General features: G+C 72.3%; 40 protein-coding genes, 1 tRNA gene and 2 pseudogenes (2 of these 43 cut by a window edge). 21 read left to right on the top strand and 22 right to left on the bottom strand.

The window, feature by feature from the left end; all coding sequences use genetic code 11:
• The 7 genes from rho to NRO40_RS20575 form a co-directional block, all read right to left on the bottom strand.
• A protein-coding gene (rho, locus tag NRO40_RS20605) for a transcription termination factor Rho (RefSeq protein ID WP_058943735.1) crosses the window boundary here: on the bottom strand, positions 1-610 show its 5' portion. It extends 1,499 nt beyond the left edge of the window; 610 of the gene's 2,109 nt are visible here — the first part of the coding sequence; the start codon lies at positions 608-610; its stop codon lies off the left edge, out of view.
• Between the two features lie 424 nt (positions 611-1,034).
• Positions 1,035-1,952 carry a homoserine kinase gene (gene thrB, locus NRO40_RS20600; RefSeq protein ID WP_058943712.1) on the bottom strand — a complete coding sequence of 306 codons (918 nt, stop codon included), beginning with the start codon at positions 1,950-1,952 and terminating at the stop codon, positions 1,035-1,037.
• Between the two features lie 354 nt (positions 1,953-2,306).
• Positions 2,307-3,377: a threonine synthase gene (gene thrC / locus NRO40_RS20595; RefSeq protein ID WP_058943711.1), complete on the bottom strand. Its 1,071-nt coding sequence runs from the start codon at positions 3,375-3,377 to the stop codon at positions 2,307-2,309.
• Between the two features lie 5 nt (positions 3,378-3,382).
• Entirely contained in the window at positions 3,383-4,681 is a 1,299-nt protein-coding gene (locus tag NRO40_RS20590) for a homoserine dehydrogenase (RefSeq protein ID WP_058943734.1), read from the bottom strand.
• A gap of 107 nt (positions 4,682-4,788) precedes the next feature.
• Positions 4,789-6,180 carry a diaminopimelate decarboxylase gene (lysA, locus tag NRO40_RS20585; RefSeq protein ID WP_058943710.1) on the bottom strand — a complete coding sequence of 464 codons (1,392 nt, stop codon included), beginning with the start codon at positions 6,178-6,180 and terminating at the stop codon, positions 4,789-4,791.
• A gap of 16 nt (positions 6,181-6,196) precedes the next feature.
• Positions 6,197-7,534, bottom strand: coding sequence for an ArgS-related anticodon-binding protein NrtL (nrtL, locus tag NRO40_RS20580; protein ID WP_058943709.1), 1,338 nt, complete (start codon positions 7,532-7,534; stop codon positions 6,197-6,199).
• 328 nt (positions 7,535-7,862) lie between these two features.
• Entirely contained in the window at positions 7,863-8,333 is a 471-nt protein-coding gene (locus tag NRO40_RS20575) for a response regulator (RefSeq protein ID WP_079047299.1), read from the bottom strand.
• Between the two features lie 110 nt (positions 8,334-8,443).
• On the opposite strand from NRO40_RS20575, the gene NRO40_RS20570 reads away from it, so the two are divergent.
• A tRNA-Arg gene (locus NRO40_RS20570) sits at positions 8,444-8,515 on the top strand.
• Positions 8,516-8,791: 276 nt separating this feature from the next.
• Here NRO40_RS20570 and NRO40_RS30610 read toward each other — a convergent pair.
• The 3 genes and pseudogenes from NRO40_RS30610 to NRO40_RS20560 all read right to left on the bottom strand — a co-directional run.
• The gene (locus NRO40_RS30610; RefSeq protein WP_306674883.1) at positions 8,792-9,229 is read right to left on the bottom strand and encodes a nuclease-related domain-containing protein; all 438 of its coding nucleotides are present in this window, start codon (positions 9,227-9,229) and stop codon (positions 8,792-8,794) included.
• Positions 9,230-9,239: 10 nt separating this feature from the next.
• Entirely contained in the window at positions 9,240-9,647 is a 408-nt protein-coding gene (locus NRO40_RS30605) for a hypothetical protein (RefSeq protein ID WP_306674882.1), read from the bottom strand.
• A 187-nt stretch (positions 9,648-9,834) separates the two neighbouring features.
• Positions 9,835-10,531 (bottom strand): annotated as a pseudogene (locus NRO40_RS20560) (tyrosine-type recombinase/integrase); the annotation flags it as partial.
• 239 nt (positions 10,532-10,770) lie between these two features.
• On the opposite strand from NRO40_RS20560, the gene NRO40_RS20555 reads away from it, so the two are divergent.
• Positions 10,771-11,034 (top strand): hypothetical protein, encoded by a 264-nt coding sequence (locus tag NRO40_RS20555; RefSeq protein WP_058943707.1) that lies wholly within the window; start codon positions 10,771-10,773, stop codon positions 11,032-11,034.
• The gene (locus NRO40_RS20550; protein ID WP_058943706.1) at positions 11,031-11,444 is read left to right on the top strand and encodes a PIN domain-containing protein; all 414 of its coding nucleotides are present in this window, start codon (positions 11,031-11,033) and stop codon (positions 11,442-11,444) included. The genes NRO40_RS20555 and NRO40_RS20550 overlap by 4 nt, the downstream gene beginning before the upstream one ends.
• A gap of 80 nt (positions 11,445-11,524) precedes the next feature.
• Here NRO40_RS20550 and NRO40_RS20545 read toward each other — a convergent pair whose 3' ends face one another.
• Both NRO40_RS20545 and NRO40_RS20540 read right to left on the bottom strand, forming a co-directional pair.
• Positions 11,525-12,559, bottom strand: coding sequence for a CBS domain-containing protein (locus NRO40_RS20545; protein ID WP_058943705.1), 1,035 nt, complete (start codon positions 12,557-12,559; stop codon positions 11,525-11,527).
• Positions 12,543-14,387, bottom strand: a complete 1,845-nt coding sequence (locus tag NRO40_RS20540; RefSeq protein ID WP_257375466.1) for a GmrSD restriction endonuclease domain-containing protein — start codon at positions 14,385-14,387, stop codon at positions 12,543-12,545. The genes NRO40_RS20545 and NRO40_RS20540 overlap by 17 nt, the downstream gene beginning before the upstream one ends.
• A 155-nt stretch (positions 14,388-14,542) precedes the next feature.
• Between NRO40_RS20540 and NRO40_RS20535 the strand changes: the two genes are divergently transcribed.
• From NRO40_RS20535 to NRO40_RS20515, 5 genes are all read left to right on the top strand, one after another.
• Complete coding sequence (locus tag NRO40_RS20535) at positions 14,543-14,965, top strand: restriction system modified-DNA reader domain-containing protein (protein ID WP_058945340.1); 423 nt, start codon at positions 14,543-14,545, stop codon at positions 14,963-14,965.
• Entirely contained in the window at positions 14,965-15,441 is a 477-nt protein-coding gene (locus NRO40_RS20530; RefSeq protein WP_058945339.1) for a hypothetical protein, read from the top strand. The genes NRO40_RS20535 and NRO40_RS20530 overlap by 1 nt, the downstream gene beginning before the upstream one ends.
• Before the next feature lie 177 nt (positions 15,442-15,618).
• Positions 15,619-16,962: a serine/threonine-protein kinase gene (locus NRO40_RS20525; protein ID WP_058945338.1), complete on the top strand. Its 1,344-nt coding sequence runs from the start codon at positions 15,619-15,621 to the stop codon at positions 16,960-16,962.
• A 183-nt stretch (positions 16,963-17,145) separates the two neighbouring features.
• Complete coding sequence (locus NRO40_RS20520) at positions 17,146-20,268, top strand: DEAD/DEAH box helicase (RefSeq protein ID WP_058945337.1); 3,123 nt, start codon at positions 17,146-17,148, stop codon at positions 20,266-20,268.
• 67 nt (positions 20,269-20,335) lie between these two features.
• Entirely contained in the window at positions 20,336-25,882 is a 5,547-nt protein-coding gene (locus NRO40_RS20515) for a DNA methyltransferase (RefSeq protein WP_257375465.1), read from the top strand.
• Between the two features lie 516 nt (positions 25,883-26,398).
• On the opposite strand, the gene NRO40_RS20510 is transcribed toward NRO40_RS20515, so the two are convergent.
• The 3 genes from NRO40_RS20510 to NRO40_RS20500 form a co-directional block, all read right to left on the bottom strand.
• The gene (locus NRO40_RS20510) at positions 26,399-26,746 is read right to left on the bottom strand and encodes a hypothetical protein (RefSeq protein WP_058943372.1); all 348 of its coding nucleotides are present in this window, start codon (positions 26,744-26,746) and stop codon (positions 26,399-26,401) included.
• Between the two features lie 151 nt (positions 26,747-26,897).
• Positions 26,898-27,125 (bottom strand): hypothetical protein, encoded by a 228-nt coding sequence (locus NRO40_RS20505; RefSeq protein WP_232791150.1) that lies wholly within the window; start codon positions 27,123-27,125, stop codon positions 26,898-26,900.
• Positions 27,122-27,268: a hypothetical protein gene (locus tag NRO40_RS20500; protein ID WP_232791151.1), complete on the bottom strand. Its 147-nt coding sequence runs from the start codon at positions 27,266-27,268 to the stop codon at positions 27,122-27,124. Before NRO40_RS20500 ends, NRO40_RS20505 begins: the two co-directional genes overlap by 4 nt.
• A gap of 375 nt (positions 27,269-27,643) precedes the next feature.
• Here NRO40_RS20500 and NRO40_RS20495 point away from each other — a divergent pair, with 375 nt between their 5' ends.
• From NRO40_RS20495 to NRO40_RS20485, 3 genes are all read left to right on the top strand, one after another.
• Complete coding sequence (locus NRO40_RS20495; RefSeq protein ID WP_058943374.1) at positions 27,644-27,901, top strand: winged helix-turn-helix domain-containing protein; 258 nt, start codon at positions 27,644-27,646, stop codon at positions 27,899-27,901.
• 187 nt (positions 27,902-28,088) lie between these two features.
• Positions 28,089-35,180 (top strand): DEAD/DEAH box helicase, encoded by a 7,092-nt coding sequence (locus tag NRO40_RS20490; RefSeq protein WP_079047246.1) that lies wholly within the window; start codon positions 28,089-28,091, stop codon positions 35,178-35,180.
• Positions 35,177-37,576, top strand: coding sequence for a UvrD-helicase domain-containing protein (locus NRO40_RS20485; protein ID WP_058943376.1), 2,400 nt, complete (start codon positions 35,177-35,179; stop codon positions 37,574-37,576). Before NRO40_RS20490 ends, NRO40_RS20485 begins: the two co-directional genes overlap by 4 nt.
• A 151-nt stretch (positions 37,577-37,727) precedes the next feature.
• Here the strand turns inward: NRO40_RS20485 and NRO40_RS20480 are convergent.
• A pseudogene (locus NRO40_RS20480) lies at positions 37,728-37,841 on the bottom strand (SWIM zinc finger family protein); the annotation flags it as partial.
• A 596-nt stretch (positions 37,842-38,437) separates the two neighbouring features.
• Between NRO40_RS20480 and NRO40_RS20475 the strand changes: the two are divergent.
• From NRO40_RS20475 to NRO40_RS20460, 4 genes are all read left to right on the top strand, one after another.
• Positions 38,438-38,947 (top strand): HNH endonuclease, encoded by a 510-nt coding sequence (locus tag NRO40_RS20475; protein WP_198549393.1) that lies wholly within the window; start codon positions 38,438-38,440, stop codon positions 38,945-38,947.
• Between the two features lie 305 nt (positions 38,948-39,252).
• Positions 39,253-39,453: a hypothetical protein gene (locus NRO40_RS20470; protein WP_232791152.1), complete on the top strand. Its 201-nt coding sequence runs from the start codon at positions 39,253-39,255 to the stop codon at positions 39,451-39,453.
• A 127-nt stretch (positions 39,454-39,580) separates the two neighbouring features.
• Positions 39,581-40,189, top strand: coding sequence for a hemerythrin domain-containing protein (locus NRO40_RS20465; protein ID WP_058943379.1), 609 nt, complete (start codon positions 39,581-39,583; stop codon positions 40,187-40,189).
• 165 nt (positions 40,190-40,354) lie between these two features.
• Positions 40,355-41,320, top strand: a complete 966-nt coding sequence (locus NRO40_RS20460) for a type VII secretion protein (RefSeq protein WP_058943380.1) — start codon at positions 40,355-40,357, stop codon at positions 41,318-41,320.
• Positions 41,321-41,551: 231 nt separating this feature from the next.
• Here the strand turns inward: NRO40_RS20460 and NRO40_RS20455 are convergent, their stop codons facing one another.
• The 5 genes from NRO40_RS20455 to NRO40_RS20435 form a co-directional block, all read right to left on the bottom strand.
• Positions 41,552-42,787 (bottom strand): ABC transporter substrate-binding protein, encoded by a 1,236-nt coding sequence (locus NRO40_RS20455; RefSeq protein WP_058943381.1) that lies wholly within the window; start codon positions 42,785-42,787, stop codon positions 41,552-41,554.
• Positions 42,784-43,710 (bottom strand): hypothetical protein, encoded by a 927-nt coding sequence (locus NRO40_RS20450; RefSeq protein WP_058943382.1) that lies wholly within the window; start codon positions 43,708-43,710, stop codon positions 42,784-42,786. Before NRO40_RS20450 ends, NRO40_RS20455 begins: the two co-directional genes overlap by 4 nt.
• Positions 43,707-45,335: a VWA domain-containing protein gene (locus NRO40_RS20445; RefSeq protein WP_058943383.1), complete on the bottom strand. Its 1,629-nt coding sequence runs from the start codon at positions 45,333-45,335 to the stop codon at positions 43,707-43,709. Before NRO40_RS20445 ends, NRO40_RS20450 begins: the two co-directional genes overlap by 4 nt.
• 146 nt (positions 45,336-45,481) lie before the next feature.
• Complete coding sequence (locus NRO40_RS20440; protein ID WP_257375464.1) at positions 45,482-48,130, bottom strand: serine/threonine-protein kinase; 2,649 nt, start codon at positions 48,128-48,130, stop codon at positions 45,482-45,484.
• On the bottom strand, positions 48,127-49,995 hold the full coding sequence (locus tag NRO40_RS20435) for a S1 family peptidase (RefSeq protein ID WP_107115148.1): 1,869 nt from the start codon (positions 49,993-49,995) through the stop codon (positions 48,127-48,129). The genes NRO40_RS20440 and NRO40_RS20435 overlap by 4 nt, the downstream gene beginning before the upstream one ends.
• A 54-nt stretch (positions 49,996-50,049) precedes the next feature.
• Here NRO40_RS20435 and NRO40_RS20430 point away from each other — a divergent pair, with 54 nt between their 5' ends.
• Positions 50,050-50,424 carry a trypco2 family protein gene (locus tag NRO40_RS20430; protein WP_058943385.1) on the top strand — a complete coding sequence of 125 codons (375 nt, stop codon included), beginning with the start codon at positions 50,050-50,052 and terminating at the stop codon, positions 50,422-50,424.
• Positions 50,425-50,436: 12 nt separating this feature from the next.
• Here NRO40_RS20430 and ku read toward each other — a convergent pair whose 3' ends face one another.
• Positions 50,437-51,687 (bottom strand): non-homologous end joining protein Ku, encoded by a 1,251-nt coding sequence (ku, locus tag NRO40_RS20425; protein ID WP_058943386.1) that lies wholly within the window; start codon positions 51,685-51,687, stop codon positions 50,437-50,439.
• A 41-nt stretch (positions 51,688-51,728) separates the two neighbouring features.
• Between ku and ligD the strand changes: the two genes are divergently transcribed.
• The 5 genes from ligD to NRO40_RS20400 all read left to right on the top strand — a co-directional run.
• Positions 51,729-52,619, top strand: a complete 891-nt coding sequence (gene ligD, locus NRO40_RS20420; protein WP_058943387.1) for a non-homologous end-joining DNA ligase — start codon at positions 51,729-51,731, stop codon at positions 52,617-52,619.
• Positions 52,616-53,533 (top strand): ATP-dependent DNA ligase, encoded by a 918-nt coding sequence (locus tag NRO40_RS20415; protein ID WP_257375463.1) that lies wholly within the window; start codon positions 52,616-52,618, stop codon positions 53,531-53,533. The genes ligD and NRO40_RS20415 overlap by 4 nt, the downstream gene beginning before the upstream one ends.
• A 416-nt stretch (positions 53,534-53,949) precedes the next feature.
• Complete coding sequence (locus NRO40_RS20410; RefSeq protein ID WP_058943388.1) at positions 53,950-56,244, top strand: hypothetical protein; 2,295 nt, start codon at positions 53,950-53,952, stop codon at positions 56,242-56,244.
• On the top strand, positions 56,241-56,504 hold the full coding sequence (locus tag NRO40_RS20405; RefSeq protein ID WP_058943389.1) for a zinc ribbon domain-containing protein: 264 nt from the start codon (positions 56,241-56,243) through the stop codon (positions 56,502-56,504). The genes NRO40_RS20410 and NRO40_RS20405 overlap by 4 nt, the downstream gene beginning before the upstream one ends.
• A gap of 368 nt (positions 56,505-56,872) precedes the next feature.
• A protein-coding gene (locus NRO40_RS20400; protein ID WP_408057032.1) for a hypothetical protein crosses the window boundary here: on the top strand, positions 56,873-57,671 show its 5' portion. 80 nt of this gene lie beyond the right edge of the window; only the first 799 of its 879 coding nucleotides appear in the window; it begins with the start codon at positions 56,873-56,875; its stop codon lies off the right edge, out of view.

Raw genomic sequence — 57,671 nt, 5'->3', positions numbered from 1 at the left:
TCCGGACCTCGCCACGCGCTTCGCCGCGGGCCTCGGCCTCGGCGGTGGGGCTGCCGGCGGGGGCGGTCGCACGGCGACGGCGGCGGTCGCCCGCGGCCTCGTCGACGGCCTGGCCCTGCTCCGCCGCGCCCGCGTGCTTGGGCGACGGCTGGCCGGGGATCTCGATCTGCTGCTGGGCGACGGCCTTCTCGGCCTTGTCGACCTTCGCCGCCTTGGCGGCGCCGTCGGTGGCCTGCGCGGCGCTCCCCGCGGCCTCGGCCTTGTCGACGGCCTTGCCGGCGCCCTCCTCACCCGTACGGGTGCGGGAGGTGGCGCGGCGCTTCGGCTTGGTCTCGGCGGTGCCGGACTCGGCGCCCTTGGGCGCGGCCGTGCCGCCCCCGCCCTGCGCTTCCTTGATGACCTCGATCAGCTGGCTCTTGCGCATGCGCGCGGTGCCCCTGATGCCGAGGCCGGACGCGACCTGCTGCAGCTCGGCCAGGACCATGCCCTCGAGGCCGGTGCCGGAGCGGCGGCGCCGTGAGGTGGTGCCAGTGGCAGCACCTGCGGCGGGCGCGGCGGCGTCGACAGTCTTGTCGGCAGTCACGCCCATCAGATCGGTGGTGTCGCTCACGAAGGGTCCTTCCCTGGAGCGGACGTCGGCCTTCTGGCTCGGCGACCGGTTGTGCTGTCCGGCCTCGGCCCTCATGTGGGGGCCGTGCCGGGGCGGTGGTTCCGCCGGGATACGGCGGCAGAAGAAATACACGTGCGTGGGTCCGGCCCGAGACCCCCTGCTCGGCCCTCTCCTGGGATGAGCGAGGGATGACGCGTACCGGTTCCGGAGCGTGCTCGAAACTGCTCAGGCAGGCTGCTCAGGCAGTTGGGGAGGCTCCCGGAAGAATGGTGGTCCCTGAAGGGGACACGCAGCACCGCGCCACAAAGACGTCGGGTGCAGACTTGAGGTTAACACTACCGGCTCCAACAAACATTCCCCCTCTCCCACACCGGCAATCCGTGTGTACGGCGTTCCCCGCCGCGACGGGTCGCGCCTCGCCTTCCTACGGTGCGAGCGGCAGCACGCTCGCACCGGCGGCGTCGAGGGCGAGCCGGTTGGCCGCCCAGCCCTCGCCCGCCAGCAGCGCGACCTTGTCCGCCGCGCCGTCCTCGGCCAGCGCGAGGACCGTCGGGCCCGCGCCGGAGATGACCGCGGGGATGCCGTCCGCCCGCAGCCGGTTCACAAGTGCGATGCTCTCCGGCATGGCCGGAGCGCGGTACTCCTGGTGCAGCCGGTCCTCGGTGGCGGCGAGCAGCAGCTCGGGGCGGCGCGTGAGGGCCTCGACGAGCAGTGCGGCACGGCCGGCGTTGGCGGCGGCGTCCACGTGGGGGACGGTACGGGGCAGCAGTCCGCGGGCGGTCTCGGTGAGGACGGGGTTCGCGGGCACGAACACCACCGGGACGACGCCGTGCGCGGGGTCCATGCGGACGGCGCGGGCGGCCCCGGCCTCGGTCCAGGCCAGGGTGAAGCCGCCCAGCAGGCAGGCGGCGACGTTGTCGGGGTGGCCCTCGATCTCGGTGGCGAGCTCCAGCAGCGCGGCGTCGTCGAGCCGGCTGTCACCGCCTATGGTCACGGCGCGGGCGGCGACGATGCCCGCGCAGATGGCGGCCGACGAGGAGCCGAGGCCGCGCCCGTGCGGGATGCGGTTGGCGCAGACGACCTCCAGGCCGCGGGGCTGGCCGCCGAGCAGGTCGAAGGCGGTGCGCAGGGAGCGGACGAGGAGGTGGCTCTCGTCGCGCGGGAGGGTGTCGGCGCCCTCACCGGCGATGTCGACGTGCAGCCCGGAGTCGGCGACCCGGACGACGACGTCGTCGTAGAGCCCCAGCGCGAGGCCGAAGGCGTCGAAGCCCGGGCCGAGGTTGGCGCTGGTGGCGGGGACGCGCACCCGTACGGCGGCGGCGCGGAACGCGGGACCGGCCATCGCTCGTTGACTCTCCTTGCTCTGGACCTGCGGGGGTGACCTGCGGGGATGGGACGGGCTGGGGATCGGGGTCTTCCGTCAGACGTACGCGCACCTGAGGGCCGTTCGGCAATCCCCGACGACGTCGTCACCCGCGGCGATACGGCGGGGTGGGTTCGGTACAGCCTATCGAAGGAAGGTTCTGCGGCGACATAGGGCGCACGGGAGGCGCACGGTGCGTGTCGCGCCGACCGGCGTGCCCCGCCGGAGCGGCGGTACGGCGGCGGTACGGCGCTGCGCGGTGGTACGGCGATGCGGCGGCGACGGCCGTACCGGCCCGCGGACCCCGGGTGCCGGGGCCCGCGGGACGGGGGGTCAGGCCAGGCCGAGGCGCTCGGCCGCCGCGGCGGCGTCGACCGGGACCGTGACGGGCTGCGGCGCGCCGGCGACCGCCCAGTCCGGGTCCTTGAGGCCGTTGCCGGTGACGGTGCAGACGATGGTCTGGCCCGGGTCGACCTTGCCCTGCTCGGCGGCCTTCAGCAGGCCGGCCACGGACGCGGCGGACGCCGGCTCGACGAAGACGCCCTCCTGTGCGGCCAACAGCCGGTAGGCGCGCAGGATCTCACGGTCCGTCACCTCGTCGATGAAGCCGCCCGACTCGTCGCGCGCGGCGAGCGCGAAGTCCCAGGAGGCCGGGTTGCCGATGCGGATCGCGGTGGCGATGGTCGACGGGTCCTTGACGACCTCCCCGCGCACCAGCGGGGCGGAGCCGGACGCCTGGAAGCCCCACATCCGGGGGGTGCGCCCGGCCACGCCGTCCCGGGCGTACTCGGTGTACCCCTTCCAGTACGCGGTGATGTTGCCGGCGTTGCCGACGGGCAGGACGTGGATGTCGGGTGCTTCGCCGAGCATGTCCACGATCTCGAACGCGGCGGTCTTCTGACCCTCGATCCGCACGGGGTTGACCGAGTTGACGAGCGCGACCGGGTAGTTGTCGGAGAGGCCGCGGGCCAGCGTCAGGCAGTCGTCGAAGTTGCCCTCGACCTGGAGGATCCGCGCGCCGTGGACGAGGGCCTGGCCCATCTTGCCGAGGGCGATCTTGCCCTGCGGGACGAGGACCGCGCACACCATGCCGGCGCGCACCGCGTAGGCGGCGGCGGAGGCGGAGGTGTTGCCGGTGGAGGCGCAGATGACCGCCTTGGCGCCCTCCTCCTTGGCGCGGGTGATCGCCATGGTCATGCCGCGGTCCTTGAAGGAGCCGGTGGGGTTCGCCCCCTCGACCTTCAGGTGCACCTCGCAGCCCGTGCGCTCGGAGAGGACCTGGGCCGGGACGAGCGGCGTGCCACCCTCACGGAGAGAGACGACGGGCGTCGTGTCCGTGACCGGGAGGCGGTCCCGGTACTCCTCGATGATGCCGCGCCACTGGTGGGTGCCCTTGGTGGTCATGGGTCCTACTCCCCTTCAACCCGCATGATGCTGGCGACACCGCGCACGGTGTCGAGCTTGCGCAGCGCCTCGACGGTCCCGTTGAGGGCGGCGTCGGGCGCGCGGTGGGTGACGACGACGAGGGACGCCTCGCCGTCCGTGTCTGGTCGACCTTGCTGGCGCACCGTGTCGATGGATACGCCGTGCTCGGCGAAGACCGTCGCGACCTGGGCGAGGACACCCGGCTTGTCGGCCACGTCGAGGCTGATGTGGTACCGCGTCACGACCTCGCCCATGGAACTCACGGGCAGTTGCGTGTAAGCGGAGTCGCCGGGGCCCGTCGCGTCGTTGAGGCGGTTGCGGCAGACGGCGACGAGGTCGCCGAGCACGGCGGACGCGGTCGGCGAACCGCCGGCGCCCGGACCGTAGAACATGAGCTGCCCGGCCGCCTCGGACTCGACGAACACGGCGTTGTACGCGCCGCGGACGGAGGCGAGCGGGTGGCTTAGGGGGATCATCGCCGGGTGGACGCGCGCGGTGACGGACCCGCCGTCGGCGGCGCGCTCGCAGATGGCGAGGAGCTTGATGGTGCACCCCATGCGTTTCGCGGACGCGAAGTCCGCGGCGGTGACCTCGGTCATCCCCTCGCGGTACACGTCGTCGAGGCGCACCCGGGTGTGGAAGGCGATGCCGGCGAGGATCGCGGCCTTGGCGGCGGCGTCGAAGCCCTCGACGTCGGCGGTCGGGTCGGCCTCGGCGTACCCGAGGGCGGTGGCCTCGTCGAGCGCCTCGGAGTAGCCGGCCCCGGAGCTGCCCATCTTGTCGAGGATGAAGTTCGTGGTGCCGTTGACGATGCCGAGGACGCGGTTGACCTTGTCGCCGGCGAGGGACTCGCGCAGCGGGCGGATCAGCGGGATGGCACCGGCGACGGCGGCCTCGTAGTAGAGGTCACGGCCGTGCTCCTCGGCGACGGCGTGCAGCGCGGCGCCGTCCTGGGCGAGGAGCGCCTTGTTCGCCGAGACGACGGAGGCCCCGTGCTCGAAGGCGGTGGTGATGAGCGTGCGGGCCGGCTCGACCCCGCCGATGACCTCGACGACGACGTCGATGTCGCCCCGTTTCACCAGGGCCGTCGCGTCGGTGGTGATCAGCTCGGGGTCGATGCCCTCGCGGACCTTGGACGGCCGGCGGACGGCCACGCCGGCGAGCTCGACCGGCGCGCCGATGCGCGCGGCGAGGTCGTCGGCGTGCGTCGTCATGATGCGCGCCACCTCTGAGCCGACCACTCCACAGCCCAGCAGCGCCACCTTCAGCGGACGCGTACGCATCATCCGACCTCGTTTCCTGTCCTTCTACGTATTTCTACGGTGTTCCAGTCTCACTCACCGGACGGGAGTTTCTCCCCACCCGTCCGGATCCTGAGACATCTATTTCATCAACCGACATCGAGACGCAGGAGATCTTCCTCCGTCTCGCGCCGGACGACCACCCGCGCGGCACCGTCGGAGACGGCGACGACGGGCGGGCGCAGAGCGTGGTTGTAGTTGCTGGCCATGGAGCGGCAGTACGCGCCGGTGGCCGGTACGGCGATGAGGTCCCCGGGCGCGAGGTCGGCCGGGAGGAAGGCGTCCTTCACGACGATGTCGCCACTCTCACAGTGCTTGCCGACGACCCGGCAGAGCACCGGCGCGGCGTCGGAGGCGCGGGAGACGAGCGAGACGCTGTACTCGGCGTCGTACAGGGCGGTCCTGATGTTGTCGGACATGCCGCCGTCGACGGAGACGTACGTGCGCAGCCCCTCCAGCGCCTTGACCGTGCCGACCTCGTACAGCGTGAACGCGGTGGGGCCGACGATGGCGCGCCCCGGCTCGACGGAGATGCGCGGTGTCGCCAGCCCGGCGGCCTCGCACTCGCGGGTGACGATCTCCCCGAGCGCCTTGGCGATCTCGTGCGGTTCGCGCGGGTCGTCGTCGGGGGTGTACGCGATGCCGAGGCCGCCGCCGAGGTCGATCTCCGGCAGCTCGACGCCGTGCTCGTCGCGCACCGCGGCGAGCAGCGACACGACGCGCCGCGCGGCGACCTCGAACCCGGCCATGTCGAAGATCTGGGATCCGATGTGCGAGTGGATGCCGACCAGTTCGAGCGAGTCGAGTCCCAGGACGCGGCGCACGGCCTCCGCGGCCTGCCCGCCGGCGAGCGCGATGCCGAACTTCTGGTCCTCGTGGGCGGTGGCGATGAACTCGTGCGTGTGGGCCTCGACGCCCACGGTCACCCGGATCTGCACGCGCTGGCGCCGGCCGAGGGACCGGGCCACGTGCGCGACGCGGGCGATCTCCTGGAAGGAGTCGAGGACGATCCGCCCGACGCCCGCCTCGACGGCCCGCCGGATCTCGCCGGGGGTCTTGTTGTTGCCGTGGAAGGCGATGCGCTCGGCGGGCATGCCGGCGGAGAGCGCCGTGGCCAGCTCGCCGCCGGAGCAGACGTCGAGATTCAGCCCCTCCTCGGTCAGCCACCGCACGACGGCCCGGGAGAGGAACGCCTTGCCGGCGTAGAACACGTCGGCGTCCGCGCCGAAGGCGTCCGACCAGGCGCGGCAGCGCGCCCGGAAGTCGGCCTCGTCGAGGACGTAGGCGGGGGTGCCGAACTCCTCGGCCAGGTCGGTGACCCGCAGCCCGCCCACGGTGACGACGCCGTCGTCGCCGCGCCGCACGGTACGCGACCACACCTTGGCGTCGAGGTGGTTCAGGTCCGCGGGGGGCGCGGTGTAGTGCCCTTCGGGCAGGACGTCGGCGTGGCGGGGCCCGGCGGGGTGCGCGGAACGGCTCATGTCACTCTCACAGCTCTCACAGATGTTCAGGGGCGCTGATGCCGAGCAGGGACAGGCCGCCTGCGAGCACCGCGCCGGCGGCCTCGGCGAGGGCGAGCCGGGAGCGGTGGGCGGCCGAGGGTTTCTCGTCCCCGCGGGGCAGCACCGTGTGCTGGAACCCCAGGAGCGCGTCGGCGATGGCCTCCAGATGCCGGGCGAGCCGGTCCGGCGCGTGCTGCCGGGCGGCGGCGAGGAGCACGGCGGGGTGATCGGCGAGCGCGGCGAGGAGGGGGGCGGCGGCGGGGGTGTCGTCACCTGGGCCGACCTCCCCCTCCGCTCCGTCCGTCTCTCCGTCGGTCCTCCCGCCGAAGCCGAGGTCGGCGGCGTTGCGCACGAGCGCGCGGGCGCGGGCGTGCGCGTACTGGACGGTGAAGAGCGCGCCGGGCGCCTCGACCTGGCGCAGCAGCGGCCCGGGGTCGAGGACCCGGTCGTGAGCGGCGGGCCGCAGCAGGGCCCAGCGGCGGGCGTCGGGGCCGAGGACGGCGTCGACGTCGTAATGGGCGGGCACGGCGTGCAGCCGCCGGCCGCCGGGGGTGACGCGGGCGGGGGCGCCCTGCGAGCGGAGCAGGGCGACGACGGCCTCGGTGAGGACGGCGACGCGGGCGGTGGCGGGAGCGGCGGCACGGTCGCGGGCGACGGCGGCGTGGGCGGTCGCCTTGCCGGCGGCGGCGTCGGGGGCGTCGGGGGCGGGGCGGTCGGAGACGGGGCCGTCCGGGACGAGGCGGGTGGGGGCGGGGGAGTCCGAGGCGAGGTGGGCGGAGACGGGGCCGTCCGCGGCCAGGCGGGTGGGGGCGGGGGCCTCCTCGTCGGTACTGGTGGGGGCGGGGGCCTCCTCGTCGGCACCAGTGAGGGCGGGGGCATCCCGGTCGACACCCCTGGGGGCGACGGCGTCCCGGTCGGTACCGTCGCCGGCGGGCCGGAAGGCGACGTCCTCCGGGGGAAGCCCGGCAAGGGCGTCCCCGTACCCGTACCGCGGGCCCTCGTCGAGGACGCGGCGTACCAGCAGCCGATCGGCGTCGGCGCGGGCGCCGGCCCGCAGCGTGAGGTTGAGGAACCCGGGGCCCGTGATGTCGACGGCCGCGATGCCCGGCGCGTCGAGGAGCCGCTCGCGCAGGACCTCGGCGACCTGCCGGGGCGGTAGCGCGGCGGGGCCGGCGAGCTGGAGGGCGGCGTTCGTCGCCCAGTCCCCGCGCCCCCCGGGCCGGGGCCGCTCGACGACGACCCGCGCGGGGACGTCTGCCACGCGCAGCGCGCCGTCACCGACCGCGCGACGCACGGCGCGCAGCACGGTGAGGGAGAGGTCCGCGGGGGTCACGGGACAAGCGTAGGCGAGGAGGGGGGTGGGTACGCGAACCGGTTTCGCGATCTGGTCACCGGACACCGCACGATCCCGGCCACACCCCGCCCCCGAGCGCCCGCTACAAGCCCCTGACCAGCAAAAACATTTTCTGGAACATCAAGAACCGCACCACGGTCACGGCACATGAAACCGGGTCGACGCGCAGGCGAACCCCCGACGAACACGAACGCGGCGCCGCCTCCCCCGAGCCCGCTCCCCACCCCAGGCACCGCCCCTCAGCCGATCCCCACGCCATCCCGGCCCCGGCACCGACCCCCGCCTCCGGCCCCCGCCCCCGGGATGATCACCCGCAGGAACTGCCCGCGTGGCCGGCGCCGTGGTGACCGTCCATCGGGGGCGGCATCAACCGCCGCACCAGCCGTACGAGATCGGCGGGCTCGAAGGGCTTGGCGAGGAAGGCGTCGACGCCCGCGTCGAGGCCGCTCTCGATCTCGGCCTGGTCGCAGGCGCTGATGATCGCGAGGGGCACGTGCCGCGTCCGCGCGTCCCCGCGCAACAGGGCGGCCGTCCGCAGCCCGTCCAGGCGGGGCATGACCACGTCGAGCGTCACCACGTCGGGCCGGAAGCGATGGACGACTTCCAGACACTCGGCACCGTCGGCCGCGGTCACCACCTCGAAGCCCTCCAGCTCGAGGTTGACCCTGATCAGCTGCCGGATGACCCGGTTGTCGTCCACAACCAGCACCCGACCGGACACGCCTGACACAACTCGAGAGTAGGTGCCGCCCGGCCCCCGCGTCCGGGTTTTCGCCACTTCCGCCCCCTGCGGGCGACCACACGCCGCCCGACCCCCCGAAATACCTGTTCACGGGCACCCGTCGGGAGCTGGTAGGGTTCTACCCGTCGCCGCGAAACACGGCGGACGCCCCCGTAGCTCAGGGGATAGAGCAACGGCCTCCGGAGCCGTGTGCGCAGGTTCGAATCCTGCCGGGGGCACCCTGCATGAGGTGCCCAAAGACCCCGTCACCAGCGGAAACGCTGAGGCCGGGGTCTTCGCGTATGTGCAGCCGTATGCCGGTCTGAGCGGGCGTATGTCGGGGTCTGTGGACGAGGCGTGGACGGGATCTTGAAGCATCGCCGCAGGTGAGGTCCCGGGAAAGGCGAAGCCCGCACCGACGCCAGGCGCCCCTGCCCGGCACGGGACCGTCACGCCGCAGGGGCTGCCGACAGCCGACCAGCAAGACTGCCGGCACCTCATCGCGGGCCACCACCTCAGGCCTGAGCCCACGCCTGACGATGACGAGCAACGCCGTACACCTGCTCGACCTGGTCGGCCGTGAGGATGCCTGAGAGCGGACCGAGGGCCGACACCTGGCGCTCCTGGTACACCCGGACGTCGAGCTGCGTGGCGACCACCTTCAGCTCGGTGACGCCGACGAAGACGAGCACCGGCTCCACCGGTACCGGGAAGCCGCAATAGCGCTCAAGCACTCGGGCGACCCGCTTGGCCTCCGCCCGGCTCTTGCGTGCGTAGGGCGCCGGTTTCCCGTGATCGACTTTCACGGAATTGTCCCCGACCCATACGGCCCTCTTGTGGTGGTGCTTCGTATTGATGCTGAACACTCCGCCAGGCCCGATCAGTAAGTGATCGATATCCACTTTGTTGGCCAAGGGGACGGAGTGCAGGACGCGCCAGCCGTGGCGCCCCAAGCGGTTCAGCTCAGCTCCCCACTCGACGCTCCCCCGCCAATCCCTTTTGCCAGGAGTCCCACTCAGTGGGCCGCCGCAAAATCCGTGAGCCGACTCGCTCCATAAGCCCCGGGCCGGATTCGGCGAGCAGATCACGCAAGGACTGCCCGGGAGTGTTGACGGCCAGGTCATCGGCTGGCGTCAGAGCCGGCAGCATCGGACGCGCCTGAGCATCCAACGCCCTGTCTCGCAGAACGAGCCCAGTGAGGCCCTGTAAGTGCTTGGTGAGCACAGTGATCACTTCGTCGCGGTATTCGGCCCGCAAGACCGTAACGTTTCCCGTCGTGACGTCCGCCCAACCGAACGCGGTGCCATCAGGCAGGTTGGCGTACAGACGATCATGCCCGTATCGCTTCCAGCGCGTGACGTGCAGCTCCACAAGGCCCCCTCTCTCCGGCATTGACGTTGCCGACATGCCAGCAGCAAGCGAGATGAGGCCACAAGAGCGCAGGGCAGGCCGCACGTCTCAGCTTGCCCGTTACGAAGCGAAGCACCGGCGCGGGTAGGGCCGAAACGAGGGAGGCCCCAGGCGGCATGCCTGAGGCCTCAGTATCGGTGCAGTTGTCTCACTCGTACTCGCGGAGCAAGTCCTCGATGCGACGGTTGGCGACGTCCTGCCGTCCGTCGAGGCACTTCGCGTAGCGGGTCAGCAGGACCTCGACGCTGTTGCCGGCGCGCTCGGCCACCTCTATCGGGTCGGCCCCGCCGTTGAGCCACGTCGACAGCGCCGAGCGCCGGAGGTCGCACGGCCGACTCGCGAGCGGCGAGGCCGCGACGGCCGGCGGAAGCGCGAGGAGACGGGCTTCCTGCCACACGCGGTGGTAGGTCGAGGACGGGACGACCGAGCCCTTCTCGGTAAAGAACAGCCGCCCGTCGTCCGCCGTGCCGCCGAAGGCGGCCAGGTGCTCACGAAGCACGGCGCGAGGTGGGGCGGGATGGGAACCCGCCTGACGTCCTCGGCCGGCCGGTTCTTCGGCCCGCGGTCGTCATGGGTCTCCCCGAGTCGGTCCACTGCTTGCCGACGGACGGACAGGTCCGGTGGAGCAGCGCCGAACCCCAGCCGTGGCCGGGAAGGTTCAAGTCCGTCTCGACCAGGCCGACCGCTTCCGCCGGCCGGAGCCCGCCGACGTACATGGCGGCGAACAGACCCACGAGGCGACGGCCGCGGGCACGTCAGCATCCACTCACATGGGAAACCGCCGCCAGGAGATTCCGCGCCTGCTCCGGGTTGGCGACGACCCGCGGGTCGACCTGGTTGGACACCTGGCCCCGAGCTCGTCGGCCGGCGCCCTGACGTCCGCCCCGTCCCTCGTCACGTGCCCTCGGCGGGGCTATGCGGCAAGCACGCCTGTCGGCCCACGCCCCCTTCTGGGAGTACCTCGTACCTGACCAGCCGAATTCCGCCTGACCGGCACCGCCTCTCTCCAGGAGATCGCGTCGCCTGCGGCAGCCATGCCAGAAGGAAAGGCAGTGCGGGGAGGATGGCGGGTAGGATAGATCGCATGAGTGAGCCCACCGGTAAGTACTCGATCACCATGCCACGCGACATCGCCGAGGCGGCCAAGGCCCGCAGCGGCCCCTCCGGTCTGTCCGCCTACGTGGCTGCGGCCGTCGCCCGCCAGATCGAACGCGACAACCTCAACGAACTCCTTACCGTCGCCGAGGCCGAGCACGGACCCGTCACGGACGAAGAGATCCAGTCCCTGCGCGACCAGCTCGCCCAGGCACGGCGCGAGCAGGCGCAGCGCGGAGCGGACGCAGCGTGACCCGTTCCCCCGCAGTCCCCGGCGGCACCCTCGTCCTCGACAGTGAAGGACTCGCCAAGGCCGTCCTGCGCGACCGTACGGTCACTGCCTGGCTGGCCCTGGCCCGCGCCGACGACCTGCGTGTGATCACCTCAGCGGCCACCCTCGTCGAAGTGGTCCATCCCCGCGTCAACCGCCCGGCCCTGGAATGGACGCTCTCCCGCCTGGTCATCGAACCGATCACCGAGCCGATCGCCCGTCACGCCGCCACCCTCCTCGCCGATGCCGGCCTGCACGGCCACAAGTACGCCATCGACGCCATGCTCGCCGCCACCGCCCTGGCCGCACCAGGCCCGGCCACCATCCTCACCTCTGACCCAGAGGATCTCACTGCCCTCTGCGGCGGACGCGCGACCGTGATCAAGATCTGACCGCTCCGCTCCGTTGAGGCCTCGGTCGGAGTCTCCACGCTCCGTCTGCCCTTGCGAGGGCAGCCGGCTGGAACGGCACGTCACGCGGTCAAGCCCATATCGGTCGCCCCGTAGTCAGGGTCGTACAGGCGCAGCATGGAGACGAAGCTGTCGAGCAGGTCGAGCTGTTCGGCCCTGAGGGACGGCGCGTTGAAGTGCATGACCGTGTTGCGGACGTCCTTCACCCGGCTGAGCAGCCCGATGAAGTGGGCTCTGTCGACGAGGGGCCAGCCGAGCTTGTCCCAGCGTTCCTCGTTGTCCAGGAGGCGGATGTACTCGCCGAACATCATCTCGTCGACCGACGTTTTCTTCTTGTGTACCTTCTGCACGTCGGCCTCGTCGTAGACTCGCCCCAGGCAGCGCCGGAGTCGGCGCTCGATCTCCCCGAGGGTGAAGAAGGGGCGGGCCACGGCGCCGAACTCGCCGGCGAGATCGGCGGAGGTGACGATGCCGCTCACCTGCCCGTCCGCAGCTCGGACAAGAACGAACTCGTGCGCGCGGATCGCCGGCAGCACCGGCAGCAGGTGAGCCGAGGCGTTGACGATCTCGTACTCCGTGCTGATCGCGTTGGCCAGACACGTCTTACGTCCGGTCGCGTGCATGTGAACGATCGATGCCCAGGTGACGACACCGTGCAGGGTTCCCGACGTGTCGATCACGGGAAGCTGTGAGTACCCGTGCTCCGCCATCCTGCCCATCGCGGCGGACAGAGACTCATCGGGCGTGATCGACGCAACCCCGTGGGCGCAGGGCAGGTCGTGCACCCGCATGGCCGCCTGCGGGAACACTCCGACGGCTTCCTCGGAGTCATCGGCCGGGTCCCGCTCGACGGCGTCACCGCCGGCTTCGGCAGCCGTGTCCCGCTCGTGGCCGATCGGGACGATCGCGACCTCGTCGTCCAGTGAGCCGGCCGCGAAGTCCGGCACCGTGTTCAGGCCGGCGTTCGTCAGATCGAGCCGGATCTGAGGGACGGACGCGTGGTCACGGATCCGGTAGCCCCACACCGCCAACAGGTCCCGGATCGTCAGGGATGCGCCTTCCAGTCCCTTGACTGTGGCATCAAGCGGCGTCGGCATCGCTCGTCCCCTCACGCACCGCGGTCTTGCCCATCTCTCGCTCCACGAGTTCCAGGAGCCTGGCCGTCCGATCCCGGTAGAAGGCGTCGAAGTCGTCCGCGCGCAACGCCTTGGCGTCGATGAGGTGCGTTCCGACGATGTCGTCGAACCAGTCCCCCGGACTCCCGGTGTGCCGCTCGAAGGCGGTCAGGTACGCCGACGGCGCGCCGGCACCCATCGCCTGCATCGCCCGGTAGGACAGCGGTGTCTTGTTGACGATGCTGCTCATCCGGGTGCCGTCCACGCCGTTCTGCTCGAACCACGCCTTCGGGAAGACCTGCCGGATGTCCACGTACTGCCCGATCAGGAACTGCTCGTTGATCGGTTCCCCGTGGAAGTACCAGTCGATCGCCCCCTCCTTGAGGAGGAGGGCGTGGATCCCCTTGTACGCGGCGCTGTTGCGTGAGGCAAGCCGGTGCAGGCGCTGTTCCTGGAACGTCGCCTCGGTGACGGTGTCGGGCTGCGCGCCGCCGTCCTTGATCCAGCCGACCACCTGCTCGACGTCCCGCACGAACCGGGTATCCGTGACCCCTCCGTAGAGCTCACCGAGCACACCGCACCAGTACCAGCGGGCGAGCTTCTCCTGGGCGTCCGGCTCGTGCAGCGCCTCACCGAGCAGGACGGCGATGGCCGCCAGGGGCACCACCTGCGACCCGTACGGCAGGTCACGCTCACGGAATACGTGCTGCGTGGCCAGGAAGCGGCCGACCCAGGACAGCGCCTCGGCCGTCTTCGGAGCGATCCGCGTGTAGTCGGCCAGCGGAAGGTGCAGCAGGTCCCGGCGCTTGCAGCTCACCGCCGGTGCGTTGGCCACTCCGGGGTGCTCCGCCAGGAACTCCTGCTTGCGCATGTACGTGCGCACCAGCGCGATGGCCTGAAGGAAGTCCAGGCTCGTGAGTCCGGTCTCCTGGCCGGTCTCCTTGTCCAGGGTGCCGAACACCGGGTGGTCGGCGCACAGCTTGCCCTTGATGTCCTGCCAGTCCTTGATGAGGCTGAAGTCCTGGCCGCCGTGGTCCGCGGAGTACTGCGCGTCCCCCGCGTAGGTGGCCGTGAGCAGCTCGAAGACGTTGAGGACGACGCCGCCGGTGTTCACCCGCTCGAACACCGAGCACACCGCCTCCTTGCGGGTTTCCTTCGGGAGGCGGATCAACGGCACTTTGAAGCCCTTGACCGTGTCGATGACCCGGGCCTGGAAGGCCGACCACAAGTCCCAGCGGTCGTCACCGCCACTCACGTAGGCCCTTTGCCACTTCCCGGTCAAGTCCGGTTCGAAGATCAGATTCAGGGGGAACAGGCCGCTCGCGCACTCCTTCTCGCGCGTCGAGAGGTCCTGGACCGCGTGGCCGTATGCGCCGCGCACCACACGGTCCTCGGGTACGGACACGATCGCCTCGTCGCGATCCGCCGCCTCGTCCACCGCCTTGACGATGTCGATGTAGTACCAGCGCCTGAGCGGCTTGTTGCGTGTGCCCGTCGTCTCCACGGGCCGGTCGGACCGGAGCGCCTGGAACAAGGAGGTCAGCCGCTGCTGACCGTCGAGCAGCAGTTGCTCCGGCACCGCATGCTGCTCCACATCGGTGCCGTGCAGCGGCCGGGCCTTGAACTGGGCCTCGCCGCCCGTCTCCAGCGTCATTGCGACACCCAGTGGGTAGTCGAGCGTCACCGTCGCCAGCAGGGCGCGGATCCGATCGTCGTCCCACTTCCACTGCCGCTGGAAGTCGGGGAGCTGGATCCTGCCAGCCGCCACATCGTCCAGCATCTTGCCCAGGCTGGGCCCGTCCAGCGCCATGTCAAACCCCCAGTAACACAGACACTCCCCTACGTCACAGCTCGACATGTTACTGGCCGTCGGCGATGGCCCGACCGGATTCGATCAACCTTGCGCCCGATCTCCCCAACCCCTAAACTTTGAGGACTTGAAGTTTTAACCTGTGGAGGTCGGTCGTGCCCAAGCGTTCCATCGAGATCGACGACGAGGTGTTCGCCTTCCTGCAGAGCCGGAGCGAGCCCCTGGTGGACACCCCTAACGACGTACTGCGACGCCTGCTCCTCACGGACTCCGGCCTCCCCGCGAAATCCGGGGAGGAACGGCGCCCCGGTGATCTGATGCCGTTCATCACGGCGGGCCTGCTCGAGGCTGGGGACAAGTTGGTCCACGTCCAACCGCGCCGCGGGCTGACGCACGAGGCCACGGTGACGGCGGACGGATGGCTCGAGATCGAGGACGGCCGCGCGTTCTCCAAGCCTTCGCCTGCCCTCAAGGCGCAGACCGGAGTCGACATCAACGGCTACGGCAAGTACGTCCTCAAGAAGAACCCCGAGGTCCGGCTCCAGGACCTCCGCGAGCAGTTGCGAGGCGGTGCCTGATGGCGACGAACCTGATCATCCTCGGCGATCGGGAGCCCCTGGCCTGGGTGCTGGAGAACCAGCGGATGGCCTTCCCCGTCGGGCGGAGCACCGGGCTTCCCGAGAAGGGTGACGAGATCCTCCTCTACACGACCAGGGGCTGCTTCCGGAATCCCGGACGCGACCGCGGGCGGGTCATGGGCTTGGCCACCGTCACCTCCGAGGTCGCGGCACTCCCGGAACCCGTCTCGTTCGGTGACCGGGACTTCACCTCGGGGTGCACCCTCCACGTGCACGGGCTCGCCCCGCGCCACGAGGGAGTGATCCTCGCCGACCTCGTACCGCATCTTCAGGTCTTCCCGGATCCGAAGACCTGGAGTGTGCGCATGCGGCGCGCATCGTTGAAGCTGCCCGAAGCGGACGCGGATCTGTTGCGCCGGGAGCTGCAGCCGATGCTCCGCACCCGCACGGCGGTTCTCGGCCAGTACGTGCTCTGATCCGGCCGCTGCCCTGCCTGGCCTGCTTCGTTTCCGGCAGGGCAGCGGAACGCCAGCCGTAAACTTGCCGACGAGCTGTGTGCGCCGTCGGCCGGACGCGGCCCTCCCGCGCGTCCGGCTGCTCCAGGGCGCACCGCCGACGACACCACGATCAGGGTGCGACACAGGTGGGGGCGCATGTACGAGCTGAACGAGGAGAGGGATCCGGCGGTGCTGGGTCCGTTCGAGCTGCTCGCCGTGCTCGGGCAGGGCGGGATGGGCCGTACTTACCTGGGACGCAGGCTGCCGCTAGAGAATCTCGGTCCCGAGCTGGAGACGGGATATCACCTGACGGAGTTCACGGAGCCGGCTCAACCGGCGCTGGCGGCGGTCAAGGTGATCAAACCGTCGAAGCTGCGGGACAGTTCCGAGCACTCCGAGGAGGAGGCGCGGGCGCGGTTCGCGCAGGAGATCGAGACGATGCGCACGGTGGCCAGCGCCCGGGTCCCGGCGCTGCTCGGCGCCGATGCCGACGCCGAGCAGCCCTGGCTGGCCATGGACTACGTCCACGGCCCGACGCTGCACAAGCTCGTCCACACCTGCGGGCCCTTGGCCGTGGGGCCGTACGGCGCACTCGGCCTCGCCCTGGTGGACGCGCTCCGCGCCATCCACGGCGCCAAGCTGCTGCACCGGGATCTCAAGCCCGGCAACATCGCACTCGGCCCCAACGGCCCCGTCGTGCTCGACTTCGGTCTCGCCGTCCTCACCGAGCGGGACAGCGACGCGGCTCTCACCAAGACCGGCGTCGGCTTCGGCACCCCCTCCTACATGTCGCTCGAGCAGGCGAGGGACACCAAACACGTCACCGAGTCGACGGACATCTACTCGCTGGGGGCGGTGCTCTTCTTCGCGGCTGCCAAGCGGCCGCCGTACCCCCTCGCTCCCATGCACACCGCACCGAAGTGGGACGGCGTGTACGGGCCATGCCTGCCGCTGCTGGGCCGGATCCTGGTGCAGGTGGCAAAACAGCGACCGTCCCTCGACGAGATCGAGGACGATCTTCGCCAGTTGCTCACCGACCACGGGCTGTCGGAAGAGGCCGCCGCGGACCAGCTGCGCGTTCTGGTGAGGGAGTCCGGACTTGTTCCGGAACTCCCCGCTAAGGCTCTCTCCGACCTGCCGGACCCCGAGGTCCAGCAGGCCGCCCAGCAGGCCGTCAACCAGGGGGCCGCCCCGGACAGCCCGTGGGTGCCCGACCTGTTCGACGAGTTCCTCGCGGCCGAAGCCGAGGACCTGGAGCCCCTGGACGTACCCGCCGAGCCCGCGCCCGGCCCCGCCGAGTATGTGCCGACCGTGGTGGATCCGGGCGCCCAGCCGACTCCGGGAGCCGGTACGTCGCTCCCCGCACAGCCCACCGTGACCAGTTACCGCCTGGCACCGCCGCAGCCCCCTGCGACGCCGGACCCGGCTGTGGCTCCGGCCATTGCCCTGCGGGCCGCCGAGCGGCTGCGGAAGGCCTACGCGCACAGCGGGCGCCTCTGACCTGACAGGCCCCGGGTCCACCACAGTCGGTCTCAGCAGGCTGCAGGCCCTGGATCCCGGAGGACCTTTGTCCGTTTAGGCTTCGAAAGGGCTCCGTGCCACCCCCACCCCCGGTAGAAACAGAACCTCGCGCACCCGCAGTACGCGTGCGTCACACCGTCCTGTCGAAAGGAACCGCCCGCCATGCCCGACGCAGCGTCCGACCTCCCTTCGGGCCCGCCCCCGGCGGGCACGGTGATCGAGGTGCGGGACGAGGAGTGGCTGGTCCGCAGCAGCAGTCAGGTCCGCGCGGGTGAGATCCTGATCGAGGCCGTCGGCGCCTCCGAGCTGGTCCGCGGGCACCGGGCGCGCTTCCTCACCTCGCTCGACGGCATGCCCCGCGTCCTCCGCCCCGAAAACACCCGGCTCGTCCACGACACGTCCGAAGGCTTCCGTCTCAGCCGGCTCTTCCTGGAGGCAGTGCTCCGCAAGACCCCGCTCCCCCAGATCGAACGCCGCCTCGCCCTCACCGAGGGTTTTCTGCTCGACCGCATGGACTACCAGTTGCGGCCGGCGCAGAAGGCACTCGAGAGTCCGCTGAGGCCGCGCCTGCTGATCGGTGACGTCGTCGGCCTCGGCAAGACGCTGGAAATCGGGATCCTCCTCGGTGAGCTGATCCGCCGGGGACGCGGCGAGCGCATCCTCGTGGTCACCCCCGCGCCGGTCCTCGAGCAGTTCCAGCACGAGATGTGGACCCGTTTCTCGCTGCCCCTCGTCCGGCTGGACAGCGTGGGCATCTCCCGGATCGAACGGAAGATCCCGGTCGGCCGGAACCCGTTCACGTACCACAAGCGCGTCATCATCTCGATGGACACCCTGAAGAACGCCAAGCGCTACGGGGCCTGGCTCCAGGGCATCGAGTGGGACGCCGTCGTGATCGACGAGTCCCACAACCTGATCAACCGCGGGAGCGACCGCCGCATTCTGGCGGAGCTGCTCGCCAAGCAGACCGACGCCCTGATCCTCGCGAGTGCCACCCCGCACAACGGTGTGATGCGGGACTTCACCGGCCTGGTCCGGCTCCTGGACCCGATGGCCGTCAAGGACGAGCAGAACCCGAAGGCGTCCGAGCTGCACCACCTCATGCTCCGCCGTACGAAGGTGAGCAAGGAGGTGACCAAGGCGCTCACGGGCTCCTGGGCGCCCCGCGGCGAGTCGAAGCCGATCCCCTGCCCAGCGGGCGAGCTGGAGGAGCGGGTCTTCGCCGAACTGACCGACAGCTGGCTGCGGAATCCGGACCCGCACGGGACCGATCACCTCTTCCCGTACGTGCTCCTGAAGTCCTTCCTGTCCTCGCACCGCGCGCTGTTCACGACGGCCCGCAAGAAGCTGGCCGGCCTGGGCCACGCCCTTCCCGAGGGACACAAGAACGTCACCGACCCGCCGCTGACCGGTGCGGAGGCGCACTCGGCGGTTCCGGAGGTCGCCTCGCTGCTGCGGCTGACGGAGCTCGCCCGAGAAATCGAGCAGGCGTCGGCTTCGGCTGCCGGCGTCGCCGCCACGGCCAAGCTCACCGCCCTCGTCACATACCTCCGGCAGATCGGGGTCGGACCGGGCAGCCCGACTCGCGCGGTCGTGTTCTCGGAGCGCCGCGAGACCCTCAACTGGCTCGGCACGGTGCTGCCCGCGCTGCTGGGCTGGAAGAAGCCCGAGAACGCCGAGGACGCCGTCAAGGTGATGCACAGCGAGGTCTCCGACACGGTGCAAATGGAGTACGTGGACGAGTTCGCGCGGGCCGGCAGCGACGTACGGCTGCTGCTGACCGGCGACGGCGCATCCGAGGGCGTCAACCTGCACCGGCAGTGTCACCACCTCGTCCACTGGGACCTGCCGTGGAGCCTGATCCGCGTCGAGCAGCGCAACGGCCGTATCGACCGCTACGGGCAGACCCAGAACCCCGAGTTCCGCGCGCTGATCCTGCGCAGCGAGGTCGAGGGAGCTCTGGACGACCGGACCGTCGCCGAGAAGGTCCTCGCTCGCGAAGCACGGGTGCACGAGGTGCTGGGCGCGGTGGAGGCAGCCACCAAGGAGGACGACTGGAGCAAGGAGGAGCGCCGGGTGATGGAGGCACTGCTCCGCGACGCCCCGCCCGAGGAGGCGGTCGCCGACCTCCAGGCCGTCGATGTGGACGCGCTTGCGGAGGGCGACGGTCTGGGCGCCGGGTTCCCCGTGGCGCGCCGGACGATGAGCGAGTTCGGGACCGGTCCGGCCCCGGTGGAGCCGGAGGCCGACGCGTCCGCCCCCGGCGGTGACGCCGGCGAGGGGGGCGAGGCCGATGTCGACGCCGACTTCGACTTCGATCTGGACCTCGATCTGGACGACTACGGGTCCGACGCTTCGGAGGAGTCCGTTCCGGCGCAGGACGGACCCGACCCGGCCACGGAGGACTCCGACATCCCCACCGTGGACGAGCTGCGCCTGTTCGACCGCGCTCCGGAGCGGAACCGCCTCCTGTACGTACGCACCGGACTGGAGGAGCTGGCGAAGCTGGAGTCGCTCCACCTCGACACCGCCTTCGTCGGCACCGACCTCAGCTTCGACACCCCTGAGGACCTGGCCGACCGGCTCGACGTGCTGCCGCCCGGCTATCTGCGCGACCAGAACATCGCCCGGCGGATGAAGCTGACCTTCAGCCGCGGGGACGCGGCCGACTCCCTCAAGCGGGCTCGCGAGGACTCGAACTCGTCCTCGCTCTGGCCTGACGCCCACTACGTCGGCGAACTCCACCCGGTGGTCGAGTGGATCACCGACAAGGTGCTCGTCCACCTCGGCCGCCGGCAGGCCCAGGTCCTCCAGGTCGATCCGCGGTGCGCGCCCACCCCGGTGGTCCTCACCCAGGGTGTGTGGTCCAACGCCGAGGGACGGCCGACCCTGGTCGCCTGGCTCGCGGTCGACCGGCTCGACGAGCCGGAGCCGCGGGTCCGGGAGCTCACCCCGGAGCTTCTCACCGAACTGGGCATCGGACCGGACATGCCCGACCACTACAGCCCCGGTCCCCTGGAGGACCTCAAGCCGCTGGTCCCCCGAGCCGTGACCGCGACCCGCCGCGAACTCGACGGTCTGCGGGAGATCGCCGACCGGGAGGTCGACGCCCCGCTCCGCGCGTACGAGAAGCAGGTCGGCGACTGGCGGCAGGAGCTGCTCCCGGGCTTCACCCGGTCCACCCGCGACGACGCGGCGGACCGCCTGGCCGCGGCCGCCGCCCGGCTGCGGACCTCGGGCGACCCGATGATCCGGGTCCTGGCCGTACTGGAGCCCGGCGTATGAGTCCCCAGCGCAGGCGTCCCCGTCCCCTCGACCGCACCCCGATGAACAGCGAGCAGGAGCAGCAGGCGTGACGTTCGATTCCCTGATCAACGAGCGCGAGTACTTCCCGTCCTTCTATCTGGACGACATCCTGCCGAAGCAGCTCGCCAGCGGCCCTCTCAAAGAATGGTCGGCGCGCGAGCGCCAGGGCCAGGCCACGCCCCGGCAGAACCTGCGCGACCTGACCCGCCCCTACATGGACGTCCGGGCGAAGCTCGGCCCGGACGCGGAGAAGTACAACGGACTGTCGTACGCGCCCGCCGTGGCCGCGCAGGAGGCGGCTGCCGCCGTACTGAAGGCCGTGGTCCCGGACACGGAGCCGCTCGCCTTCCAGCCGGCGCAGGCGGAGGCCGAAGCCGACACCTCGCCCGAGGGCGACTGGCGGACCACCCTGGCCGGGTGGCACGAGCGTCTGCTGGAGGCCCTCGACTTCGCCCCGCGGCCGGGCCACTTCACCGCCCACACCCCGACCGGTCCCATCGCCGTGCCGGTGGCCCATGCGGAGCCCGACGTCCTCGTCCTGACCGGCGGCTTCGCGGAAGACCTGGACGCCACCCGCGGCGACGGCCCCGCGAACCTCCTCCCCGCCCCGGTCCGCGTGTCGTCTTCGAAGACGCTGACGACGGTGCGCGAGCTCGCGTCGTGGGTGCTGAACGCGGAGAACGCCCCGCGTTACGCGCTGCTCCTCTTCGGAGGTGTGCTGATCCTCGCCGACCGGCACTCCTTCTCCCGCGGCCGCTATCTGGCGGTGAACCTGGACACCGCACTGCCCCGTAAGGCGGCGAAGGGCGCGAAGGCCAACGAGATCGACCTGATCGCGGCGATCTTCGCGGCCTCGTCGCTGCGGCCCGGCGAGGACGGCTCGGACGACGAGATCGCCAAGCTGGTCGCCGAGTCCCGGGACCACTCGGTGGGCGTGACCGCCGAACTCCGCGTCGGCCTCCAGAAGTCCGTCCAGCTCATCGCCAACGAGGTGCTCGAGCGAGCCCGCGAGGAGTTCGGCGTCCGCCCCGAGGACCTGCCGGACTGGCTGCCCGACACCCTGAAGGAACCCGACGCCCTGCGGCACCTCCTCACCGAGGAGTCGCTGCGCTACCTGTACCGAATCCTGTTCCTGCTGTACGCGGAGGCCCGGCCGGAGCTCGACATCCTGCCGGTGAAGAGCGAGGCGTACGCGACCGGGTACAGCATCGGCCGGCTGCGTGAGCTCGTCGTCCAGGAGAAGCTCGGCAGCGCGTCCCGGGACCGGTTCCACTTCCACGAGTCCCTGGCCCTGCTCTTCGAGAAGGTGTTCACCGGCCACCCGGTGGCCAACACGGTCACCGACCGACGCGCGCCGATCGAGGAGGCGCCCGAGCTGGTCGAGGACGACGGCCTCGAGGGCGTACGCATCGAGGCGCTGCGCTCACGTCTCTTCGACCCGGAGTCGATAAAGCTCGTCGGCCAGTGCATCCCCTACCCGCACCCGACCCGCCCCGACGGCTCGCCGGCCCCGGCGAAGCCCCTGGATCTGCGTCTGCGCAACAAGGTGCTGCACCAGGTCCTCCGCCACCTGACGCTCGTCGAGGGCCGGGGGAAGGGCCGCGGTGGATTCATCAGCTACGCCAACCTCAGCATCAACCACCTCGGCGCGGTGTACGAGGGCCTGATGTCGTACATCGGTTTCATCGCCACCGAGCCGATGTACGAGGTGGCCAAGGGCGGCAACCCGGAGGGCGGCTCCTGGCTGATCACGACCGACCAGGTGCGGAGCGGGCTGTACTCGGACGCGCCGGGCGACAGCGTCTTCGTGAAGGAGGACGGCATCAACCCCGAGACGGGCGTGCCCGACTCGGTGGTGCACCCTGTCGGCTCGTACGTGTACCGCCTGGCCGGCCGCGACCGGCAGACCAGCGCCTCGTACTACACGCCCGAGTCCCTGACCCAGGCGACCGTCGAGCAGACGCTCCGCTTCCGCCTGGACGACGAGGGCCGCGTGGACCCGCGCGAACCGGAGAAGTCCGACGTCACTGCGGCGGAAGTGCTGCGCTGGCGGGTGTGCGAGCCGGCGCTCGGCTCGGGTGCGTTCCTGAACGAGGCGGTCAACCAGCTGGCCGAGCTGTACCTGAAGCTGGCCCAGCACGAGCGGGGCGAGCAGATCGACCCGGAGGAGTACCCACGCGAACTCCAGAAGGTCAAGGCCTACATCGCCCTCCACAACGCCTACGGCGTTGACCTCAACAAGACGGCCGTGGAGCTGGCGGAGATCTCGCTCTGGCTCAACACCATGTACCCGGGCATGCGGGCGCCCTGGTACGGCCTGCACCTGCACCGCGGCAACTCCCTGATCGGCGCGGCGCGGAAGGTGTACCCGGGCCAGTTCCTGGACAAGGGCGGCTGGCTCAAGGCCTCCGACCAGCAGGCGCCGAAGGCGGTCCCGCTGACCGAGAAGCTGTGCGGCACCGGCGTGCACCGGCCGGTACACCAGTTCCTGCTGCCGGCGCTGGGATGGGGCTCGGTCGGCGACTCGGTGTCGGTGCGGAAGGCCACGGGGAAGAGCGTGGTTGCCGGTGCGGTCGCGGACTGGCTGGAGCCCGAGCTCATCGAGGCGATGAAAAAGTGGCGTTCGGGCATCCGCCGGGCGCCGAAGGGCGAGAAGAAGACGTCGGTGGCGTCGGTGAAGGCCCCGACGAGCCAGGCCACGGTTCTGGCGCGGGAGGAACGAAGCGGCCAGGGCGCGCTCGATCTGGGCCTGGAGATCTGGGAGCAGTCGGGCTTCGACTTCTCGGCAGCGGCGACTGAGGCCCCGGCTCCTGTGAAACGGGCCGCGCCGGTACGACGCGGCACCGGCGCGGACGACGGCTCCTTCGGTCAGACAGGGCGCCTGCGGGCCCTGGCCGAGCGGGTGGAGTACCTGTGGGGCCTGGTCAAGCTGCGGCTTGAGTTGTCGGAGCAGGAGATCTCCCGTGACATCCCGGTGTGGGGCGCGGAGGGGCGGGCCGAGCGTTCGGCCCCGGTGATGGACCGGGAGGCCGTGCTCGACGCGTTGCAGATGGAGGGCAGTCCGTACTGGCGCCTCAAGCAGGTCATGGACGCGTGGTGCGCCCTGTGGTTCTGGCCGCTGGAGGAGGTCTCGCTGCTCGACGGCACGGCCCCGGACTATTTCAACGGCGCGCAGGACCTGAAGAAGCTCAGCAAGGGCGCCCGCGACCGGAAGGTGGCGCTGCGGGACCTGGACGACTGGATCGAGTTCGCGGAGTCGGTCCTGGGCCGGGTGGATGTGGAGCCGGGGAAGGACACCGGCTCGCTGTTCGAGATCCCGAAGGTCAACGGGCTTGAGGGGCTGGACAAGTTCGAAGCGGCCCTCGACGAGAAGATGACCGAGATCTCGGGCTGGGTGGACTTCGGAAACCTGGGTGACCTCTTCCCGTGGCACGGCACAGCGGTCCGCATCGCGAAGGACCGGGGCTTCTTCCACTGGGAGCTGGACTTTGCGCATGTGTTTGCGGGGGGTGGGTTCGACCTGATGGTGGGGAACCCGCCTTGGGTCCAACCCGAGTGGAAGGAACTTGGCGTTCTCGCGGAATTTGAACCATGGTTTGAACTCGCAGAGAAGCCAAGTGATGACGAAATCAGGCGACGCAAGTCGACCGCTCTGCAGAAATTCGAGACGCGATCAATTTTCTTGAGCGAGCTAGCGAATTCGGCCGCACTGTCCGGATTCCTTACCTCCCCGGACAGATATCCGGAATTGACAGGAACCCAGCCAGACCTCTACCGAGCATTCATGCTATTGGCATGGCATGCCACTGGATCACGAGGAACGTCGGGCCTAATCCACCCCTCTACGCACCTTACGGGGACAAGGGAGGGCTCACTGCGTCAAGCCGCATATCGTCACCTCAGGCTGCACGCAGACTTCTCCAATGAGCTCTACCTATTCGCAAAACCCGTAATGAATGACACGCACTTCAGCGTGAATATCTACGGAAGAGCTGGGCGAGTTGGATTCTATCACCTTACATGGCTCTTCCATCCCAGCGTCTTGTCAAATTCGATCCGGCACGACGGGGTCGGAGATTTTCCAGGCATCAAGAGACTGGAGAAAGAGACCGATAAGTACACCTGGGACGTACGGCCGCACGCAAGCCGGATCAACTACGTAGACCTCGACGTCCTAGAGAACTGGAATAGAATCTCCGGGGAGGCCGATCCTGCAGAGGCGAGCGAGGGGCGCCTCCTGTTTCCTGTTACAAACGCCGAAGAAGGAGTTATCCACGCTCTTGCAAAGTGGCCGATTCGGCTTGGTTCAATGAATCCACGAATCAGTATCGGTTTTCATGAGAAGAACGATCGCGCAGCAGGTTATTTTGATTGGAACCCCACCGCTCCGGAAAACTGGGAGGCCGTCATCCTCCAAGGCTCCTTCATCGGCGTGGCTACGCCGTACGCAAAGCAGCCTCCGGTAGGCGGCTCCAAGAGTATGCGGGATTACGCCCCTTGGGATCACCTCAATCTACCTTTTGACGCGGTCCCCCGGACAAACTATCAGAGAAAGGCAAGTGTCTCTAAATTCACGGAGCGGCAGGAGCGCTGGTTCGACGGTTCCGAGTATTTGCGGCTTACGCAAGATCCGGAAGTGTGGGCTGCTTCAGAAGCTCGCGCCAAGGAGCGCGACGCGCGGCTTTCAGGAACGGATCTGGACGATGCCATCAAAGCATGCCTTCACGCAGCCAGTTACCGCCCGTACTCCGATTTTTTTCGAGTTGCTTGGCGAGTAATGAACCGCCCGAAGAATGAGCGGGTCTTGTACGCTAGTCTAATCCCGCCGGGGCCAACTCATGTTGACGCAGTTCGCAGCATGGCGCTCGATACAAACGAGGAGACTGTACTCGTAGCCGGATTCTTCGCTGCTCTCCCCTCCGAATACCTCCTCCGGATTACAAATCGAACACACATGGACGTGTCCCACGCGAAACTGTTTCCAGCCCCTACCATCGGCCATCCGCTCTCGTCAGCATTGATGCTTCGAACAATGCGTCTCAACTGCCAGACAGAGGCATATTCTTCCCTGTGGGAGGAGCTCTACGATCCAGCATGGACGACAGAGCTCTGGGCGGCGATTCCAGTATGGCCTGTAGGAACTTCGAAGCTGCGCCACGGAATCAACTCGACATGGACCACCGAAACACCATTCCGGACGGAATTCACGCGCCGGGCGGCGCTTGTCGAGATCGACGCCCTAGTGGCCGTCTGGCTCGGGATCAGCGCGGATGAGCTCGTCGCCATGTACCGGGCTCGTTTCCCCGTGCTCCAGCAGTACGAGGAGAACATGTGGTTCGACGCGACCGGGCGACGGATCGCCAAGGCGCACCAGCAGCACGGCTACGGGCAGCCGAAGGACGCCTGGAAGCAGCTCAGTTCGCATGAGAACTTCCCGCTCGAAGCCAACGTGCCCGAGGGGTACGAAGGCCCGCTGTACCGGGCGGACCGGGTGAAGGAGATGCGTGCCGCGCACGCGGAGTTCACGCGGCGGATGCGGGCCGCCGGCTGGGAGCCCGGGGACACGGAGCCGCCTGGAGCTGCCCCAGAGTAGGCCTGGCCCGTCGAGGCCGCGCAGCAGCTGGCCGTCAGCCCCTCCCCTCGCGGGGAGGGGCCGGGAACGGCACCTGACCTGGCGCGTGCTCAGGCAGTGGTGGTGTCTGCGCGGTCGACCACTCGGGGCCAGGAGTGCCGCCTCGGATTTCGCGAGCGCCGAGGCGGCACTCCCTGCCGACAACCACGGCCCCGCACCGTGACGAGGTGCGAGGCCGCAGCATCACTCCTGGCCAATCACCTGGACCAAGGTGCTGTCACGAGGACGACCACGATGACGTCGTCGCGCCGGTCTTCCTGGTACCAGACGATCAGGAGTCCGCGTGCATAGCTCTTGAGTCGGGACACCGCAGGCTCGTCCTGCGTCGGCGGACCCAAATACCGGACCGAAGCGGCATCCGCGAGCTCCTGAGCGATCTTCTCGGCCTCGGACCTGCCCTATAAGGAGAAATTGACCCCGTCGCCCTTGCCACCTACGACACGATCGGCTCCCGGGCGTACTCCCCCGTCCACTCGCTCAAGCGGCGACCTCGCGCTCCGCCTCAGCGATCATCCGGCCGATCTCCGCCGACGCCGCCCGCCGCACGGCCCTGTCCTCCGCGGTCCCGGAAACGGTCTCCAGCTCATGCAGCCGGGCAGCCCTCTCCGGAGTCCGCCGCAGCGCCACCCAGATCCCCCACCGGTGGATGAAGAGGTGCATGGGGGTCGTGCTGTCGGTCTGGATGGCTTCCTGCCATGCCTGCCGGAACTCCTGCTCGAACTCGACGGCGGCGGCGAGGTCGATACGGTTTACGGCCACCCGGAGCGCGGCCTCGGTCAGAGGCGGCATCGGCAATGCGGCGTCGCTGATGGGCGAGGTCGTCATCGGGTCCTCCTCGTGATATCCGGTTCACGGTATCGCGCTCGTAGCACGCAGGGTGCGTCCTTGCCGGCGTGATGCGATGGTGATGCCGCGCTCCCTTCGCGGAGCTCAGACGCCCGGCCGAACGCGAGCACGGTCACGGTGCGGTGCGCGGTCACTCGGCATCTCCCCGTCGCCGTCGGTGCCCGGCCCGGAGGAGGTCGAGCGGATCGGGCTGCGGCGGGAGGTGCGGTGCGCACTCCGGGCACGCGTACACGTTCCACCCGGGCCCGGAGTTCTGGTGCACCTCGGCGACGGTCACGGGCTCGTCCGTGATGCGGTGGCAGCGCACGCACATGCGGACGGGCTTCCGCGTCGGCGGGTTGAGGGTCGGCTCGCTCACCAGGCCGCCCCCGTCGCGTGGACGTCACGGGTGTCCAGGTCGAGCCCGAAGTCCGCCGCCATCACGAGGCTGAGTCGCCGCCACCGCTGACGGGCGGCGCGCTCCTCCTGTCGCTCGTACGCGGCCAGGTACGGGCGGATCAAAGGCGTGTCCTGCCAGACGAACGTGTCCGTGAGTCCGTAGGGGGACCTTGGCCGCGCGGCCCCTTCCCGAGCCGGACCGCACCGCTCGCGCAGCCCCGGGGCGGCCTCTCCCGTCCGACGAATGGCGGGAGGGGCGGCCGGCGGAGCGTCAGCCCGACGCCGCCCGGAACCAGGCGCGAGCACGCCCAGCAACAAGTACAGCAAGGCATGGATAATGCCCATCGTCATCAACCTCCACGGGGTTGGTGGCCACGCCCCCGGGCCGCTCCAACGGCTGCGGGGGTTCTTTGTGATGTACCACGGTACGCCATGGTCGCCCTCGATGCACCATGGGCTGGCAATGTGGGGGTCGGTACACCGCGCGAAGCTGAATGCATGGCCGAGTACGAGTGGCAGCGGATCGCGCGCACCATCGAGGAAGAGATCCGGTCGGGACGTATCCCGCCTGGCGGAGCACTACCCGGCATCGTGAGGCTCGCCGAGGCTCGCGGCGTCGCCGACCGGACCGTCAGGCGCGCCCTGCGTGACCTCCGCGAGCGGGGGCTGATCGAGACGTTGCCGCACAAGGGCTCATTCGTCGTCGACCCCCTGCCGTCCACCACCGCCCCCGAGGCCGACCAGCCCTCCGGCTGACGCACCTCCGCGCCGCCCACACCCTCCCACCAGCCCCTCCCGGCCGAATCCGGCTCCGCTGTCCGACCCCGCACGTAAAGTGGTCGAGATCGAGGGGGGAGCAATCACCCCGGTCGGTGACACGAGTCGGGGCAGGACCTCCGGGCAGGCCCCGGAGCAGGACGTACGGGGAGGGCCGGCGGGCGCCATGAGACCTACACTCGCCGCGCAGGCGTTGCGCGACACGACGGTCGAGTATCTGACCACCACGTTCGCGCTGGCCGAGCCCGACACCCAGGAAGCGCTGACCGACTTCCTCACCGACCCGGCCGACGGGCTCTTCCGTGGGCCGTATCACCGGATCCGGCGGCCCTTCCGGGCCGCCGAGGACGGCTGGCAGCGGCACCTCGACTGGTACAAGGGCGATTTCTGGCCGTACGCACACCAGGCAGAGGCCTTCGCGCGCCTGACCACCAAGGACGGGCACCTCCCGCAGCCCACGCTCGTCACCACCGGTACGGGCTCCGGAAAGACCGAGTCCTTCCTCGTCCCGATCATCGACCACTGCCGACGCGCCAAGGCAGCCGGCAAGCACGGGATCAAGGCCGTGCTGCTCTACCCGATGAACGCCCTCGCCGGTGACCAGGCCGACCGGATCGGGAAGCTGCTGCGCGACGAGCGCCTGGCGGACGTGACGGCCGGGCTGTACATCGGTGAGGCGAGCTCCACCAAGAACGGCTCGCCGTACGGGCGGGTCGCGGTGGACCGGGCCGAGATCCGGCGGAATCCGCCGGACATCCTGATCACGAACTACAAGATGCTGGATCTCCTGCTTCAGCGACAGCAGGACGCCCCGCTGTGGGCCGACGCCGACCTCGCGTACATCGTGATCGACGAGTTCCACACGTACGACGGCGCCCAGGGCACCGACGTCGCCATGCTGCTGCGACGGCTCGGCGCGGTCGTCGGGGCTGCCGAGGAGGGGCGTCCACTGGGCTCGATCTGCCCGGTGGCGACCTCGGCGACCCTCGGCGAGTCGCCCGTACGCGACCGCCAGGACCAGGGCGGCGCGGGCGGTCCCCGCGCCATGCTCGACGTGGCCTCGCAGGTGTTCGGCGTGCGCTTCCCTGACGACGCGGTGGTCGGGGAGGACCGGCGGCACCTGAACTCCTTCCTCTCCCCCGTCGACCTGTCCCTGCCGCTGCCCCCGCCCGGCGCTCTCGCGGCCCTGCCCGATCCGGCCGCCGTCACCGGCGAGGACCACGGCAGGCTCGACGCCGTCTCCCGCGTGGTGCTCGGCTGCGACACGTCCGACGCCCGCGAGATGGGACGCCGGCTCCTCGCGCACCCGCTCACCCACGATCTGCTGACCGCCGATGTGGACCAGCCGCTCACGGCCGAGGAGATCCTGGCCTCCTTCCCCACCAGCTCCGCGTGGCGGGTGACGGCGGCGCAGGATCCGGAGGAAGCGGCCACCGCGCTGGACCGGTTCATCGCACTGATCTCGGTGGCCCGCGATCCGCAGGCGCCCGCCGATCAGGAGCGGCCCCTGCTGCTCGTCGAGACTCACCTGTGGGTGCGCTCGCTCTCCCGCGTCCTGCGGTTCGTCTCGCCGCAGCCCGTTTTCTCCTGGACGGACACCGACCAGGCCGCCACCGCGGCCGTCGTCTCCGCCGCGCAGGCAGACCGGCGCCGGGCCGTGGCGGGGGCCGGCCGGCTGCCATCGGCGTACTGCCGGCACTGCGGGCGCTCCGGCTGGAGTGCCGTCGCCCCCGAGCGAAACCCGACCTCCCTGGTCACCGCGCCCGATGACGTCTACCGGCTCAGCGCGGGCGGCGGCAACGGCAAGGCGCGGGTGCGGGCGCTCATCGCGGCGACTCCCGCCGAGGCGGCGAGGCAGGCCCGGCAGGCACTCGGCCGGAGCATGCGGCGCGGAAAGCGGGCGGCGGAACGTGAGGCGACCGTGCTCGTCCTGGAGGACAGCGGGGAAGCGCTGCGCCGGATCGATCCCGACGAGGTGTTCCGCGCCGACGGCTCGATCGCGGAGACCCCGGAGAACGGGGTCTTCGTCAAGACGTGGTTCGACAACGCCGACCAGGACGAGTACGCGAAGCAGGACCGCTGCCCGGCGTGCGGGCAGGCGCAGGGCATCCGCTTCCTCGGTGCCGGTGTCGCCCCGCTCGCCTCGGTGGCCGTCACACAGCTGTTCACCGGTGGGGAGCTGCCGAAGGAGGACGCGGAGGGCAACGACCGGCGCAAGACCCTGATCTTCAACGACTCCGTACAGGACGCGGCCCATCGGGCCGGGTTCGTGGCATCGCGGGCCTGGAAGTTCTCGCTGCGGTCGCTCATTCAGGAACAGTTGGCGAAGCGCTCGGCGCAGGAGCCGGGCTTCGCCGCCGACGGCGTACCGCTCAACGAGCTGATCGCCGCGCTGGTGAAGCGGGCCTCCGTGGACAAGGAGAAGCTGCTCGCCTCGGTCGTGCCTCCCGACCTGCACGACGTGGACCGGGTGAAGCGGCTCCTCGCCGGCAAGAAGCGGCTGCCGAAGGGGACGTGGGACCTGGTCGGTGAGCGGTTGGCGTTCAACACCCTGCTGGAGTTCGGGCTGAACTCGCGGATGGGCCGGACGCTGGAGTTGACCCGTACGGTGGCGGCCGAGGTGTACTTGCCGAACCCGGGACGTGCCGCGCAGATCGCCGAAGGGCTGTACGAGGAGCATCTGCGGCGGCAACTGCCCGTGGCCCCCGAAGAGGCGGAGGACGGGGACGAGCCGGCCGGGGAAGGCGCACGGCCGGCCCTGCCCGCTTCCGGGCCGGAACGGTTGCGCCGCTTCGAAGGGTTCGTGCGCGGGCTCCTGGAGCATGTGCGGATCAGCGGCGGTATCCGGCACGAGTGGCTGGACAAGTTCATAGACGCCGAAGGGCGCAGCCGGTACTCGATCTGGAGCGCGCGCCCCGAGGGCATGCAGGCCTTCGGCTGGAACTCGGACGCGCCGGCCTTCGTCCTGGTCGGGGCGCGCTCGGGCCGGACGGACTTCGAGCGGGTCGACACCAAGGAGAGCTGGTACGCCGACTTCGCCGAGCGCTGCCTGGGCATGGACCGCGCCCTCGCCACGGGCTACCTGGCCGAGCTGCTGCCCCGGCTGGCGGACGCGGAGATCGGCGCCCTGGCTCACCGGCGTACCGGGGAGAACAAGGCGGGTGGCAACAACCGCGAGCACGGGGTCTACGGGCTCACCGCCGGGCACATCCGGGTGCGGCCGCTGACCGACGAGCAGACGGCGCACGCGGCGCTGGCCTGCCCGGAGTGCGGCTGGACGCAGACGGTGCCCCCGGAGCGGGTCGGGGTGTGGCAGGGCCTGCCCTGTCCGCTCAAGGGCTGCGCGGGTCAGCTGGCGGTGCCCTCCAAGGACGCTCCCGGCCGGGCCGGGCGGGACTACCGGCTGGACTACTACCGGCGGCTGTACCGGGAGGCGGGGCCGTACAGCGTGGTCGCCGCCGAGCACACCGGTGTGCTCGGCCGAAAGGAGCGCGAGGAGGTCGAGAAGGGCTTCCGGCAGGGCGTCCGGCACACCGATCCCAACGTGCTCTCCTGTACGCCCACCCTGGAACTCGGCATCGACATCGGCCAGCTGGAGGCCGTCGTGCTGGCGTCGCTGCCGCCGAGCACCGCCGGATACGTCCAGCGGGTCGGCCGAGCGGGCCGCTCCACGGGCAACGCGCTCATGGTGTCGCTCGCCGACACCAGCCCCCGCGCCCTCTACCACCTGTCCGAGCCGCGGCAGCTGATCGCGGGGCGGATCCTGCCGCCCGGCTGCTTCCTTTCGGCGGGCGAGCTGCTGCGGCGTCAGTACGTCGCCCACCTCATCGACCGTGCCGCGCGCGGCCGGCTGGAGGGGGTCACCCCGCTGCCCGACCGGGTGACGGCCCTGTTCGGGCGCGTCGGCTGGCTGCGGCGATTCTCACAGGCCGTGACCGGGCGGCGTGACCTGGTCGACGACTTCCTGAAGCTGTTCCCCGAGATCGAAGGGGTGCCTGACTCAGGAGTCTCCAAGGACGCTCGGACGTCACTGCACCGCTATGCCGCGGGGAAGCTGGCCGAGGCGCTGCGGGACGCCGAGGAGGCGTGGGAGGCCGAGCGCGCCGAGCTCGTGGACCGCCGCGCCCTGATCAACGAGGCGGCGGAGGCACTCCACGAGAACGTGGAGGACGAGGCCCGGGAGAAGCGGAACCTCGCCCGAGAGGCGATGGCCGTCGCCAGGCAGCTCCAGGATTTCGCGCAGGCGGGAGCGCAGGCGTTCCTCGTCGAGTGGGGGCTGCTGCCGAACTACAGCCTGGTGGAGGACGGCGTACGGCTTGAGGCCGCGCTGACCCGCAAGGAGCCCGCCCGGCGTGCCCGAGGGGCCGCCGATGCCGATTCGGACAAGGCGCCGGCGTCGCAGTGGCGCACCGAGACCCGGACGTACACGCGACCGTCCGAGTCGGCACTCACCGAGCTGGCCCCCGGAAACTCGTACTACGTCCTCGGCTACCACCACACGATCGACGGCTTCGATCTCGGGCCGCGCCCCAAGGAGGACGAGGAGGACCCGCGTTCCGCCGTGGTCACCTGGCGGGTGTGCCGCGAGTGCGGACACGTGCGTACGAAGAACGCCGAGACCGACAAGTCGCCCTGCCCCCGCTGTGCCGGACCCGGCATCGGCGGCAAGGCCGCGCTGCATCACGTGATCGTCCCGCACAAGGTGACCTCACGGGACAAGCGGGACGACGCCCGGATCATCGACGACCACGACTCGCGCAACCAGCGCTACTACTCGACCGCCACGGCGGTGGACATCGACCCGGCCGCGATCAAGGAGAGCTGGCGGCACTCGGGCGCCACCTTCGGCGTCGACCACGTACGCGAGGCGGTCATCCGGAGGTTCAACCTCGGGCCCGCCAAGCTGAGTCGCCGCCCGGACACGTTCTTCGCCGGCACCGAGGTCACCATCACGCCCTTCGTGCTCTGTCCGTTGTGCGGTGGCGCCACCGACCGCGATCCCGGTCACGCCCCCGTGCAGGAGGAGCTGTCCGAATCGCTGGCCGGGCGGCCGGAGTTGGCCCATCACCGCCCCTGGTGTCCCACACGTCGCCGCGGCCGGGCCGTCCAGGCCCAGGACCGGCGGGTGATCACCGCGACCGAGCACCGCACCGAGGCGCTGCGCATCCTGCTGCCCGCCGCGACGCTGCACGTGCCTGAGCGGCTGGCGTCGTTCTCCGCGGCCCTGCACCTGGGGCTCGCACTGCGCTACGGCGGTGATCCGGCGCACATCCGGTCGACGCCGAGTACGGAGCCGGACCGCGAGACCGGGCTGACCCGCAACTACCTGGTGCTTTACGACTCGTTGCCCGGCGGCACCGGGTATCTCCAGCGGCTCGTCGAGGGTGTGGGCGAGGAGTTCCGGGCCGTCCTGGCGGCCGCCCAGGAGTATCTGCGCGACTGCCCGTGCCGGGAGGGGTCCCGGCGCGCGTGCCACCTGTGCCTGCTGGGGTACGCGCCGGAGCGCGAGTACGCGCTTCTCGACCGCCGCGAGGCCCTGTGGATGCTGGACGACGTGCTCGGCGAGGACGGCCGCAGCCGATGGGACGTCAAGCCCGTACGCAAGGACCGGGCGGGCCGCGTGGAGGACGAGGAGGAGCACCGGAGGCGCTTCGCCCGGCAGGCGCAGAGCGACCTGGAGCGGCGCTTCATCGACTGCATCGACCGTTGGCTCGCCGAACCCGCCAACCAGGCCGACGTGGAGCACGAGGAGACCCCGACCGGCCGGCAGGGCAAGCAGTTCACCCTGCGCCGACGGGACGGCTCACCGATCCGCTGGGAGTCGGTGGCCCAGAAGCCGCTGTACGCGCAGGGCACGGTGCCGGATCTGCTGCTGCGCCCGGTCGCGGGTGAGACCACCTCGGACGGCGCGCCGCCCATGCCGGTGGCCGTCTACCTGGACGGCTACCGGTGGCACGCGTCCGCGGCGACGAACCGGATCGCGGGGGACGCCGCCAAGCGGGCCCGGTTGCGTGCCGACGGCACGCTGGTCTGGCAGATCACCTGGGACGACGTCATGGCCTGGGAGAAGGAGCTGCGGGCCCGGGCGGGACGGAACGCGGCGGCGGACGGAGACGAGGCCGCGCAGGCGCTTGCTCCGGCTCTGGCCGGGCCGTCGGCGCGGGCCGCGTGGCCCCCGTACGACGTCGAGGGCGAAGCCTCGCCCGGCGGTCGGGCACGGGCCAACTGGGAGAAGCAGAAACAGGATCCGAGCGAGATCGACCGGATGTTCGCCGGTGCCATCCCGGCCCTGCTCGGCTTCCTCGCCGACCCGGATGTGCGGCGCTGGCGCGGAATGGCCCGCCTCTGTGTCGGGGGGCTGCTCCAGCTGGCGAAGCGGGACGAGGTCGTGGACGCCTCTCCCGAGGCCGCCGTGCCGTGGATCGAGGCAGCGCTGCGGGGCGACGTACGTCCCTCGGTCAGCGGTCGTGGTCTGAGGCTCTTCCCCGTGCGCGACGGCTCCGGTCTGCCTCTGGTGCTGATCGGCGACGCCCGGGCGAAACCTCAGGAGCTGAGTGCGCTGGCCGTTCTCGACGACCGCGCCCAGGCCGTGGCCGGTGACAGCGACGCACATCGGCGACGCTGGAAGGCATGGCTGAGCTGGGGAAACGTGCTCCAGTTCCTGGATCCGACCGGGACTGGCCGGGCCGACGGGCTGCAGCTCGCCCGCAGCGAGCTGGACTCGTTCGACGCGGGGCTGCTCGCGGCCACGGCCGTCCGGGCGGACGGGCTGCTCACGGCCCTGCGGGAAGAGCTACCGGGGACGGGGCTCGTCGTGCCAGAGCGCGACGACCGGGACGCGGTGCCGGAGGCGGTGGACAAGGCTGCTGTTCGTCCCCTGCCCGTCACCAGCGGAACTCCCGCGGCTCCCACCGCGTTGGAACGCGCCGCCTGGGAGCTCGTCCTGCGTGAGCTGTCATATGTGGGCGACCCGGCGATCGAGGCCCTCGCCAAGGCGCTCGCTGAGCGCGGGGACGTCCCGGCCGCCGAGGCGGGCTGGGACGCCGCCGGTATCTCCCGGCCGCTTGAGCTGGCCTGGCCGGACCGCAGGATCGCGGTGGTCCTGGACGAGGACGCGGCCGACGACCGTTACATGGCGGAGTGCGTCGCGGCGGGGTGGCAGGTCCGCGCGCCCGGCGAATGGGACGAGAAGCAGCTCGCAGCCCTGCTCGATGACGGGAGGCAGGGCGCGTCCGGAGAGGGAGGGGACCGGCGATGAGCCATGGGGTCAGGACACAGGTCGCGGTCACGCCGCAGGCCAACGAGGACATCCGGCGCCTCGACGCGGCGACGAAGAACGCGGTGGGCGACTTCGTCCGCCGGCTGCGGGCCGACCGGTCCAACCTGGCCCTGCGGCTGAATCTGCTTCGTGAGGCGGGCGGAAACGGGCGCCTGTTCCTCGCGGCACTCGACGGCAGCCGCATGGGCCTGCTGCTCGAAACCGAGGAGAACCGCTTCAGTCTGCTGGCCGTCCGGGTCGGTCCGTCGGCCCGGGAGGAGCTCGCCCGGCTGACCGTGGAGATCAACGCCGTCTCGGGTGGTGTCGAGCTCGTCGACCAGAGCGAGGTCAGCGCCCATGTGGTGGCGATGCCCGTGCGCCCCGAGCCCGGTCCGGAACCGGGCACCGCACTGGAGAGGCCTTCGGCCACCGAGACGCCCTCAGCCCCGTCGGACGTCGGGGCCGCCGCCTCCACGACCGCACCGGCCGCCCTGCCGGTCCCTCTCTTCGCCCCGTACGAGGACGAGGAGCTCGTCGGCCTGGGGGTCATCGCCTCCCTCCTGCCCGCCCTGCGGCGGATCACCGACAGCCGTCAGCTGAGTACCCTCCTCAGCCACAACCTCCCCGGGCTCACCCGGGAGGTGCTGCTCGCCCTGCACGACGGCATGGAGCCGAGCGAGGTCCGAAGGTTCATCACCGCCCCATGGCGGGCGGACGAGGAGATCGACCCGCGGGACTGGGCCCGGGCGGCACGACGGCCCGTGTCGCAGGTCAGTACCGAGGACGCGGCCGTCCTGGACGCGCTCGGGGACGGTTTCGACGCCTGGCGGCTTTTCCTCCACCCCGAACAGCACAGGCTCGCTACCGCCTCGTTCAAGGGGTCGGCGAAGGTCACCGGCGGGCCGGGCACCGGCAAGACGGTCGTGGCCCTCCACCGGGTGCGGCACCTCGTCGCCCAACTGCCACCGGGGCAGACCAGGCCCGTCCTGCTGACCACGTACAACACCAACCTCGCGGCCGATCTGAAAGAGCGCCTGCATCGGCTCGGCGGCGACGCCCTCGTTCGCCGGGTCGACGTCAAGTCCGTGGATCAGCTGGCCAGGGAAGTGGTCGAGCAGCATCCGAGTTCCGTGCTCGGCACGCCCATGGGCGACGAGGAGGCCGTAGCGCTCTGGCACCGGGTGTGCGCCGAGACAGGAGTCTTCGACTTCGACGCCGACTTCCTCGACTCCGAGTTCAAGCACGTCATCCTCGCCCAGGGCTGCGGTACCGAACGCCTGTACCTCCGGGCCGAACGGCGGGGCCGCGGCGTGCTGCAACGGGCCGGACGGAAGCAAGTATGGGAGCTGGTGGCGAAGTACCGTACGTTCCTGGACGGTCCGCCGAGGCGCACCACGTACGCACTGATCGCCGACGAGGCCGCGCGGATCGAGGAACACCGCATGGCCAAGGCCGCCGAGCAGGCACGTTATAAGGAGGAGCACGGCGGTCTGGACCTCATCCACCGCGAGGCGGGCAGCGGCATGTGGCTCAAGCCCCGCTACCACCACATCGTGGTGGACGAGGCTCAGGACCTGTCGGCCTCGCACTGGCGGATGCTGCGCGCGATGGTGGCGCCCGGACCGAACGACATCTTCCTGGTCGGCGACGCTCACCAGCGCATCTACTCGCACCAGGTCGTCCTGGGCAGGCTCGGCATCAGCACTCCCGGTCGGGCCTCCCGGCGACTGACGCTGAACTACCGCACGACGCGAGAGATCCTCGGCAGCGCCCACGGTCTGGTGCACGGCGAGAGCTTCGACGATCTCGACGACGGCGCGGACACCCTGGACGGGTACCGCTCCGTCCTGACGGGGCTGGCTCCTCAGTACTGGCGGGCTCCCGACTGGGAGACTGAGATGAGGGCCGTCGCCACGCTGCTCAAGGAGCGCCACGAGCGCTACGGCACTCCGTACTCGGCCATGGCCGTCAGCGTTCCGGACAAGGCCGCGGTCACACAGCTCGCCTACACCCTGGCGTGCGAGCCCTTCCTGATCCCCGCGAGTGAAATCGGCAGGGAGGGGCCCCGCGACACCGACACCGTACGCATCGGCACCATGCACCGTTTCAAGGGGCTCGAATTCCAGCGGGTGTTTCTGGCCGGTGTCAGCGAGGGATTGATTCCCCATCAGCGCATCGAGGCCTTCCGGCTGAGCAATCCCGACCGATACCGCCAAGAGGAACAGCGAGCCCGTTCGCTGCTCTTCGTGGCGGCCACCCGGGCACGCGACGAGCTGGTCGTCTCCTGGCACGGGCGCTCGAGCCGCTACCTGCCCCGGCATGCCGATCACGATGCCGGCCGTGCAACGTCCCTGCTGACGGGCGACAGTCCTCCGTCGGATTCGAACGCAGCCTGATCTGTGAGGCGCGTGCCGGGGCACTCGGGTGTCCCGGACCCGGCATGCTGTCTCACAAGCCGTGCTGGTCCATCAGTCGCATCAGGTTCCGCTTGCGCTTCTGGGCGGCGCGCAGGTCGGCTACGTACGCGGAGTAGTCGTCGGGTGTACAAGCGATCACCATCAGGCCGAGCGCGACCAGGTGCTTGCAGAAGTTGCCTTCCTGGCCGTGCGGGCAGTCGCATGTACCCGCCGGCTTTCTGCGGCCCCCGAGGAGCAGCTCCACCTCGTACCGCTCCGTGCCGCGTACCGACGCCCAGCCCCCCGACTCCGAAGGGCCGCATCCTCCCTTGGGTGCACTCGGCGCTCGAACAACGTACGGTCCGACGGCCGCCCGGCGGGCTGCCACGTTCCGGTCGTTCGGAAGCATTTGGTTACCGAGGCATCTCGACCGCCCGAGCCGGGGCCGTGCAGCCTTGCGTGCTGTGAGGCCTCTGATGCCCGCCACGCCGTGGCCGGACCTCAACGCAAGGGCTCCAGCCCAGAATGGCAACCAAACAGGACAAGTCAATTTCACGGGACATGCGTGGAACGAATTCCCTAGCATTGTGTCAGTCACGCCACTGACCTGGGAAACGCGGGGAAGACCGACGGCCTCCGGAGCCGTGTGCGCAGGTTCGAATCCTGCCGGGGGCACAGAAGCCGGACCAGCGTGATCAACCCGCTGACCTGCCGAAGTGCCAGACTTCAAGAGCCGGACCCAGTCCCACTGGGTCCGGCTCTTTGTCGTTGCCGATCACTGGTCGCGTGTGAGCGGTGTGTGGCTTCACCATCAGGAACGAACCCCTGCGGCGACCAACCTGCGCAGGCCATGATGACCGGGTGTCCACATTCCTCCCCGCTCCACGCACGTCGTCCAGACGCCTGCCGGCCTGGGTCCGACAGGCCGTGCTCTCCGCCAACGGCGGCTATTGCACGTACTGCGGCAGCGACGGAACTCGGGCAGAGGTTGTCGACCACGTCGAGCCCCTGGAGTGGGGTGGGGCAAACGTCATCAGCAACCTCGTCCCCGCCTGCCGCCCCTGCAACGCCAGTAAGCGTGATCGCAAACCTCTTGAGTGGCGCCGAAGCCTGGAACGTCGTCACTACGCCTTCAAGTGGTGGGATGACCCTCCCTACCCGGACTACGTCTTGTCGTACAGGGCCGAGGGTCTACTGCGAACCATCGCGGAAGCGCAAGACGAGGTGCTGGAGCTGGCCCGCCCTTTTCAGGAGCGGGCCGCTGAGAGGATGAAGCGGCAAGCCGCCATCCTCGCCGAAGACCTTCTGCATCTCACGGAACGCCAGCAAGCGGAAGTCCGCGAAGCGTTACTGTCGCTGTTCAGCGATTAGCCGGATGCGAGTCAGCGGTTCTCGCTGTCCTCCCAGCCCATGACCCTTCCGATCCTCTCGCTTACGCCAGACGGTCTTCGCGGCCTCCGCCGTCCCGCGAGCTTCGGCTTGAGGCGCCGCGTGCGGACGGGAGTGGCGGACATGGTTTGCGTGTTCGTCCTGGGGTGCTTTTTGCTGTTGGGCGTGGTCGGCCTGCCGGCGGCGCGGGTCGGGTGCCGGGGACCGTCTGTGGCCGGGGTGACGGGTACGAGGTCCCCGCGGAGGTGCGGGCCGGCCCTGCCCCGCGGAGGCGGGCGAACGGTCTGGTGGCGTTCTGGTGCACCGGGGCCGCGGCGCTGGGCTTCGCTCCGTCGGTGCCGTCGGGCGTCGTGGTCCTGAGCGGCGGCGGCGGGGAGGTGAGCACCTCGGGGCTCGTGGTGTTCGCTCTGTACAGGCTCGGCGTGGTGATCGTCGGCGCGTACCCGTTCGAGAAGATCAGGAGTCTCGGTCGGTCCGGGGAGCGGTGACCGGTCGCTGCGCCGGGGTGGGTGCCGTCGTGCTCCGTTCGGGGAGGGAGGCGACTCGACCGGGTTCAGGTCCGCGGTTCGGGACATGCGGAGGGTGATTGTTCGTCGCGGACGAAAGGGGCCTGTCGTGGCCGATGACGTCGTCACCATGATCAAGACCGATCACCGTGAGCTGGAGCGGCTCTTCACGATGATGGAGCAGGAGCGGAGTGTGCGGCCGCTGGCGCTGCCGCTGGCGGTGGCCATGTTGGAGGCGCACAGCCGGGCCGAGGAGAAGCACGTGTACCCGGCGCTCGTGAAGGAGGCCGGGGAGAAGGACGAGGTGGAGCACGCCACCGAGGAGCACCACGAGGCGGAGGAGCTCGGCCGGCGTCTGCTGGAGCTCGACTGGGAGAGCGAGGAGTTCGACCGGGAGCTGGGGAAGTGGGTGGAGGCCGTGCGCCACCACGTCGAGGAGGAGGAGCAGGACCTGCTGCCCGCGCTGGGCGAGACCTTCGACGAGGAGCGGCTGCGGAGGATGGGCGAGGAGTTCGCCGAGCAGCGCGCGGAGGAGCTGGCCGGGGGGTCCGAGGGTGCCGGCGGGGGCGAGGGGGCGGGGCGGAGTGACCTCGCCGGGCTCACTCGGGACGAGTTGTACGAGCGCGCCCGGCAGTTGGGCGTCGAGGGGCGGTCCTCGATGAAGAAGGACGAGCTCCTGGAGCAGGTGCAGGGCGCCGAGGGGGCTGCCGCCGGCTGAACCCGCGCAGGGTGCGGTGGTGGTCGTCGGCGTGCTCTGAGGGGGTGTCGGGGGCGGTGGTAGGTTCGAACGCGTGAGTGCAGCGGGGGTGTCGGCGCGGGCTGTGCGCGGCCGGGCGTTCCCGCTCGCCCCGGTGTCCCCGGCACCTTCGCTTAGGAGTACGGCATGACCCACGGCGACCATCTGACGCGCAGGCCGTACGTGGCGCTGCCGGCCCCGGAGTCGGTGCCGACCGTCGACGCGCGGCTCGCGTCCGCGCTCGGGCGGCCGCAGCACGGGGACTCCGCGGTGCGGCGCGTCGGGCAGTCGTTGCGCGGGCTGGCGTCGCCCGCCGCGAAGGAGGTCGTCGCGCAGAGCCGCGGCGGGCGTGAGGTGCGGTTGCCCGTGCCGGCGGGGCGGGTCATCGCCGTGACGTCCATCCGCGGCGGGGTCGGCAAGTCGACCGTGGCGGCGATGCTGGGGCGTACCTTCACGCGGTTGCGGCCCGATCCGGTGCTGACGCTGGAGGCGGACGCCGCGCTCGGCACGCTGGCCGTGCGGATGGGCGCCCCGTCGGTGCGCTGGTCGTGTCCGGAGCTGGCGCGGATCCTCACCCCCGCGATGGACCTGAACGACATCACCGGCTACCTCGTCCCCGTGCCCGACGGCGGGTGGCTGCTCCCCGCGAGCCAGGGGCGGGTGGGCCCGCCCCTGGACGTACCGACGTACCGGACCGTCTCGTTGGCGCTGCGCCGGCACTTCGCGGTGACGGTCGTCGACTGCGAGACGCTGCCGGGGGAGGTCGCCCGTACGGCGATGGACACCGCGCACGCCCGGGTGATCGTGGCGCCGCGGACCGCCGAGGGCGTCAACGGCACGCGGGTGGTGCTGGACTGGCTGTCGCGATTGCCGCACCGGGCGATCGACAGCACGGTCGTCGCGCTGACGTCGAACGCCCCGGACATGACGCTGGACCTGAAGACGGCCGTCGCGCACCTGCGGGAGCCCGGCGTGACGGTGCTCCCGCTGCCGTACGACCGGCACCTCGCGCAGGGTGGGCCCATCCGTACGGACATGCTGGCGCGGGCCACGCACGACGCGGCCGTCACCCTCGCCGGGGAGGCACTGCGGCGGTCCGTCGGCATGCGCTGAGGGGTCGGGTGGGTGCCGAGGAATCGGGCGGGGCTCTCGGGTCGGACATGGGCTGTCGGGTCGGGCATGGGCTGTCGGGTCGGGCATGGGCTGTCGGGTCGGGCATGGGCTGTCGGGTCGGACATGGGCTGTCGGGTCTGGCACGCGCTGTCGGGTCTGGCATGCGGCAGGGGGTCGGGCACGCGCTGACGTCGGGCGTGGGGCGGCCGGGGGCACGGGGCGCCGGGGGCGTCAGCCGCTGCCGCAGACCGGGGGGAGCCACGGGATGGTCTGGCGGTTGCGGACCCGGTCCAGGACGGCGAGCTGCTCCCCCAGCTGCCGGGGCTCGGCGAGGTAGCGCAGGACGGCCCGGTGGAAGGCGTCGCGCATCGCCGGGGGCATGGCGTCCGAGGCGTCCCAGCACCGCATGGTGCCCCGGCCGCGCAGGGTCGCGTCGATGCGGGTCGTCGTGCGGTCGTCGTCGTACGCGCCCCCTGGCACGGACCGGTTGGCGGTGAAGCCGAGTTGCGCCGTCGCCGGGTCGGCGAGGTGGCGGATCAGCGCCCGTGCCTCCGGGGTGTCGCGCAGCATGGCGGCGAGGTCCGCGGAGACCTCCCAGGCGGGCGCGCCGGCGCGGGCGCCGGGGACGACGGTCCGGGAGTGGACGTACTGTCCGCGCGCCGCGGTCCAGTGCTCGCCGTCGCGGACGAACGTCGCCTGGTGCTCCAGCCGTTCGTCGTCGCAGGCGGCCTCGGGGCCGCCCCACGGGTCCTGGAAGCCGGCGCGCAGCGCGGGCCCGACGCGCCGGACGTCCCCGGCGCCGACCAGGTCGCCCCACGTGGTCCACGCCTCGCGCACCCGGGGGTCGGTCCAGGACAGGTCGCCCGTGGCCCACTTCTGGTACACCTCCCAGCCGGCCTGCTGGAGCAGGACGTCCTCCACCCAGTCCGTGCCGGGCCAGCCGGAGGTGGCGCCCGACTCCATGGCCAGGCACCACTCGCGCGGGTTCCGCGCGATCCGGGCGACGTCGTCCTCCGCCAGGGCGCCGGGGTGCCACACCATGCTCTTCAGGTCGGCCTTCACCGGCACCCAGTGGACGCCGCCCGCCACCCGCGGCGCCCACATATCGGCGTAGTCGTCCGGGTCGAACAGGCCGTCCAGGGGCTTGAGCCGGTCGGCGGCCGCGTACGCGGCGAGTTCCCCGGGTCCCGGCATGATGACCACGTCGGGCGGGGTCCCGGCCTCCACGTCGGCGGCGAGCACCTGGCTCTCGGCGGAGCTGCCCTGGTAGATGACCCGGATGCGGTGCTCGCGCTCGAACGGGTCGAGGACCTGGGTGCGGAACCGGTCCCGGTCGCCGCCGGTCCAGTTGCCGAGGACGGTCACCGCGCCCTTCCAGCGGTGCGTCCACCACACGCCGGCGACGACGCCGCCGGCGACCAGGGCCAGGCACAGGGCGAGGACGGTGTACGTGCGGCGGCGGGTCATCGGCGCTCCCGGTGGCGGTACTCGGTGAGGCGCGGCAGCAGGCCGGCCGCGGACAGCGCCACCAGCGCCACCCCGGCGACGAGGATGCCGTCGGACAGCGACGCCCACAGCCCCGCGTCGGCGAGGTGTCCTTCGATGGTGGTCGCGGCGTGTCCGATGCCGGCGCCGGTGTGCCGGTCCCGCAGCTCGCCCACCGACGCGGTCGTGTCGCCGTGCGTGCCGAGCACGACCCTGGCCAGTGCCGCCGCGCCGACCGTCCACAGCACGGTCGCGGCGAGCAGCGGAGGGTTCACCGGGCGGCGGAAGCGGCGGCGGGCGAAGCGCTGGGCCTCCAGGAGGGCGCCGAGCAGCGCGGCGGTCAGGGCGGCGGCCGCGGCCCAGGTCAGGGTCATGGGCCGGCCGAACCGGGCCTGCCGTTCGGCGACGGCCAGTTGCTCGTCGCGCAGGTCGTCCAGGCGGCCCATGATGTCCTCGTCAGTGCCCGGGGCGTCCAGGACGCGGTCGGCGTACAGGAGGTAGGCGCCGCGCAGCGGGGAGTCGTCGGGCTCGCGGTTGGCCTGCTCGATCCAGCCGGAGTAGACGGAGATGAGCCCGGTCGCGGTCTGCAGGGTGCGGCGGCCGGGGAGGCCGGTGACGTTCTCGGACGCGGCGAGCGCGAGGGCCTGGTGGGCGACGGAGATCTGGGTGTGGAACCCGCCCGTCCCGGCCTCTTGGAGGCCGTCCTCCGGGACGGATGCGCGGGCCTGGCCGAGGGCGTGCTCGGCGGTGTCGACGGCGAGGACGCCGGGGGCGCTGGCCGTGGCGAGGCCGACGGCGTCGTGGTGCACGGCCCGGAAGGCGCCGAAGAGGACCAGCGTCGTGGCGGTGCCGAGCACCAGCAGCCACCGGAGTCTGCGGGTGAGGTCCCGCGTGGTGGTGCTCACGGCCGCTCCTGGAAGCGGTGACCGCAGCGCGGGCAGAAGCGGCCGGTCACCGGCGCCCGCGCCCCGCACGCCGGGCAGGGGACAGTGGCGGTACCGCCGCCACCGGCGGGGGCACCCGTGCCGGTACCGGCGGAGCCCGGCGGACCGCCCGGGCGGTCGACGGCGCCGGGGCGGTCGGCCCGGGCGCCGGGGCGGTCGGCCCGGGCGCCGGGGCGGTCGGCGGGGCCGGCGTCGTCGTCCGCTCCGGGGCCGTACGTGCTGTGGCTGCTGGCGGTGATGAGGTGCTCGAAGTCGATGGGCGCGAGGTCGGGACGGAGCCTGACCTGCCCGGTGGCCGCGTCGACGATCTCCACGAGCCGTGCGAAGTCGGCCAGGGGGCGGGCCGCGCCGACGGTGTGGGCGAGGCGGACGCCGTGCCCGAGGTGTTGTGCGGCCCGGTCGCGGTCGCCCCGCCGATAGGCGTCGGCGGCGGCCGCGACGGCCTGGCCGAGCTGCCCGAACAGCTGGAAGTGGGCGACCTGCGTGTCGGTGTGCCGGGACAGGGCCGGGTCCTCGGTCCAGTGGACGACGCACGGCTGGGGCGGTGGCAGGGCCACCCCCCGGGCGGCGCCGGGCAGGGCGAGCGAGACGACGGCCAGTTGCAGGTCCTCGCGGCGGGGCCGCCCGGCGGGGTCGGCGGCGAGGCACAGGTGGTAGCGGCGGGTCTCCTCGCCCCAGGCGCGGGTGGTGTAGCGGTACGGCCCGCCCGGTGCCGGCGGCTCGGCGGGCTCCAGGTCGGTCTCCGTGGGGAAGACCTGCTTGAGGTAGCGGACCGTCGTGCCGGGGACGGGCGTGACGTCGATGGCCAGCTCGGGGAGGCTCTTGGTGAGGAGCCGGGCGGTCAGCCTCTCGTACTCGGCGGGCAGGGCCGACTCCTCGCGCACGGCGCCGACCCCGCCGTGGAGCCGACGGGTGATCTTCAGCAGTTCCCGGGCGTCCCAGCCGTCGCCGATGCCCCAGGCGTCGCAGACGAAGCGGCCTTCGCAGGCGTCCAGGACGTCGTCGAGCGGCAGCAGTTCGTCGTGCTGGTTGCGGCCGTCGGTGAGCAGCAGGACGTGGCCGATCGGGGCGTCCCGGGCGGCGAGCAGCCGGCGGGCGAGGTCCAGCCAGGCGCCGATGCAGGTGCCCCCGGCGGCGACCAGGCCGTGGAGGGCCAGGTCGGCGCGGCGGCGGTGGCCGTCGGACGCCTCCGGCATCCCCTCCGTCGGGGGATACGCCATGGCGGCCGTCTCGGTGCCCTGCACGACGGCGAACGGCGTGCCGGTCGGCAGCATCCCGATCGCCGCGGCGGCCGCCTGGCGGGCGGCCCGGAACTTCTCCGGCGGCCACGTCATCGAGCTGGAGCAGTCGACGACCAGGACCTCCGCGAGCAGCGGGGCCGGGCGCGGAGCACCGTCCGCCCCGTCGCCGCCGCCGGCCGCGGTGCCGGTGGCGCCGGCCGCGCTGCCCGTGCCGTCGACGCGGACGGTCAGCACCACGTGCATCTCGTGCTCGCGCGCCTCGGCGGTCAGGTACTTCCACTGACTGATCTCCAGGCCGGCCGTCGCCGTCGCCGGGCCGTCGCCCGCCGTGCTCCCCGGTGTCATCCGTCGCGTCCCCCTCGTCGCGTCCCCGTGGTGGCGTCACCGCCGTCGTGTCACCGCCATTGCGCCTACGTCATTGCGTCAACGCCGCCGTGGCACTGTCGCGGTTCGCGCCCTCGTCGTGCTCCTCGTCCTCTCCTGCGGCTCCCTCACCCCGGGGCCGCCGTCGCCCTCCGCCTCCGCCACCCCGTCGGCACGAGCCGCAGACGGGGTTCGGGCAGGGCGGCGTAGGCGCGGTCCAGCAGGTCAGCGCGGGTGTCCCCGTCCTGCGCCCGGTCGGCGAGGTTTCGCAGGGAACGGGAGAGCAGCTCACGCAGGGCCCGCTCGTCGTCCCGCGGTCCGAGCAACTCCCCCACCGGGAAACCGGGTCCCCAGCCGCCCGGCGGGCGGCAGGCCAGGGCGTTCTCCCGCACCTCCGTGACCAGGCGGTCCCAGGCGGCGTCCCGCTCCCCCGCGCGACCCATCTCGTCGAGCCGGGCGACCGCCTCGCGCAGGGTGGCCGCCGTGGGGCCGCCGTCGGGCAGGCGGCCGGCGAGCACCCGTACGGCGGCGACGCGGGCGGCGTCGTGGTGGCGGGACGTCGTGGGCACCCCGTCGAGGACGGCGACGGCGCCCTGCCGGTCGCCGCGCCGGAGGTGGGCGCGGACGAGCCCGAACGCCGCACTGCCCTGGGTGCGGTCGCGTTGCCAGACGGCCTCGTAGTAGTCCTCGTATCCGTCGGTCCGCCGCTCGTCGGCGGTGAGGTACTCGGCGCAGTGGCCGAGCGCCAGCTTGGGCGCCCACTCGCCGGGCAGCGCGGCGTACACGGCCGCGAACTCCTCCTCCGCCGCCCGTACGTGGCCCTCGGTCAGCCGCAGGAGCCCGCGGTGCCAGGAGACGCGCCAGTCGTACTCCCCCGCGCCCAGCCCCTGCGCGGCGTGCAGCCACCGTCCGGCCTCGGTGGGGTCGCCGGCGTGCGCGTAGGCGCGGCAGAGCCAGAGGGCGGCCTCGGCGGTGGCGAGGGCCGGGTCGCGGCGGGCCTGCTCGGCGATGCGCGCGGGGCTGTCGGCGGCGAGCCCGGCGAGGAGTACGGCGGCCGGGTCGCCCGGGTCGGGGATCGGGACGGGCAGGCCCCGGGCGGCCTCCCGCGGGTCGGGCGGCGCCAGGGGCAGCGGCGGCGGCCCCCCGGCCGCACCGCCGGCGCCGGTGGTCGTGGCGCCGCTCGCGCCGGTGGTCGTACCGCCCGTGTGCCGGGCCGGGGCGCCCGTCGGGTCGCCGGGCGGGCCGGTCGTGGCGCGGGTCGGGCCCCCGCTCGGGCCGGTCGTGGCGCCGGGGCCGGCTGCCCTCGCGCGGCGGTCGCCGGCCGGGGCGCGGCCGTCGCCGGCGGGGTCGAGGCCGTCGGTGGCCGGGTCGCGGCGGTCGGTGGTCCAGTGCTCCAGGGCCGGGACGGTGCCGAGCGCCGAGCCGAAGAGCACGGCCGTGGGGGCGAACCGGGTCGAGCGCTCGGGGTACGGCTCGTGCCAGGTGAGCGCCTGGTGTTCGCGCAGGACCTCCCACAGCTGACGGGACATCTCGGCCGCGGAGGTGAAGCGGGCCGCCGGGTCGGGGTGGGTCGCGCGCCGGACCAGCGCCTCGAAGGAGCGGGCGGCGAGCCCGGAGGCGGGCGCGGCGCGGGTGGCGAGGGCCTGGAGGGTCCGGCCGACGGTGTACAGGTCGGTGTCGATCCGGAAACCCCGCTGGTCGCGCTCCCGCTTGGGCGGGGCGTAGTCACGGGTGTAGACGAGCCCGGAGGTGCGGTCGTCGACGCGGCGGACGGCGCCCAGGTCGATGACCTTGATGTCGCGGCCGTAGTGGATGACGTTGTCCGGCTTCATGTCGCAGTACAGCAGGCCCTGTTCGTGGAGGTACTCCAGGGCGCCGAGGATCTTGCAGCCGTAGGTGACGACATGGTCGATGCCGAAGGGCCGGCCGAAGACGGCGGTCAGCTCCTCGTCGGGGGCGTAGCGGATCCAGGCCAGGGAGCGGCCGGCGATGTACTCCATGACGATGTAGCCGGTGGGCTCGTCCTCGCCGGGCGCCTGGTGCTGGACGAAGGTGATGATGCGGACGATGTCGCGGTGGTGGAGCGTGGTGAGCGAGCGGCGCTCCTCGACGGCCGCGCGGCGGGCGACGGCGTCGCTGGTGTTGATGAGGCCCTTGAGGACGACGAGGTGGTCGGGGACCTTGGTGTCCTCGGCAAGGTAGACCCAGCCGAGGCCGCCCACCGCGAGGTAGCCGAGGACGCGGTAGTGGCCGCCGACCTCGTCGCCGGGGCGCAGCCGGGGCTCGAAGGAGTAGGGCCGGCCGCACTCCGGGCAGAAGCCGTGGTCCGGGGCGGGTTCGCCGTCGTAGCCGATGCCGATGGTGCCGGTGCAGTTCTGGAAGCCGCAGCGGCGGCCGCCGGTGGGCGGTCGGGCGGTGGTGCCGGCGGCGGTCCCGGGGTCGGGGGCGGGGATGTGCGGGAGCAGGACGAGGCCGTCCCGGTCGAGGGCGGCGGCGCTGCCCCCGGGCCCGTACGGGGCCGGCCCGGGTCCGGTTCCGGGCCGGGGCCCGGAGGCGTCGGGGCCCGGGCCGGCGGAGCCGGCTCCGCGGGTCGGCCCCGCGGAGTCCGGGCGGGTGCCGGACCGGCCGGGCGCGGACCGGTCGGGCGGCGTCGGGTCCGGGGCGGTGGGTGTCGGTGCGGCCGGCGGGCGGCGGTGGCAGGTGTCGCAGAAGCCGGTGACCATCACCGCGCCGGAGCAGCCGGCGCGCGGGCAGGGCACCGGTCGGGGGCTGGTCATGCGGGCGCCGCACCTCCCCGCTCGCGTCTCTCCGGGCCGCGGTCGTCCCGGAGGAGCCGCTCCCGGTCACGGTCGCCCCGCTCCCGCGCCTCCCGGTGGCGGTCGTCCCGGAGGAGCCCCTCCCGGTCGCTGTCGCCCCGAACGGGTCCCTCCCGCTCCCGCCCCTCCCGCTCGCGTCGCTCCCGGTCGCGGCCCTCGACGAGCCGCGTGTACGCCTCGACCGCCTCCTCCGCCGCCCGGACGTCGCACGGCCTGGCGCGCAGCAGCCGGTGGGCCCGGCGGTGGTGCTCGTCCACCTCCAGGTCCTCCCCTCCCTCGGTGACGCCCTGGTGCAGGGCGCGGTAGCCGTCGAGCCGGCCGACGAGCTCCCCGCGACGGCGGCACAGGGCGTCGAGCCGGTCGGCCGCCGCGGTCAGGCGGGCGGACAGCCGGTCGGTGAGCCGCTCGAACGCGGCGAGGTCCGGCCCGTCGGCCACGCCGGCGAGCTCCTGGGCGCAGCTGAGGATGTGGAGGGCGCCGCCCGCCCGGTACAGGGCGTCGTGGACGGCCTGCGGGTCGTCGGTCCGTACGGTGGCCATGGCGTCGCCGAGGCTCTCGGCGAGCGGCCCGGTGAGCCGGCGCAGCCGGGCGACGAGACGGGCGCAGCGCTCCTGCTCGGGGCGGACGACGAGGTCGGTCCAGGCGCGTTCGTAGCAGGGGCCGGGTTCGCGGAAGACCAGCAGGAGGCGGCTGCCGCGAGCCCTGAGGACGGTGAGGAGGTCGAGCAGGGCGGGCGGGTCGACGGCCTGGTCGACGCCGACGAGGACGAGGGTGAGGGGGACGCCGCCCGTCCTGATCCGGTCGGTGGCGGGGTCGGCCGGGTGCTGCCACAGGCCCATGCGTTCGGCGATCCGCTCGGCGATGCGCTCGGCGGTGGAGTCGGCGGCGTCCAGGGCGAGGTCGTGGCCGCCGGCGGAGGGGACGGTGCCGGGCGGGTCGAGCGAGGCCCGGTCGACGGAGGCGGTGGTGCGTAACTCCCGGTCGGCGAGGGTGATGGCGCGGCGCAGGGTGACGGCGCGGGCGTGGTCGCCGGGCCGCACCAGGCTGATCTTCACCTGGTCGCCGTCGCCGCGCAGCCAGTCGGCGAGGCGCTGGGCGAACGGCTCGTCGAGGGCGGGCCCGGGGGGCTCTCCGGTACGGGAGCGGAGCCGGTCGTCGACGGCGGTGCGGCCCAGGGTCCAGGCGGCGACACCCGGCAGGTGCCGCACGATGGTCTCGGCGGGGCTCATGAAGGAGAAGGAGTTGCCGTGCCGGTCGCGCAGGCCGGTGAGGACGATGCCGATGACCTTGCCGGTCGCGTCGTCCACCACCCCGGCGCCGCTGCACCCGGGGCCGGCCAGTTCGCCGGGGGTCTGCGGGCCCAACTGGACCTGCCCGTCTCGCCCGCAGCCGCCGATGATGGTGGCGCGGAACCAGATGCCGCCGTTGTGCTCGTAGGGGAAGCCGTACATCCGCACGGTGCGGTGGGGTGCGGAGAGCCGGTGCAGGGAGACCGGTTCGTGGGCGGGCCGGGGGTGTTCGAGCCGCAGCAGGGCCACGTCGCCGCTGGGGTCACCGTCGGCGTCACGGGTCTCCGGTACGTACGCGTCCGGGTCGGCCCAGGCGGTGACGGCGGGGACGGCACCGCCGGGGGCGCCGACGAACTCGGCGGTCACGCGTGCCCGGGGGTCGACGACATGGGCGCAGGTGAGGACCCGGTCGGGGCTCAACAGGACGCCCGCGCCCGCGATCTCGCCGTTCTCCCAGCGGATGCGGACGGCCCAGGGCGGGGTCTTCGAGGACGGGTTCGAGGAAGGATCGGCGCTGACACCCCCGGCGGCCACCATGGTGCGAAACTATACGCGCGGGGCCCTCTCCTGCCCCATACTTGACGGACGGCGATGACGGCACTGACGGTCGCGCCGGCGGCGGGGGACGGCGACGTACGGGGGTGCGGGATGTCGGACGGTCAGGACTTCGTGGGGCTGGCCGAGGTGGTCCGGCACATCCGCGGGGAGTTGGAGAAGGCGCGCGACGACGCCGAGGGCCGCCCCCTGGGGTTCACGGTGGAGAAGGTGAACCTGGAGTTCTCGGTGCAGGTGCACCGGTCGGGCTCGGGTCGCGGCGGGCTGCGCATCGGCGTGGTCACGGCCGAACTGGGCGGCCAGATCGACCGCCAGACGACCCATCAGGTGCAGGTCGAGCTGGTTCCGGAGTACGAGGGCGGACGCCTGCGCGTCGCCCGGGGCACCCCGCCCCGCCCGTCCGGCTCCTGAGGGGGCCTTCCGCTAGGCCGAGCGCTTGCGGGTGGTGCTCTTCTTCGCGGTCGTCTTGCCCGTCGACTTGCCGCCCGTCCCGGCCGCCGACTTGCGGGCGGAGCCCGCCGCGGCCTTCCCGCCGGTCGCCTTGGCCGCCGTACCGCCCGCCTTGTCGGCCGCCGTGCCGGTCGCCTTGGCGGCCGCCTTGCCGGTGGTCTTCCTCGCCGTGCCGCCCGTCGTCTCGCGTTCGGTGGCCTTCTTCGCCGCCGTCCGGCCCGTCCTCGCCGTGGACTTGCGGGCCGGTGGCTCCTCCGCCTCCTTGGCCGTCCGCGCCGTCGACTTCCGCGCACCGCCCTGTTTGGGGGCGCTCCGGGCACGGGGCGGGGTCCTGCGGGAGGGCAGTTCGGTGACGGACGCCGACTCCCCGCCGCCCCCCTCGCCGCCGGGCCGCGCGTCCGCGTCCGGGCCGGGCTCCCCCGCCGACCCGGTGCCCGACTCCTCGCCGCGCGCCTCGCGGGCCGCCCGCACACTGCTCTCCAGGGCCGCCATCAGGTCGATCACCTGGGCGCCCTTCTCCGGGCCCGTCTCGCGCGGGGCCTCCCAGCCGCCCTCCGCCTTGGCGGCGATGAGCTCCTCCACGGCCGAGCGGTAGTCGTCGTGGAGGGTCTCGATGTCCACCTCGCCGAGGGTGTCCATCAGGGCGTCGGCGAGGTCCAGCTCGGCCTCGCGGACGGTGACGGACGTCTCCGGCGCGACGCCCTCCGGGTGGCGGATCTCGTCCGGCCACAGCAGACCGTGCATGGCGATCACGTCGTCGACCACCCGGAGCATGCCGAGCCGTTCGCGGCCGCGCAGCGCGAACTTCGCGATGGCGACCCGCTCGCTGCGCTTGAGCGCCTCGCGCAGCAGCGTGTACGGCTTGGCGGCGGGAACGCCGTTCGCGGCGAGGTAGTAGGCGGCGTCCATCTGGAGCGGGTCGATCTGGGAGGCCGGTACGAACGCGACGATCTCGATGGTCTTCGCCGTGGGCAGCGGCAGGGAGGCCAGGTCCTCGTCGGTGATCGGGATCATGGTCCCGTCGGCCTCCTCGTACGCCTTGCCGATCTCCGCCGAGGGGACCTCCTCGCCGTCCAGCTCGCACACCTTGCGGTAGCGGATGCGGCCGCCGTCCTCGGTGTGGACCTGGCGGAAGGAGACCGACCGGTTCTCCGTCGCGTTCACCAGCTTGATGGGGATGCTGACCAGCCCGAAGGAGATCGCCCCGTTCCAGATGGACCGCACGGTTCGTCCCTTTCGTACCGGAATCGTGGGATTCTCATCTTATGACGCCGATCACGGAGGTGGAGGGGCGGCGCCTCCCGCTCAGCAACCTGGACAAGGTCATCCACCCCGCCACGGGCACCACCAAGGGCGAGCTCCTGCACTACTACGCGACCGTCGCCGAGGCGCTGCTGCCGCACCTGCGGGACCGGCCGCTGTCCTTCCTGCGCTACCCGGACGGCCCCGACGGCCAGCTGTTCTTCACCAAGAACCCGCCGCCCGGCACGCCCGACTGGGTGAGGACCGCGCCCGTCCCCCGGACGGAGGACCCGGGTGCCCGCCAGGTGGTGGTCGAGGACCTCCCGTCGCTGATGTGGGCGGCGAACCTGGTGGTCGAGTTCCACACCCCGCAGTGGCGGGCGCGGGAGCCGGCCGTCGCCGACCGGATGGTCTTCGACCTCGACCCGGGCGCCCCCGCCACCGTCGTCGAGTGCTGCCGCGTCGCGCTGTGGCTGCGCGAGCGCCTCGCCCGGGACGGCCTGACCGCGTACGCGAAGACCTCCGGCGCCAAGGGACTGCACCTGTACGTGCCGGTCGAGCCGACGCCCTCGGAGACGGTGTCCGCCTACGCCCGCCGGCTCGCGGTCGAGGCCGAGGCCGAGCACCCGCGGCACGTCGTGCACCGGATGGCGAAGGCGCTGCGCCCCGGCAAGGTCTTCGTCGACCACAGCCAGAACGCCGCCGCGAAGACCACCGCCGCCCCCTACACCCTGCGCGCCCGCCCCGCCCCGACCGTCTCCACGCCCGTGACCTGGGAGGAGGTCGAGGCGTGCGGCGAGCCGGGCGCCCTCGTCTTCCTCCCGGACGACCTGCCCCCGCGCGTCCGGCGGTACGGCGACCTCCTGCGCCCCCTGGTCGACCACGCGGGCGCGGGGCCGGTGCCGGAACCGTGAGGGCGCCGGTCGTCCCCCCCGTCCGGGTGGCGCTCGCCCGTACGGTGGGCACCCTGCCGCGCGACCCCGGGCGCCTGGCGTACGAACCGAAGTTCGACGGCCACCGGATGGTGCTCTTCCGGGGCGCGGGCGACGAGGTGGCCCTCCAGGCGCGGTCGAGCCGCCTGGTCACGGCCGCCTTCCCGGACCTCGCGGCGGCGGCGCTGGCCCTGCCCGAGGGGACCGTCCTCGACGGGGAGGTCGTCGTGTGGACCGGCGGCCGGACCGACTTCGCCGCCGTACAGGGCCGGGCCGCGGCCACCCCGGGCCGGGCGCCCGCGCTGGCGAGGCGGCTGCCCGCCTCGTACGCCGCCTTCGACGTGCTCGCGGCGGACGGCGTCGACCTGCGCCCGCGCCCGTACGCGCGGCGGCGCGAACGGCTGGTCGACCTGCTGGACGCGCTCGGCCCGCCGCTCCAGGCGGTACCGATGACGACCGACCCGGACACCGCCCGGGACTGGTTCGACACCCTGCCCGGCATCGGGGTCGAGGGGCTGGTCGTCAAGCGGCTCGACGAGGCGTACAAGGGCGGTGCGCGCGCGTGGCGCAAGCTGCGGCACACCGACACGCGCGACGCGGTGGTGGTCGGCTTCACCGGTCCGGCGCAGCGCCCGGCGGCCCTCGTGCTGGTCCTGCCCGACGACGACACCCCGGTCGTCTCCAGCCCCCTCACCCCGCCGCTGCGCGCCCGCGCGGGTGCGGTACTGCGGACCCTGCCCGCCGGCGAGGGCGGCACGGCGACGGCGGTGGGGCTGGGCGAGGTGGCCTACCGGTCGGTGCCGCCCGCGCTGGAGGTGGAAGTCGCCCAGGGCACCACCCGCCACACGGTCACCACGGTGCTGCGTCTCAAGGAGGGGGGTGGGGGCGGTGGTTGAACGCCCGGCGACGGCCGCCCTGAGGCCACCGGCAGGGGTGCCGGTACGCGCGTCGGCAAGGGTGCCGGCGGGCACGTCGGCAGGGGTGCCGGTACGCGTGTCGGCAGGGGTGCCGGCGGGGCGGGGAGGACGGGGGCCGGCCAGCGCCCGCACGGCTGTCGGACCCGGCGCCGGCACGGGTGTCGGCGCGGGGCCGACCCGGCGCCGGCACGAGCGCGGGCGGGGGTGTCCGCGGGGCCGTCCGGGGCGTTTCGGGGCGGAGGGCTGGCCGGACGATAACCGGGCAGAGAACAGAGGAAAAGGGGCGTGGACACGTGTCCGGAGCGTGTCCGGGGCGTGTCCGATTGCCGGGGCATCGCCGTACGCGGTGTGGTGCACTATTGCCCCCAAGTGCAGGGTTCACGGGGAGGGAAGGCATGTTCACGGGGATCGACGAAGTCGACTGGGCCTCGCTGGGTCATGCCTACGGCCCGGCCGACGACGTGCCCGCGCTGCTGCGCGGACTGGCGTCCGACGACCCGGCGGAGCGCGAGACGGCGCTGGACGGGATGTACGGCACGGTGCACCACCAGGGCGACGTGTACGACTCGACGCTGGCGTGCATCCCGTTCCTGCTGGAGCTCGTGGCCTGCCCCGAGGTGCAGGACCGCGGCTGCGTGGTGGAGCTGCTCGCCAGCATCGGCGGCATCGACCTGTCGGGCGACGACGAACTGCAGGAACTCGACCCTGAGGACGAGGAGTTCGAGGACGCCGCCAACTACGCGATGGCCGCCGCCGCGGTCGCCGCGGGCGCGGACGTCTTCCTGGCACTGGTCGGGGACGGGGACCGGGAGGTCCGCCTGGCCGTGCCGGGCGCGCTGGCCTCCCTGCACGGCGACCCCGTCCGGGTCCTCGACCTGCTGCGGGAGCGGCTGACGGTCGAGACCGACACCGAGGTGCGCCTGGCGCTGGTCGAGGCCGTCGGCCGGATCGCCCTGCGGTACGAGTCGCTGCGCGACGAGACGGCCGGCTGGCTGAGCTGGCTGTCCGGGGCGGCGCAGGACCCCGCCCTGCGGCTGGCCGCCCTGGCCCAACTGGCCCGCTGCGCGCCCGGCCGGCTCCCCGAGGACGTCGTACGGACCGTCACCGCGCTCCTCGCGGAGCTGCGGCAGGCCGGACCCGGCCGGCGCGCCGGTGCGGACGGCCCCGGTCCGGGCTGTCCGTGCGGTCCCGGCGGCGGCGGCCCGGCCGCGGCGGCCGGAGGCCCTGGCCGCACCCCGCTCAACTTGCCTGCCAACGCGTTTAATTCGGCCAACTCCTGGGCCGCGCCGGGTGTACGCGACGCGTTGGCCGCGTCGCACCCCGTGCACCCCGCCCAGCCGGCGGAGACCGCCGATCTGCGCCCCGCCGCGCCCACCCTCGTGGGGCAGCCGCGCGAGCCGCGCGAGGAGCAGCGGGCGGGCCGCGGCGCGGCGTGGGCGGACGACCTGCTCCGCACGCTGCACGGCGCCCTCGACGACCGGGTCGACGACCGCATCGCCCTGATCACCGCGCAGCTGCGCAGCCCGGACGGCGCCCAGCGGACCGACGCCGTGTGGATGTGCGGCGGTCTCGTGCGCACCTGGCGCGGTGGGTACGACGAGGTGGTGCGGCTCGTCGGGGAGCAGCTGCACGCCCCGGAACCCCGGCTGCGGGCGGCGGCGGCGAGCTGGCTGGAGGGGTTGTTCGCGCTGGCCGGGCCCGCGACGGACGACCTGGCCGCGCGGGTCGCGGAGGATCCGGCGCCCTGGGCGACGGAGTGGATGGGCGGCCGGCCCGGTTCGGCGGGCGCGCTGCTCGCGCTGACCCGGGCCGGGGACGCGCGCGCCGTGCCGACGCTGGCGCGGGCGCTGGAGCGGCCCGAGACGGACGGCCGCCTGCTGTACGCGATCCCCCACCTGGGCGAGGCGGGGGCCGCGCTGGTACCGGCGCTGCGCCGCCGACTCGGCGCGCTGCCGCTCGACGACGACCTCGGCGAGCGGTCGGCGCCGCTGCTGCTGGCGCTGGCGGGGTGGAGAGCGGTCGAGGCGCTGCCCGAGGTGCTGCGGGTGCTGCGCGGGGCGCCGGCCGTCCGCCGCGAGTGGGTGCTGGAGTCGGCGCTGCGGGCGGTCGCCGCGTTCGGCCCGGCGGCCCGGGAGGCGGTCGCGGACGTGCGACCGCTGCTCGACGACCCCCGCGCCGGGACGGCGACGGCCGCCGCGCGGGCGCTGTGGGCGGTCGAGGGTGACGCCGGTGCCGTCCTGCCCCGGCTGCGGTCGCTGCTGCTGGCGCCGGACGCGCACGACCGGCGGGCCGCGGCGTGGGTGCTCGGGGCGTTCGGCGGGTCGGCCCGCGCGGCCGCGCCGGAGCTGCGCGCCTGCCTGACGGCGCGGGACGTCTGGCTGCGCGTCGACGCGGCGGCGGCGCTGTGCCGGGTGACCGGGGACCTCGGGGAGGCGCTGCCGGTGCTCCTGGCCGCCTGGCGGGAGAACCGCCACACCCGGATCGACGTCGCCGAGTGCCTCGCCGAGCTGGGGCCCGCGGGCCGTGCGGCGGCGGAGGCCCAGCCGCTGCTGCGCGCCGAGCTGGCCCGTACGCGGCGGCACAACGTCTCGGCGGGCGTCTCCGGCGACCACGACATCCACCAGGACGAACGGCTGCTGGAGCTGTGCCGGCGGGCGCTGGGCGACCCGGCGACGGAGGCACCCGAATGATCGTCTTCGGTACCAAGGGGTACCTGTACCACCTGGCGACGGTGACCCTGGTGTGCGGCGGCTGCGGCAACCCCACGGCGCACGCGGTGCGCCGCCGGGTCACGAAGTTCACGCTGTTCTTCGTGCCGCTGTTCCCCGTCTCCACGTCGTACCGGACGCAGTGCGCGTTCTGCGGCGTCGAGCGCAAGGTCACCGCCGCGGAGGCGGAGCGGCTCGCCGGGCCGGGCGGCGTCCGGGGAGGCGGCTCCCACCAGCGGTGACGCGACCGCGCTCGGGGCAGGGCAGGTACGGGCACGGGGGCAGGCCCCGACTCGGAGTCGGGTACCGGCTCGGAGTCGGGTACCGGCTCGGAGTCGGGTACCGGCTCGGGGGCACGTAGGGCACGGGGTCGGTATCGGGCTCCGGCTCGGGCTCCGGCCCCACGCGGCCGGCAGGGCGCCGGCTCGGTCGGCAGGGTGCCGGCCCCAGGTGTGGGGCGGCTGTTACACGGTCGAGGGTCCGCCGCAACGCCCGCCGCCTACCGTGGGCGCAGCGCCCCGACGGCCCCCTCCGCCCCCGGCGGACGGCGGCCGTGTCGCGGACGAAATAGGGTCGGGGCAGAACCGTCGACTGGAGCACCGGAACCACCGTGACCCCGCACCGCAGCCGCCGCACCGCCGTGCGCGCCGCCACCCGCCTGGTACCGCTCGCCGCGGCCGCCGCGCTGCTCGTGCCGCTGACGGGGTGCGGGAACGCCGGCGAGCTGAGGAGCGCGGGCGCCACCCCCACGGCCGTGGGTCCGGTGCGGCTGTGGCCCGACCTGCCGCCGGTGACGGCCCCGCCGATCGACTACGGCGAGAGCGACACCCAGCGGGTGCCCGGGGTGCGGGTGCCGGACGGCGACGTCCGCGCGGTCGACCCGGTCGCGGTGGTACGCGCCGAGGTGGACGCCCACCCCGACCAGTACAGCGGCTCCGACGGCATCGACGACGGGACGGCACGCGCGATCCGCGGGTGCGCCGGCGCGCCGAAGGCCTGCCCGGTCCTCAAGCCGTACTACCGGGACCTGACCGGTGACGGGAAGGACGAGCTGATCGTCGGCATCACGATGCCCGACCAGCTGGTCGCGGTGCGCTGCTACCTGCCGGAGGACGGCGGGCTCACCCGCATCATGGCCACCGTCGAGCAGCTGGTGAGCGTGGAGCTGGCGGGCCGGGACCTGATCCTGCGGGCGGTGTCGGCGGGCATCCCCGGTTACGAGTACCGCACCGCCTGGTCGTGGGACGCGCAGCAGCGGACGATGCTGCCGGCGCGCGACGAGATCGTCCGGGTGAAGCCGGACCCGCCCCGGCCCGCCGCCCCGCCGGAGGCCGATCCGGAGGCCGATCCGGAGCACGCGCCGGAGGCCGATCCGGAGGGCGAGCAGGAGACCGCGCCCGGTACGGGCA

Origin of the sequence: Streptomyces changanensis, from assembly GCF_024600715.1 — a bacterium.
GTDB classification, from domain to species: domain Bacteria; phylum Actinomycetota; class Actinomycetes; order Streptomycetales; family Streptomycetaceae; genus Streptomyces; species Streptomyces changanensis.
The sequence above is the reverse complement of the archived record's forward strand: the minus strand, read 5'-3'. Positions and strand labels throughout refer to the sequence as shown.

Bases quoted from the DNA above. Each gene is read 5' to 3' on its own strand.
- thrB (WP_058943712.1), bottom strand. From the start codon at position 1,952: ATGGCCGGTCCCGCGTTCCGCGCCGCCGCCGTACGGGTGCGCGTCCCC.
- thrC (WP_058943711.1), bottom strand. From the start codon at position 3,377: ATGACCACCAAGGGCACCCACCAGTGGCGCGGCATCATCGAGGAGTAC.
- NRO40_RS20590 (WP_058943734.1), bottom strand. From the start codon at position 4,681: ATGCGTACGCGTCCGCTGAAGGTGGCGCTGCTGGGCTGTGGAGTGGTC.
- lysA (WP_058943710.1), bottom strand. From the start codon at position 6,180: ATGAGCCGTTCCGCGCACCCCGCCGGGCCCCGCCACGCCGACGTCCTG.
- NRO40_RS20555 (WP_058943707.1), top strand. From the start codon at position 10,771: ATGAGTGAGCCCACCGGTAAGTACTCGATCACCATGCCACGCGACATC.
- NRO40_RS20545 (WP_058943705.1), bottom strand. From the start codon at position 12,559: ATGCCGACGCCGCTTGATGCCACAGTCAAGGGACTGGAAGGCGCATCC.
- NRO40_RS20540 (WP_257375466.1), bottom strand. From the start codon at position 14,387: ATGGCGCTGGACGGGCCCAGCCTGGGCAAGATGCTGGACGATGTGGCG.
- NRO40_RS20530 (WP_058945339.1), top strand. From the start codon at position 14,965: ATGGCGACGAACCTGATCATCCTCGGCGATCGGGAGCCCCTGGCCTGG.
- NRO40_RS20525 (WP_058945338.1), top strand. From the start codon at position 15,619: ATGTACGAGCTGAACGAGGAGAGGGATCCGGCGGTGCTGGGTCCGTTC.
- NRO40_RS20520 (WP_058945337.1), top strand. From the start codon at position 17,146: ATGCCCGACGCAGCGTCCGACCTCCCTTCGGGCCCGCCCCCGGCGGGC.
- NRO40_RS20510 (WP_058943372.1), bottom strand. From the start codon at position 26,746: ATGACGACCTCGCCCATCAGCGACGCCGCATTGCCGATGCCGCCTCTG.
- NRO40_RS20495 (WP_058943374.1), top strand. From the start codon at position 27,644: ATGGCCGAGTACGAGTGGCAGCGGATCGCGCGCACCATCGAGGAAGAG.
- NRO40_RS20490 (WP_079047246.1), top strand. From the start codon at position 28,089: ATGAGACCTACACTCGCCGCGCAGGCGTTGCGCGACACGACGGTCGAG.
- NRO40_RS20485 (WP_058943376.1), top strand. From the start codon at position 35,177: ATGAGCCATGGGGTCAGGACACAGGTCGCGGTCACGCCGCAGGCCAAC.
- NRO40_RS20460 (WP_058943380.1), top strand. From the start codon at position 40,355: ATGACCCACGGCGACCATCTGACGCGCAGGCCGTACGTGGCGCTGCCG.
- NRO40_RS20455 (WP_058943381.1), bottom strand. From the start codon at position 42,787: ATGACCCGCCGCCGCACGTACACCGTCCTCGCCCTGTGCCTGGCCCTG.
- NRO40_RS20445 (WP_058943383.1), bottom strand. From the start codon at position 45,335: ATGACACCGGGGAGCACGGCGGGCGACGGCCCGGCGACGGCGACGGCC.
- NRO40_RS20440 (WP_257375464.1), bottom strand. From the start codon at position 48,130: ATGACCAGCCCCCGACCGGTGCCCTGCCCGCGCGCCGGCTGCTCCGGC.
- NRO40_RS20435 (WP_107115148.1), bottom strand. From the start codon at position 49,995: ATGGTGGCCGCCGGGGGTGTCAGCGCCGATCCTTCCTCGAACCCGTCC.
- NRO40_RS20430 (WP_058943385.1), top strand. From the start codon at position 50,050: ATGACGGCACTGACGGTCGCGCCGGCGGCGGGGGACGGCGACGTACGG.
- ligD (WP_058943387.1), top strand. From the start codon at position 51,729: ATGACGCCGATCACGGAGGTGGAGGGGCGGCGCCTCCCGCTCAGCAAC.
- NRO40_RS20410 (WP_058943388.1), top strand. From the start codon at position 53,950: ATGTTCACGGGGATCGACGAAGTCGACTGGGCCTCGCTGGGTCATGCC.
- NRO40_RS20405 (WP_058943389.1), top strand. From the start codon at position 56,241: ATGATCGTCTTCGGTACCAAGGGGTACCTGTACCACCTGGCGACGGTG.